The 47,184-nt window shown below is 43.5% G+C and carries 47 protein-coding genes and 1 pseudogene; 19 read left to right on the top strand and 29 right to left on the bottom strand.

What is annotated here, in order from left to right; translation table 11 throughout:
* A partial coding sequence (locus DYP60_RS12615) for a helix-turn-helix domain-containing protein (protein ID WP_133299346.1) occupies positions 1–358 on the bottom strand: 358 nt, incomplete at its 3' end.
* 224 nt (positions 359–582) lie between these two features.
* Here DYP60_RS12615 and DYP60_RS14060 point away from each other — a divergent pair.
* Positions 583–792 (top strand): hypothetical protein, encoded by a 210-nt coding sequence (locus tag DYP60_RS14060; protein ID WP_133299345.1) that lies wholly within the window; start codon positions 583–585, stop codon positions 790–792.
* A gap of 121 nt (positions 793–913) precedes the next feature.
* Complete coding sequence (locus DYP60_RS12610; RefSeq protein ID WP_117331374.1) at positions 914–2,203, top strand: ATP-binding protein; 1,290 nt, start codon at positions 914–916, stop codon at positions 2,201–2,203.
* A gap of 510 nt (positions 2,204–2,713) precedes the next feature.
* On the opposite strand, the gene DYP60_RS12605 is transcribed toward DYP60_RS12610, so the two are convergent.
* The 4 genes from DYP60_RS12605 to DYP60_RS12590 form a co-directional block, all read right to left on the bottom strand.
* Positions 2,714–5,503, bottom strand: coding sequence for a TOTE conflict system archaeo-eukaryotic primase domain-containing protein (locus DYP60_RS12605; protein WP_165849573.1), 2,790 nt, complete (start codon positions 5,501–5,503; stop codon positions 2,714–2,716).
* Between the two features lie 47 nt (positions 5,504–5,550).
* A complete protein-coding gene (locus DYP60_RS12600; protein ID WP_117331372.1) occupies positions 5,551–5,895 on the bottom strand; it encodes a cupin domain-containing protein in 345 nt (114 codons plus the stop codon).
* A gap of 104 nt (positions 5,896–5,999) precedes the next feature.
* On the bottom strand, positions 6,000–7,349 hold the full coding sequence (locus DYP60_RS12595) for an RNA-binding domain-containing protein (protein WP_117331371.1): 1,350 nt from the start codon (positions 7,347–7,349) through the stop codon (positions 6,000–6,002).
* Positions 7,350–7,457: 108 nt separating this feature from the next.
* Entirely contained in the window at positions 7,458–9,893 is a 2,436-nt protein-coding gene (locus DYP60_RS12590; RefSeq protein ID WP_117331370.1) for a LuxR C-terminal-related transcriptional regulator, read from the bottom strand.
* 144 nt (positions 9,894–10,037) lie between these two features.
* Here DYP60_RS12590 and DYP60_RS12585 point away from each other — a divergent pair, with 144 nt between their 5' ends.
* The 3 genes from DYP60_RS12585 to DYP60_RS12575 all read left to right on the top strand — a co-directional run bounded on the left by DYP60_RS12585 (position 10,038) and on the right by DYP60_RS12575 (position 13,274).
* Positions 10,038–10,355 carry an SPW repeat domain-containing protein gene (locus DYP60_RS12585; RefSeq protein WP_117331369.1) on the top strand — a complete coding sequence of 106 codons (318 nt, stop codon included), beginning with the start codon at positions 10,038–10,040 and terminating at the stop codon, positions 10,353–10,355.
* Between the two features lie 61 nt (positions 10,356–10,416).
* Positions 10,417–11,757 carry a radical SAM/SPASM domain-containing protein gene (locus tag DYP60_RS12580; protein WP_117331368.1) on the top strand — a complete coding sequence of 447 codons (1,341 nt, stop codon included), beginning with the start codon at positions 10,417–10,419 and terminating at the stop codon, positions 11,755–11,757.
* A 212-nt stretch (positions 11,758–11,969) separates the two neighbouring features.
* Entirely contained in the window at positions 11,970–13,274 is a 1,305-nt protein-coding gene (locus tag DYP60_RS12575; protein WP_117331367.1) for an AAA family ATPase, read from the top strand.
* 215 nt (positions 13,275–13,489) lie between these two features.
* Here the strand turns inward: DYP60_RS12575 and DYP60_RS12570 are convergent, their stop codons facing one another.
* On the bottom strand, positions 13,490–13,723 hold the full coding sequence (locus DYP60_RS12570; RefSeq protein ID WP_117331366.1) for a single-stranded DNA-binding protein: 234 nt from the start codon (positions 13,721–13,723) through the stop codon (positions 13,490–13,492).
* 275 nt (positions 13,724–13,998) lie between these two features.
* Here DYP60_RS12570 and DYP60_RS12565 point away from each other — a divergent pair, with 275 nt between their 5' ends.
* The 3 genes from DYP60_RS12565 to DYP60_RS14650 are packed head-to-tail and all read left to right on the top strand — an operon-like array spanning position 13,999 to position 15,483.
* On the top strand, positions 13,999–14,637 hold the full coding sequence (locus DYP60_RS12565; RefSeq protein ID WP_117331365.1) for a type IV toxin-antitoxin system AbiEi family antitoxin domain-containing protein: 639 nt from the start codon (positions 13,999–14,001) through the stop codon (positions 14,635–14,637).
* A complete protein-coding gene (locus tag DYP60_RS14655) occupies positions 14,634–15,056 on the top strand; it encodes a nucleotidyl transferase AbiEii/AbiGii toxin family protein (protein WP_117331364.1) in 423 nt (140 codons plus the stop codon). Before DYP60_RS12565 ends, DYP60_RS14655 begins: the two co-directional genes overlap by 4 nt.
* Positions 15,037–15,483 (top strand): nucleotidyl transferase AbiEii/AbiGii toxin family protein, encoded by a 447-nt coding sequence (locus DYP60_RS14650; RefSeq protein WP_165849572.1) that lies wholly within the window; start codon positions 15,037–15,039, stop codon positions 15,481–15,483. Before DYP60_RS14655 ends, DYP60_RS14650 begins: the two co-directional genes overlap by 20 nt.
* A gap of 49 nt (positions 15,484–15,532) precedes the next feature.
* On the opposite strand, the gene DYP60_RS12550 is transcribed toward DYP60_RS14650, so the two are convergent.
* The 7 genes from DYP60_RS12550 to DYP60_RS12520 form a co-directional block, all read right to left on the bottom strand.
* Positions 15,533–16,045 carry a hypothetical protein gene (locus DYP60_RS12550; protein WP_117331362.1) on the bottom strand — a complete coding sequence of 171 codons (513 nt, stop codon included), beginning with the start codon at positions 16,043–16,045 and terminating at the stop codon, positions 15,533–15,535.
* Positions 16,046–16,063: 18 nt separating this feature from the next.
* Entirely contained in the window at positions 16,064–16,318 is a 255-nt protein-coding gene (locus tag DYP60_RS12545) for a hypothetical protein (RefSeq protein ID WP_117331361.1), read from the bottom strand.
* Between the two features lie 51 nt (positions 16,319–16,369).
* Positions 16,370–17,464, bottom strand: coding sequence for an ImmA/IrrE family metallo-endopeptidase (locus DYP60_RS12540; protein WP_117331360.1), 1,095 nt, complete (start codon positions 17,462–17,464; stop codon positions 16,370–16,372).
* Entirely contained in the window at positions 17,464–17,736 is a 273-nt protein-coding gene (locus tag DYP60_RS12535) for a hypothetical protein (protein WP_206363142.1), read from the bottom strand. Before DYP60_RS12535 ends, DYP60_RS12540 begins: the two co-directional genes overlap by 1 nt.
* A 401-nt stretch (positions 17,737–18,137) precedes the next feature.
* Positions 18,138–18,776, bottom strand: a complete 639-nt coding sequence (locus DYP60_RS12530) for a LysE/ArgO family amino acid transporter (protein ID WP_117331376.1) — start codon at positions 18,774–18,776, stop codon at positions 18,138–18,140.
* Between the two features lie 169 nt (positions 18,777–18,945).
* Positions 18,946–19,275, bottom strand: a complete 330-nt coding sequence (locus DYP60_RS12525) for a hypothetical protein (protein ID WP_117331358.1) — start codon at positions 19,273–19,275, stop codon at positions 18,946–18,948.
* A gap of 141 nt (positions 19,276–19,416) precedes the next feature.
* Positions 19,417–20,589, bottom strand: a complete 1,173-nt coding sequence (locus tag DYP60_RS12520; protein WP_117331357.1) for an ATP-binding protein — start codon at positions 20,587–20,589, stop codon at positions 19,417–19,419.
* Between the two features lie 889 nt (positions 20,590–21,478).
* On the opposite strand from DYP60_RS12520, the gene DYP60_RS12510 reads away from it, so the two are divergent.
* Complete coding sequence (locus DYP60_RS12510) at positions 21,479–22,750, top strand: ATP-binding protein (protein ID WP_117331355.1); 1,272 nt, start codon at positions 21,479–21,481, stop codon at positions 22,748–22,750.
* 67 nt (positions 22,751–22,817) lie between these two features.
* On the opposite strand, the gene DYP60_RS12505 is transcribed toward DYP60_RS12510, so the two are convergent.
* The 5 genes from DYP60_RS12505 to DYP60_RS12485 form a co-directional block, all read right to left on the bottom strand.
* Positions 22,818–24,266 carry an RNA-binding domain-containing protein gene (locus DYP60_RS12505; protein WP_117331354.1) on the bottom strand — a complete coding sequence of 483 codons (1,449 nt, stop codon included), beginning with the start codon at positions 24,264–24,266 and terminating at the stop codon, positions 22,818–22,820.
* 30 nt (positions 24,267–24,296) lie between these two features.
* Complete coding sequence (locus DYP60_RS12500) at positions 24,297–24,524, bottom strand: helix-turn-helix domain-containing protein (RefSeq protein ID WP_117331353.1); 228 nt, start codon at positions 24,522–24,524, stop codon at positions 24,297–24,299.
* Between the two features lie 226 nt (positions 24,525–24,750).
* Positions 24,751–25,878 carry a hypothetical protein gene (locus tag DYP60_RS12495; RefSeq protein WP_117331352.1) on the bottom strand — a complete coding sequence of 376 codons (1,128 nt, stop codon included), beginning with the start codon at positions 25,876–25,878 and terminating at the stop codon, positions 24,751–24,753.
* 426 nt (positions 25,879–26,304) lie between these two features.
* On the bottom strand, positions 26,305–26,601 hold the full coding sequence (locus DYP60_RS12490; RefSeq protein WP_117331351.1) for a hypothetical protein: 297 nt from the start codon (positions 26,599–26,601) through the stop codon (positions 26,305–26,307).
* 171 nt (positions 26,602–26,772) lie between these two features.
* Positions 26,773–27,006, bottom strand: a complete 234-nt coding sequence (locus DYP60_RS12485) for a hypothetical protein (RefSeq protein ID WP_117331350.1) — start codon at positions 27,004–27,006, stop codon at positions 26,773–26,775.
* Positions 27,007–27,403: 397 nt separating this feature from the next.
* Between DYP60_RS12485 and DYP60_RS12480 the strand changes: the two genes are divergently transcribed.
* The 7 genes from DYP60_RS12480 to DYP60_RS12450 all read left to right on the top strand — a co-directional run bounded on the left by DYP60_RS12480 (position 27,404) and on the right by DYP60_RS12450 (position 35,324).
* Complete coding sequence (locus tag DYP60_RS12480) at positions 27,404–27,655, top strand: TM1266 family iron-only hydrogenase system putative regulator (protein ID WP_117331349.1); 252 nt, start codon at positions 27,404–27,406, stop codon at positions 27,653–27,655.
* 12 nt (positions 27,656–27,667) lie between these two features.
* A complete protein-coding gene (hydG, locus tag DYP60_RS12475) occupies positions 27,668–29,179 on the top strand; it encodes a [FeFe] hydrogenase H-cluster radical SAM maturase HydG (RefSeq protein WP_117331348.1) in 1,512 nt (503 codons plus the stop codon).
* A gap of 11 nt (positions 29,180–29,190) precedes the next feature.
* Positions 29,191–30,438: a [FeFe] hydrogenase H-cluster maturation GTPase HydF gene (hydF, locus tag DYP60_RS12470; RefSeq protein WP_117331347.1), complete on the top strand. Its 1,248-nt coding sequence runs from the start codon at positions 29,191–29,193 to the stop codon at positions 30,436–30,438.
* Positions 30,435–31,475 carry a [FeFe] hydrogenase H-cluster radical SAM maturase HydE gene (hydE, locus tag DYP60_RS12465; protein ID WP_117331346.1) on the top strand — a complete coding sequence of 347 codons (1,041 nt, stop codon included), beginning with the start codon at positions 30,435–30,437 and terminating at the stop codon, positions 31,473–31,475. The genes hydF and hydE overlap by 4 nt, the downstream gene beginning before the upstream one ends.
* Positions 31,466–31,759 carry a GNAT family protein gene (locus DYP60_RS12460; protein ID WP_117331345.1) on the top strand — a complete coding sequence of 98 codons (294 nt, stop codon included), beginning with the start codon at positions 31,466–31,468 and terminating at the stop codon, positions 31,757–31,759. Before hydE ends, DYP60_RS12460 begins: the two co-directional genes overlap by 10 nt.
* A gap of 227 nt (positions 31,760–31,986) precedes the next feature.
* Positions 31,987–33,030 carry an ATP-binding protein gene (locus DYP60_RS12455; RefSeq protein ID WP_117331344.1) on the top strand — a complete coding sequence of 348 codons (1,044 nt, stop codon included), beginning with the start codon at positions 31,987–31,989 and terminating at the stop codon, positions 33,028–33,030.
* Positions 33,027–35,324 (top strand): S8 family peptidase, encoded by a 2,298-nt coding sequence (locus tag DYP60_RS12450; protein ID WP_117331343.1) that lies wholly within the window; start codon positions 33,027–33,029, stop codon positions 35,322–35,324. Before DYP60_RS12455 ends, DYP60_RS12450 begins: the two co-directional genes overlap by 4 nt.
* Positions 35,325–36,080: 756 nt before the next feature.
* On the opposite strand, the gene DYP60_RS12440 is transcribed toward DYP60_RS12450, so the two are convergent.
* Positions 36,081–37,325 carry an ATP-binding protein gene (locus tag DYP60_RS12440; protein ID WP_117331341.1) on the bottom strand — a complete coding sequence of 415 codons (1,245 nt, stop codon included), beginning with the start codon at positions 37,323–37,325 and terminating at the stop codon, positions 36,081–36,083.
* A gap of 428 nt (positions 37,326–37,753) precedes the next feature.
* Complete coding sequence (locus DYP60_RS12435) at positions 37,754–38,152, bottom strand: recombinase zinc beta ribbon domain-containing protein (protein WP_117331340.1); 399 nt, start codon at positions 38,150–38,152, stop codon at positions 37,754–37,756.
* Between the two features lie 57 nt (positions 38,153–38,209).
* Between DYP60_RS12435 and DYP60_RS14585 the strand changes: the two genes are divergently transcribed.
* A complete protein-coding gene (locus tag DYP60_RS14585) occupies positions 38,210–38,374 on the top strand; it encodes a hypothetical protein (protein ID WP_240622883.1) in 165 nt (54 codons plus the stop codon).
* Positions 38,375–38,440: 66 nt separating this feature from the next.
* Here the strand turns inward: DYP60_RS14585 and DYP60_RS14775 are convergent.
* The 4 genes and pseudogenes from DYP60_RS14775 to DYP60_RS12415 all read right to left on the bottom strand — a co-directional run.
* Positions 38,441–38,773: pseudogene (locus DYP60_RS14775) on the bottom strand (putative toxin-antitoxin system toxin component, PIN family); the annotation flags it as partial.
* Positions 38,770–39,039, bottom strand: a complete 270-nt coding sequence (locus DYP60_RS12425; RefSeq protein WP_206363141.1) for an AbrB/MazE/SpoVT family DNA-binding domain-containing protein — start codon at positions 39,037–39,039, stop codon at positions 38,770–38,772. The gene DYP60_RS12425 and the pseudogene DYP60_RS14775, both read right to left, overlap by 4 nt.
* A 119-nt stretch (positions 39,040–39,158) precedes the next feature.
* Positions 39,159–39,566 carry a Na+/H+ antiporter NhaC family protein gene (locus DYP60_RS12420; RefSeq protein WP_165849571.1) on the bottom strand — a complete coding sequence of 136 codons (408 nt, stop codon included), beginning with the start codon at positions 39,564–39,566 and terminating at the stop codon, positions 39,159–39,161.
* Entirely contained in the window at positions 39,550–39,867 is a 318-nt protein-coding gene (locus DYP60_RS12415) for a recombinase family protein (RefSeq protein ID WP_117331337.1), read from the bottom strand. The genes DYP60_RS12420 and DYP60_RS12415 overlap by 17 nt, the downstream gene beginning before the upstream one ends.
* A gap of 375 nt (positions 39,868–40,242) precedes the next feature.
* On the opposite strand from DYP60_RS12415, the gene DYP60_RS12410 reads away from it, so the two are divergent.
* Complete coding sequence (locus tag DYP60_RS12410; RefSeq protein ID WP_117331336.1) at positions 40,243–41,142, top strand: Fic family protein; 900 nt, start codon at positions 40,243–40,245, stop codon at positions 41,140–41,142.
* Here DYP60_RS12410 and DYP60_RS12405 read toward each other — a convergent pair.
* The 4 genes from DYP60_RS12405 to DYP60_RS12385 form a co-directional block, all read right to left on the bottom strand.
* Positions 41,124–41,426, bottom strand: coding sequence for a hypothetical protein (locus DYP60_RS12405; RefSeq protein ID WP_117331335.1), 303 nt, complete (start codon positions 41,424–41,426; stop codon positions 41,124–41,126). The genes DYP60_RS12410 and DYP60_RS12405 overlap by 19 nt on opposite strands.
* A gap of 280 nt (positions 41,427–41,706) precedes the next feature.
* Positions 41,707–42,072, bottom strand: coding sequence for a DUF2089 family protein (locus DYP60_RS12395; RefSeq protein ID WP_117331333.1), 366 nt, complete (start codon positions 42,070–42,072; stop codon positions 41,707–41,709).
* A gap of 69 nt (positions 42,073–42,141) precedes the next feature.
* The gene (locus tag DYP60_RS12390) at positions 42,142–42,711 is read right to left on the bottom strand and encodes a protein-L-isoaspartate(D-aspartate) O-methyltransferase (protein WP_117331332.1); all 570 of its coding nucleotides are present in this window, start codon (positions 42,709–42,711) and stop codon (positions 42,142–42,144) included.
* Between the two features lie 48 nt (positions 42,712–42,759).
* Positions 42,760–43,872: a Fic family protein gene (locus tag DYP60_RS12385; protein WP_165849570.1), complete on the bottom strand. Its 1,113-nt coding sequence runs from the start codon at positions 43,870–43,872 to the stop codon at positions 42,760–42,762.
* A gap of 428 nt (positions 43,873–44,300) precedes the next feature.
* On the opposite strand from DYP60_RS12385, the gene DYP60_RS12380 reads away from it, so the two are divergent.
* Entirely contained in the window at positions 44,301–45,524 is a 1,224-nt protein-coding gene (locus DYP60_RS12380; RefSeq protein ID WP_117331330.1) for an ATP-binding protein, read from the top strand.
* Between the two features lie 298 nt (positions 45,525–45,822).
* On the opposite strand, the gene DYP60_RS12375 is transcribed toward DYP60_RS12380, so the two are convergent.
* A complete protein-coding gene (locus tag DYP60_RS12375; protein ID WP_165849569.1) occupies positions 45,823–47,103 on the bottom strand; it encodes a ferric reductase-like transmembrane domain-containing protein in 1,281 nt (426 codons plus the stop codon).
* Positions 47,104–47,184: the final 81 nt, after the last annotated feature.

Raw genomic sequence — 47,184 nt, 5'->3', positions numbered from 1 at the left:
GGAGTTTCTTTATCTGCTTGTTTGCGCCAGCGATGGAATCAGTCTGCTCCAGTGAAAAACTGGAGAATTCGTTAGAATGACTCTTTGGAACAGGAACCGCCGAAGAGGTCACACCTAGGGGCTTTGCTTTCACACCATGGAAAAGATACTCCTTGGTGGTATTGAACTTCTCAGCGATCAGATCGCAGAGAGCAGCGGATATGATTGCACCTTTCTCCACCCTGGAGAGATGCCCCTGAGACATATTCAGCCTATGGGCGAAATCTTTCTGACTGAGGTCATGCGAGACCCTCAATTCCTTGATCCTTTTACCTACTTCTTCATAGTTGGGAACTTGAGCATTACCAGTTTCCTGCATAGACGATTCTCCTTATAGAGTGATTTCAGCAATCTATAAGATTATTAACGCATATATAAAATTCAATGTCAAGTATATAAATAATATTCTTTAGTAATATTTTATTGAAATACCTACCATCTTTCCCAGCGATCTCTTTTGTTTCACTTTGTACTTCCATGCTCTATACAATGCTGTTTATTAGCATACATGTACAAAGTTTTCAGTAGGTCACATCTTCGTCAATGAAAGGTATCAATACCTCAAGGCAAGAGCTGAATTCAGGAGGCGTTGCCTCCTTTTCCGCCCCAAGGGACGGGGTATCTCACCTTGCTTTCCCTGCACTCGCTCGGCAGAGGAACCCTTATACTGATTCCTTTCCTCTCGCTCCGTTGGGGAATCAATATTTTATATCTGTGTACAATCGTCCATCGAATTTATTTTACGTTTCATAAATACGGCAATAGTGCCACTTTTTTGTAATATAAAATTTTTCATATTGTATTTAATACAATTTAATGCTAGTATTATGTAATAAATATGGCAATATTGCCACTTATATTAAATGGAGAATATATGGAAATCCAGAGGTCCAAATATCTTTCAGCCCTCATAGCAAGGAGGCACAACGGATTTGTAAAGGTCATTACAGGAATCAGAAGAGCAGGGAAATCCTATCTCATGAATACCCTCTTCTACCGATATCTGATATCAGATGGTATAGACTCAAAACACATAATACGCTTCGCTTTCGATTCTGCAGACGACCTGGCATCCATAGGAGAAAATATTGAGGCCTTTTCCATCAGGAAAGTCAATCCTATGAAATTCATGGATCACATAAAAAAAACCATGACGGACGATGGAATGTATTATCTTCTGCTTGACGAAGTACAGCGACTGGAGAGCTTTGAAGCAGTGCTTAATGGATATCTGAGAAAATCTAATATAGACATCTACGTTACTGGAAGCAATTCCAAGTTCCTTTCATCAGATATATTGACTGAGTTTGAAGGGCGGGGAGATGAGATCCACGTGTTTCCCCTTGTATTCTCTGAATTCTTTAGCGCAGGAGATTCCTCCCCTGAAGAGGCCTTTGATGACTACATGACATATGGGGGTCTTCCGGCTATCGTTTTAATGAAAACAGAAGAGCAGAAAGCTTCTTATCTGGAAGCCCAGATGAAACGAGTATATTTGAAGGATATAATTGCGCGATACAACCTTGATCCTGATTCTGAAATCAGTGAGTTGGTGGAGGTCCTTGCTTCAGGTATTTCTTGTCTCACAAATCCAACAAAACTATCCAACACGTTCAAGTCAGCAAGAAAATCTTCATTGAGTGTTGCAACCATAGCAAAGTATATTTCCTATCTTCAGGATGCTTTCATCATCAACAAAGCCCAGCAATATGACATCAAAGGTAAGAGATACATAGCCACTCCATTCAAGATCTACTTTGAGGATGTCGGGCTGAGAAATGCGCTTCTTAATTTTAGACAGGTTGAACCAACTCATCTGATGGAAAACATCATATTCAACGAGTTACGATATCGTGGATATCGTGTCGATGTTGGAGTGGTAGAATACCGTGAAAAGGATAACGAAGGTAAGGACAGAAGAAAGCGACTCGAAATTGACTTCGTTGCTAATCAAGGAAGTAAACGATACTACATTCAGTCTGCCTATGCCATACCTGATGAAACCAAATGGAGACAGGAAACCAACTCATTCGACAAGACACACGATTCATTTAAAAAGCTTGTAATTGTGGATCGATATCAAAAACCCAAGCGGACTGAAAAGGGATATGTGACGATGGGATTGACAGAATTCCTTTTGGATCCCAACAGCTTGGAAGCATAACAGCAATCTCGAATAAAAGGTATTGGAAACGGTAAGGTGTTTTTACCTTCCCACGGTAAGGACTTTACCATATTTTCGGTAAGCAGTTTTTAGGCTCTTGTGGTATGATATGCACCCATAGAAGGTGACACTTTCAAGACCAAGCGCACCAGGTCGTGGTGACACTAGAATTGTCCTCTGCTCCCTTTCCGGGTAACAGTCTTGTCTCGTCAGCACCTGCTGACATTCTAGCACCTTTCTCCAATCTGTCAATCACCGATGAACACGGGACTGAGAGGAATCAGGGCAACAACTTCGTGACAATCGAAAGGCTAAAGCACGAAAAGCTGTTCAACCCGCCAGAACTGAGATGGGGAGAGGGGGTAACAGCTTGAAGTCACTATTTCTTAAATACAGCCAAGTCCTTATCCAAAGAAATTCCAAGTAGAAATATTGAGATGTAATCATTTCTCACTTCTGTATATGACACCGCTTCTGTGAGGTATCTTTGATCATCCATGCACACTACCGTTAAAACAACGAGGGATTCTTGGTAGCCTCATCATACACTCTGAAATCGGCTGCATAGGTAGGGTCTTCAAGACGAAGCATTGTATTCCCTTGATAAATCTTGCCAAATAGATGGATGCTTCCATACCAGAGAATACGTTCATCTATCAGCAGGTAATTTACTACTTCCACTTCACTCAGTTGAACAGTGATTCCTATTTGCTTAAGGCGATGAATAGTTTTTTCATTACTCGATTTCATGATTCTCATACAAATTCTGATTCTTTGAGCTACTCTTATCAGAAGTGGAATCATCGCCTGCAACTTCTCATCTGATAGGAAAGGGATAGAGAAAAATATCTCTCCATTTGCAGTCTCTATATCCTTTAGCAGCATCTCCCAATACGTGTCCACGGTATATATCAATTGAGTCTTAGGTTTCTGTCCGCATTGTGTAATTGAGAATCCCAACTGTTTATAAGCATTCACTCGCTTGTTAAACATTCTGGCAAGAACAGGAATTCTAAAATCAATATAATCAAGGACAACAACTTCTACTTTCCCTTCATAAAAACGACACAACCTACCTACATATTGGATTACATTTCCCTTCCATGCGATGGGCGAGGCAAGTACGAGTGTATCAAGTTGAGGAAGATCAAAACCTTCCCCGATGTATTTTCCCGTTGAAAGAATCAAAGCTTGCTTCTTCTTTCTTGTCATTAATTCTAAATACGACTGTACTTGCTTCTTGGTTTTTGCTGATTGACTACCCGTCATCACCAATACTGAATTCCCTTGGTTTTCAAGCAAAGATCCTAATAGCTTGAGCTGTTCCAAACGGTTGGACAGAACAAGAATGGACCGTCCTTGACCCAATTGAGTTAATATATCTGAGGCAATAAGCCTGTTACGATCTTTATCCTGTGCAAGACGCTCATATAATTCCTGGATTTCCAGATGCTGGAAATCACACCTAAATGGAGAGAATCGCGCACTAATAATACCAGATAGCTTATTCTGCTTAGCCCAACTCGCTTGGTCTACTTGATAAAGAATTGGACCACATTGCATGAAAATAATATCGTGATGGCCATCATTTCTAATTGGTGTTGCAGTTAACCCGTAAACATAGGTAGCTCTGACAGACTTGAGCACTTTTTCATATGTAACTGCCGCTACATGATGACACTCATCAACAATAACCATCCCGTATGAATTTAATATCTTCATATTCTGTTCTTGGGAGAGGGAATTAACGAGTGCAATATCAACTACCCCAGTCAAGGTATTCTTGCCTCCTCCTAACAAGCCGGGCCTAACCGAGAGAAACTGTGAAAGACGATCCTTCCACTGATTGAGTAATGGTTTTGTATGCACGATAACTAACACATTACACCCGTGTTTTGCAATAAGATTAGAAGCAACCACAGTTTTACCAAAGCCTGGAGGAGCAGAAAGTATACCCCTCTCTTCCCTAAGCATTGCTTGCAATGCCTCTCGTTGAGGATTTTGCAGTGTAGCAGAAAAATTGAATAAAATCGGGGTCCCGTGTTCTCTTCTATCTTCAATTTCTATTCGTAACCCTGCTTGCAGGAGAGCCTGCTGTACAGCATCCAAACATCCTCGTGGGAGATTTATGTATCGGTTCTCTATCAGTTCAGCACAACAGATAATACGAGGCTTATCCCACGTGCTAAGACGCATCCGCTCTGCTTTATAAAACTCAGGATTATGGAAGGACGCAATCCGCTTCAAAGTATTCACAAGTGGTGAAGGTAATCCAAATGTATCGATTTTTATGCCACTCTCCAATAAAAGGGTTACCGTTCCAGATAATGCATTTTCTTGTAATCGAGGAAGGGATTCTAGACTCGGCAGTTCTCCTGGACCATTGAAACCTACCTGCCCAGTGTTGAAAGCTGGACCAATGTTATTCAAGAAGGAAGTAATCTGTTCTTCATCAATTTTTCGGGTCTTCTGTATGGCGATCCATGGATTTAGAATTGGATTCAAGTCCTTATCAAGAAAAATAGTATTACCTTGCTTGCGTGATTCCCCTTCAAGAGGTAGTGCAATCAAGCTACCAAGACCATTCTTGGTAATACAATCTTGGGAAGGGAAAATACGATCATATGTTCGCATAGGGAGGAAAGCTTGCTTTTCCATGGAAAGCGTAATCAAGCTGCTACAGAATTGTCTGGCCTTCTTTGCTTTAATAGCATTGCAAAAGAAAAACCAGATATGAGCACCCTTTCCAGATTGTGAACGCTCAATCAGATACGGAAAACCATATAAGTCAATAACCTGAATAGATTGCATCACATCCTTCTGCCAAGAATCACCATCAAAATCAATCACAGCAAAATAACATTCATCATCGTTTACAATGATATACAGACCAAAAGAATTATCTTCTCCATTGTTATCTTCTTTTGTGAATAAGTGACGCACAAGCACCTCATCAGTAAGGGGCTCATAGGGAGAAATCCCTGTAGGAGCTGATACAATATATCGATGCTTAGCATCATTCCACTTCATATACCTACGTTGGCTTACTGGACTATATTGTTTCTTTCCCTGTTTATTGAACCATCGTTGTGCATATACATCAGTACGCCCTCGGAAGTAAGCACGATAAAGTTCAAGCCTTTTTAACTGTCTTTCTTTTACTGTACTTTCAACAACCTCGGTGTCATAGATAGCCTGCGATGCTTGCAACAGAGATCGTAATCGTTCATTTTCTGAGCGTAACGATTTATTCTCCAGTTGGAGTTTTCTAATCATCTGGTCTTTTACGTCACGCTCCATCATGACTCCTACTTGAGTTTAACAACCCTATAAGCAATAGATTAATGCTATATTTCAAAATTTGTATGGTATCTCACCCCTACAAAATCTTCCCTGTATGGAGTGAATACATCCAGGACCACTCCCTTCTCCAGGCAGATGGTCCCGTGCTTTACTTCTGGTTCAAAAACTAGGGTATCTCCCTTAGAAACCTCTACAGGCTTCCCATCGATGGTAAAAGTAAAAGATCCCTCAAGAACATAGGTCAACTGGGTATGGGGATGCGAGTGAACGGAACCAACTCCACCTGTCTCGAAGTGGACTTCCACTGCCATGATTGTTTCATTGTAGGAGAGAATCTTCCGCTTCACACCCTCAGCCACTACCTCATACCCTGCTTGTGTTGAACTCATAAGTAACTCCTTCCCTCCTGCTAGTATGCCGGAGCAATACAGTGAATGCAACTACGATTAGGTCATCTTATTACGAGGGAATGCTTGAAGAATAATGTTGATCCTTACCCCCCAAGGGGAATATATCGAGTAAATTTCCCACAAGTCTGTTGCGTGAGTTGTCCTTCAGCACATAGCTCCTTGAGCAGCCTAAATGCTTTTGTTGTCTTCAGCCCGACAAGGTCTTCCACTTCTTTCCTGGAAATGGAACCTCTTGCTTTAGCATGGTATAGAATGGATGCCTTCTCCGTATTCAGAGACTCCCCAACGCTATCCTCACGATGATCATGTTTCTGGGTATACGTGCCTTCTTCATTGCTATTTGGGAGGACACAGGAGAATGCACCTTCCGCAGCTTTAAATTCGGGTTTTCTTAGATATTTCTTATAGAGATGCATAATCTTTCGAATCCCAGTCCCATAACTTTCCACTAGCTGTAGACGATAAAACACTGAAGCCAAATTTGGATTTCTCGACTGAGAAACTCCCATTGTTATTGCCTCCATGGAAAGGCCTCTCACCAAACCTCCAAGAGAGATAAATTCGATACGATCATCAAATACGTTTATAATCGTACTTCCTGAAAAAAGATAGTCACGGTGAATAATGCTATTCAATAGTGCTTCACGGATAGCTTCTTGTGGATAATCTAAAGTATCTTCTCGCAACAGCCCGTTGAATCGTGCTCTTGTTTTATTGTAAGTTGCAAGAAATCTATACACATCTGAAAGCTGTTTCAGTACAGATCCAGAAAATTCTTTCCTATCACGAAAGACTGCAGTATCCCGACCCTGAAATACAGCCACCTTACAGGTATACGAACATTGGTCGGAAAGCAACATGGCAAGATTGGTAAAAAGTTTATCCGAGCCTATCATTTTCAGGGTTTCCATCTGGACTGGACCAAAGGTAATTTGTCGCTTATCCATTTCATCTTTCAGGGTCATGAACGTTAGTTCTTGTTCCAGACTTCTGCATGCTTCAAACGAAGTTCCTGATGTCTCCAGAAGTAAGCTACGAATACCACTTTCATTCATAGGAACACATGCAGTACCGACTCTAGTGTAGACACCACCTGGCTTGAGTCCAATTCTAGCAAGATAGTAAGGGCGTTCAGTTCCTACCATTACGGACACCCTGACAACCCTTCTCTCTTCCAACGTGACTATCCTGAGGGATATAAATGGGGATGCATCGGGAAGAATAGCATCATGAATCAAGCTGGATAGCCGATTGGACGTGTCATCCGCATCATGAACACCGCAGACATTTCCATTGTCTTGTATCCCAATAAAGAGATCACCGCCCTCAGTATTAAGAAAGGCAACCAATGTTTTAACAACTGAGGGAGGGATTCTCTGGGGTCCCCTATCAAGTTCTTTGAATTCAATATCTATATTTTCAATGGTAGTCATGCTTGCACTTCCTTTCTTTCTTTCTTACTTTCCATTATAAACAGAAAGAAAAGAAAGTCAAAGAGATTCCACCTCATAAGACATTTGCTACCTTAACAATCACAGCTACTATAAAATACCTAGATTTTGGGCCTCGGCAACAGCCTCTGTTCGAGTACTTACCTGCAACTTTTCATAGACCCTGGACGCATGCCACTTCACTGTTCGTTCGGTGATATGCATCATATTTGCAATCTCCTTGTTCGTATATCCCTTTCCAACCAAATGCAGGACCTCTTGCTCACGATCAGTCAGGAGATGTACCTCTGTTTCTTGTTGAACTCCGTACAATTCCTGCAAGACAGAGATATGCTTCTTGCTGATCTGACTCCTTGAGAAATCTATTTGTTCAGGTTCATAGACACCATACTCCAAGGAAAGGATAATCGAAAGCAACAACCGATGTTTCAGCTTGAGCTCTGCCTGCAAAGAATCATAGAGAGACACAGCTTTCTCATGTTGTCCAGTCATCTGGTAGTATCCAAGGACTTGTCGTTCTTCCAGCACAAAGAGGTCAAAAAGGGTGTACTGTTGTGCTTCCTTCTCGTGGTGTTTATGCACCCACACCTCCAATGCGGGAATATCCCCAACGCGTCTGTATGCCATGGCATACATCGCCTCAATGAAGCGGTCATCTATGGAAGTGACATCATACTCATAGGCTTGCTTGCCTGCATCGCGAAGCAACTGTACTGCTTCCTCATGACGATTGGTCACAATATAGAACTCAATAAGTGCCAATTGTGCATGAAGAGAGAGATAGAACGAGTATCCCTTAGCAGAGGCAAGCCCCTGCAACAAATACCTCTCTGCATCATCTCTCTTCCCTGAATAGAGACAGAGCAAGCCCTTGCCTATCCAGGCTATGCTACAAGTAGTGGTATACCCAGTCTTCTCATTATCATATCCCAATCTCAGAGCCTCATCAAAGGATTGCCCTGCTTGTTCAAACAACAAGAGATCAAGTTGGATGGAACCTATCTGCCCAAGCAGCACAAGGGAAAGTGCATCGTGTTGCTTGATCCCAATGGTTCGTATTGACTCCTGCAGATGGCCATAGACCTGTTCAAGATCTTCCTCCGTTCCAAGAGGCAAGGAAGCGATGAATATGCTGATAAGTGGACGCAGGTAAGTCAGCTCATCAAGAAGCTTGCTCAATAGTTTCTCTGCATGATAGAAATCCCGTTGGAACAAGAGATCAATCCCATCAAGGATGGATAAAAGGTCAACATCCTGCATTTTCTTCCTCAGTCTGGACGACTGTATCCGTGCAATCCTGTCCAGCACATGCTTTGCAGTCCATCCCTTGCGGATTCCGCTGAGAATCTCCAGTAACAACAAGGATGCATACCGCTCTATTGATGTTTGGGGTAGTTGCTCGATCACACCGGTGATGAAATCCAGATATCCATCTGACAACAATGTTTCACAGTGATCATCGAGAAGGCTGGCAACCAAATCATAGTCTTCAATTCCAAAGGCCATCAAAATCGCTTCCCGATATAAGGTTGCTGCAAGGAGATCTGCAACTGCCTGTTCCACTGCATGCGCTGTTCTTCTATTCTTTCCTGTTTTTAAACGATTGAGCACAAAGGAGCGAAAAAGCGGGTGAATGAGAACTAAACCATCACCAGACATTTCAACAAACAGAGATTTCTCCACCAGGAGCATTATCCCTTCCTTGAGCTTCGTTTGCTCCTTCTCGAGGGAAACCGTTCCAAGCAGTGCAATATACGCAAGTGCTGTTTCCGCTTTCTTGGGAACCTCATCCCATATGGGTAGGAAATACGAATCAAGCCCCCGAATTCTCCCTCCCACCTGTTCACGGTGCTGAATCGCCCCTTTGGCAAAACAGGCATTGAGTAACAACGGGGAGCCCCACGTGTTTTCAAGCATGAGCGCCAATACATCGTCATCGATATCATCGGCAAAATATGCAGCTAAACGTCTTACTTCCTCCTGTGTGAATGCAAGATCATCTCGGGTGATTTGCAACACTACACTAAAATGCATGGAAGCTTTTGGGAAGACGCTGACATCTGTTCCGATAAGTAGGAGATGAACCGTTTCGGGCAGATATGCAGTGAGAAAGGAAAACCAGAAAGCGATGTGTCTATGGTTCAAAAACTCAACATCATCAAATACAAGAAGCCGTGGAGCACTGCTTTTTCCCAAAAGCTCAACCATTCGGCTAATCTGAATATCAGCTGGTTCATCAGTCTCTGCTACATGTGGAAGCAGGGAGGTGAGCATTTGGCTCAGGCGGGAGGCAAATGCTTTAGGATGATTATCATCAGGAGTGCATTGCATGAATGCATACCTATACTTTTGAGAAGCAAGGAACTGAGCAACTGCTGTTGTTTTTCCATAACCATGGGGCGCATGAACCAGAGTAGTCTGGTAATGCAGAGAGAGTGCAAGCTTCTCATCCATCCGAGGTCTTTTTACCAAAGCACTTCGTGAGACAGAAGACAGTGTTGCTTTTCCCGCTTCATACCCGTTCATATTGCCTGTAAGTATAGTTTAAAACCTATAGCATAGCAACAATCAGTTACTGTACCACGACTGTACCTTCGTACAGTACCTCTCAAGGATACCCAATGATACGTTTCAAGTACAAAGAAAGACCAAACGTACTGGGAGGTACACATGGAAAAATTCAAACGAGTCCAAGATTGGGTAATTGCAGTTCTGGGATTGTATGCAGCACTTTCACCGCTCTTCTATGCCTATTCAGGAGGCTCTGGTTTCAGTGTCGTGGTTGCAATTGTAATTATTGTATGTGCTATAATTGCGCTCTCAATGCCTGAGTCAAAGCCAGTGCAATGGATTCTCATTGTGGCGAGCGTACTGTTGTTCATCGTCCCTTGGATTTCTGCCATTGCAGGATGGGCAGCTTGGAACCTTCGTATTGTGTCTATCGTCATGATTATCCTTGCTGCAACTTCCTTGAAAGCTATCGAATAGCCTCGTTATAAAATTGGGGGAAAGCCGACCAGCTCGGCTTTTTCCCATCTGAGGATATACCATGAAATCAATTCCCGAAAATGTACTAAGAACAAGTTTGCGGCTTGTGTATGCAGACCCAGAGAAAAATTTCCCCAAACTGCTCAATTGGGCGCATCCCATTGCAACAGCAACAGGGAGATTACAAGAAAACCAATGGAATATGATCAAAAGCGTCACACAAGACCATTCCTCAGGGGGATACGGCCTTATTATGAGGATCTTCCACCAGACAGACCGTGATGTGCTTGAGAAAATATTCATGAACCTTGTATTCAATGCTGCTTGGTTTGGAGCTGAAAAGTTGGGAAAAAACCGCTCTGAGATGGATATGAATATCCCTTGGGCAATCCTAATGGATCCGACTTCTGCCTGCAACCTCTCTTGTACAGGATGCTGGGCCGCCGAGTACAAGAAGACAGAGACTCTCTCCTTCCAAACATTGGATCGCATTATTACTGAAGGAAAGGAACTGGGCACCTATGCATATCTTTTCTCTGGTGGTGAGCCGTTGATTCGTAAACATGACCTATTAAAGCTTGCCCACAAGCACAACGATGCCATCTTTGCTGCGTTTACCAATGCAACATTGATCGATGCTGAATTTGTGGAAGAGCTGTTGAAGGTGAAAAACTTCATCCCCCTCATCAGTATCGAGGGAACACAAGAGATGACCGATGCCAGAAGGGGAAGCGGAGTATGGGAGAAGTGTATCCAGGCAATGGACCTCTTACGTGAACGGGGCTTGCCCTTTGGATTTTCTACCTGCTACCATGCACACAATACAGAGTATGTGGGGTCTGATGAGTTCATTGAATTCATGGAAGAAAAAGGAGCGCTCTTTGGTTGGTACTTTACCTATATCCCAGTAGGACAAGGAGCATCTCTTGACTTGGTTGCATCCCCCTCCCAACGAGCCTATATGCACAAGCGCGTAAGGGAAATACGTGCCCATAATCCACTCTTCGTCCTGGACTTCTGGAATGACGGCAACTACGTAAATGGATGCATCGCAGGCGGAAGACGATACCTACACATCAATGCCCATGGTGACATGGAGCCGTGTGCGTTCATCCACTATGCCTGTGAAACCATTCATGACAAACCCCTTTTGGAAGCCCTTAAGAATCCATTATTCAAGGCATATCAGGATCATCAGCCGTGCAATGCAAACATGTTCCGCCCGTGCCCTATGTTTGACAATCCTGAAATGCTGGTGGAGATGGTAAACCAATCGGGTGCACAAAGCACCCAACCGATCGACTCAGAATCAGTAGAACAGCTCTATGCAAAGTGTAAGCCGATCGCTGACAAGTGGAAACCAGTTGCTGATGAGCTCTGGAAGGAATACCAAAAGCAATAACCCTAACAACTTTCTCTTCTTTATGGCAGGTACGTTCCACGCGCGTACCTGCTTTTTTCATCAAGAAGGAATACTGTTCAGGAAGATGGAAAGCATCAGCTGTTTTACCTCACTTCAAACATAATACACATAAATTTGAGATATTTTCTCATTTTTATATTACTTTATGAATAAAACAGGTTCATAGTACACATACAAGAGGAGCTACCACAATGTTATTACAATTCAATTTCTCTAATTATAAATCTTTCCATGAACAAGCCTCCCTCGACCTTTCAGCTACAGGAATTTCTGAACTCTCGCACCATGTGGTACAACTAGCAAATGAAAAAGTACTGCCTGTCAGCGCCATCTTTGGTGCAAATGCAAGTGGAAAGTCCAATGTCTACAAAGCCTTTTCCTATATGAGGCATCTAGTGGTTCGCTCCTTTCAGTATGGAGGATCCTCTGATACAGCGAAAGCATCTGATGAGTCCTCTATTTTCCCACGGCCTCCTCGATTTGCCTGGACTAAAACAAATACGGAACCTGTATCTTTTGAAGTGTATTGCATCAATCCTAGTACCTGTAGAACTTTCAACTATGGCTTTTCAGTTGATGAAAAAGGGGTTGTTGAAGAGTGGCTGAATGAGAAGGCAAAGACGGCAAGAAAAAGCAAGATTGTCTTCTACAGAAGCCGTAATGAGAAAGAAAATGATTTCTCCGGACTTACCAAGACAGACTCAAATAATATCATAACCGCATTGGAACCAGAGGTGTTGGTAATCTCCTTGGGTAATAAACTAAAGGTGAAGAAATGCCAGGCAATCGCACAATGGTTTTACCAATGCGAAACCACTGACTATGGAGACCTTGGTGAAAACTTCTTCCTCTGCCACAGACTTCCTATCAACTTCAGGGAGAAAGAAATCCAGGATAAAGTACTGCAATTCTTTGCTTCATTTGATGAGTCAATTAAAGGGTTTAACATTGAAGAACTCCCCTCGGAGGAAGAAGACACACCCAAGCAGATCCATATTGAATCATTGCACAAAGCAGTTGATAGTGATGATTTAATCGGAATCGGGCTACAACAGGAGAGCGCGGGTACCATTAAAATGTTTTCTCTCTACCCTGTTCTCATGAATGTTTTGGAACATGGGACGGTTCTATTTGTCGATGAATTAAATTCCAGATTACATCCATTGCTTGTCCGTAATCTCATCAGATTATTTTCAGATCAAGGCACCAATCCAAATCATGCTCAGTTAATCTTCACAACACATGATACGTGGCATCTTTCAAACAAGAGCCTGCGTCGCGATGAGATCTGGTTTACTGCAAAAAGCACAGTGGGAGAAAGCACCCTCTACTCTCTCGCGGACTTCAAACCAGAAGCGGGTACCAAGATTCGTAAAGATGAGCATTATGAAAAGAATTATCTCCTCGGGAAATATGGTGCCATTCCTTCGTTGAATACCATCCAGATAATCTTTCCGGATTTCGCTGCTGCTGAGGGGAATCAGCCCTATGAGTAAGAAACAGCATGACGGCAAGAGGATTCCAAGAAGCAAACGGGCGTTCAGGATACCTGATTTGGGATTAGGTAACTGTTCTACATATTCTCTGGTAACTTGTTCCTTTATCTCTTTCTCTTGTGCTGGATCAACAAGAGCCATGCAGCACCCTTTGAAGTCTGCAACCATAGATAACAGGTACATACTCTGAGATTTCAGAGAGGAATACTTCGTATTTAATCCTTCTGATACCGCTGCTGTCCTGATGCACCTTTATTGCTGACAGTGATCTGGCAGTCATGCATACTGACGTGGCTTAAGAACAGGGAACCGAGCAGGAGACGGTCACCCCGGGGAATTCTGTTCCAGAGGTACCCCTTGAACAGATCCTTCACCAGGAAGCTCTCCCCTGGCTTCAGGTTCTTTGCTTCTTTGAGGGCTGTTTCCAATAAGGCATTTATATCTTGCATACACGCTTTCCTTCAAACATTGATATTGTTCTCAATATCAAGTATTGAGGGTTCAAGGGAGAAGGTCAAGAGAGGTGGGATAATCAAATCTCTAGGTGTAAAATTGGATTGTGACAACACAATTCTATGGACCGATTATCCTAATTCCTTAATTAATATATGCTTAACAGAGTTGTACAACATCAACATCTTGTAATCTTGTAAGTGATATTTTATAGTAAAGCTGTCACAATATGACAGTTTCTATCAAAAATTCAATCGATGGAGTTCTATGAATGAACAGGCTGGTGAAAGCAATCCTTGAGAATATTCAGACACCCGTATTTACCACATTAGAAATTTCTTCATTAACCTCAGAATCTCCAGAGGCACGATATGCATTGGTAAAGCGTGCAATTGCTGATGGCGATCTTATTAGAATCAAACGGGGACTGTATACGCTGTCTCCATTATATAGAAAAACTAATGTTAATCCATTTACTGTGTCCCAAATGATTATTACCCAATCCTATGTGAGTCTTGAAACGGTACTCAGCAACTATGGATGGATTCCGGAAGCTGTCAGATCTATTACCGCTGTTACATCTCGTTCTACCACTGAATTTTTAACCCCTGTCGGACATTTTACCTACGAAAGGGTTCCCCAAAGAACACTATTTGCTGGTGTTGAAAGACTCCAGGATGAACAGGGAAACGTATGGTTTCAAGCAACTCCATTGAAAGCACTTGCCGATTATGTTTATCTCCACAAAGTAGACTGGAGCTCAACGCTTCCACTCACTGAATCCTTACGTGTTGATGAAGACAGCTTGCATGGAATATCGGTGGAAGATTTTCAAGAATTGGAAGGAAATTATTCCAGTCGCAAGGTCAATAGATTTCTAGATGGACTAAAAAAGGAACTGTATTCATGAGCATTCGAATGATTGAACAGAGAATGGCTACCTATTCAATCTCTTCGGAGATTGAAGAAATGCAAGCTTTGAGAGAGATCACCCAGGAAGTAGTTCTTGCTTCATTGGGAAGAGCTGGCTTTTTTCAAGAAGCATTATTTCAAGGAGGCACCTGTCTTCGTATCTTTCATGGGCTCAATAGGTTTAGTGAGGATATGGATTTTTCTCTCATGGAGCCAAACCCTAATTTTGCATGGCAATCATATCTCAAAAAAGTAATTGCAGATGTGGCTTCTTTTTGCTATGACATGAAAGTAACCGACAAGTACAGCACTGATAGTAATGTAAGACTTGCTTTTCTCAAAGATGATGCAAGTAGGCAAAGTCCTCCAACTGAACTATGTCGGGAAGACCTCCATAGTGAAGAAGATTCGTATTAAACTAGAGATTGATATCAATCCACCCCCGGGAAGTAGGCATGAAATCACCTATATAGGATTCCCCTATCTTTCTCCGATTGCTATACAAGATCCCTCATCCCACTTTGCCGGTAAAATCCATGCTTTACTCTGCAGAAATTATATAAAAGGAAGAGATTGGTATGATTTTCTTTGGTACACGGCACGCAAAACTCCGGTCAATTATAATTATTTAGGACGGGCATTGCACCAATCTGGGCCATGGAAAGGGATGGATATCCATATTGATCAGGACTGGCTGAGAGATTCCCTCTCTCAGAAGATCAATCAGGTCGATTGGCAGGAAGCAGCAAACGATGTGAGACGATTCGTTCCTTTCTTAGAACAACCCTCTCTTGATTATTGGAATGAAAAGGTTTTCCTTCAGCAAGTGGATAGGTTATATTAAGATAAAAACACCACAGAACATCAAATCTCTATACTAATCTTGCCTAGACCTAGGAAACTACCTCACTCAGATTCTCTCGCATACCATAGTCATCAGAAGCAAGAAGACGATTCACCACCTGCTGTACAAGAATCGGATCATCACAGCGTTCAGCGAACTCTGTAAACTTGGAGTATCCGTCATCCGTATAGAGAAGCTCAAACTCAAAATCGAGTTCATTTGTGGAGTTCAGAGCCCACTCGTCTGTGCTGTAGAACAACTCCATAAGCTCCAGTCCTAGAGCCGGATCTATCTGGTCTGGGTCCAAGAGCTCCAGGGAGCGTGTAAGTATATCTAGAATCTGTTCGCCAGATAGTGTACTCCTGTGACCCTGGTGGGTTATCCTATGGATATTTTCTCGAAAGAGAGCGATGCGCTCATCAAGAGAAGATATTAATCCCTCTACCATCATTGATGCAGAAGAAGACTCAATAGCCAACTTCAGCAATGCATCTACCAAGATGCTTCGATCCAGCTTCATCAGTGCATCCCTTGCACGATCGAAATCAGCTATTGTTTCCATGCTCTCTCACCTTCTTTGTTATTTCCTTGAATCATCTTCTGTATCTGCAGCAGCCTGTTTCTTTGCTTGCTTTTTCCTGGCTTTCTCTTGTCTCTCTTCCCACATTTCCCAAAGCCAGTCCTTTACCGGTAGTTTCCATTGTTGGTCTTTGGACGGGATATTCTTGACCAGGCTCTTGGGATTAAGCCCCATCTGCTTTGCAATGCGGATATCTTCCTCATTCAGCCTGCACAGTTTCTTTGCTTTCTTCCACTCTTGTTCTGGAAATGCCATAGTAAAACTCCTAAATGCAATGTGTAATTGATACCATGCGAGACAAGGATACTACATGATGGTATCCCAGTCAAAGGACCTTGTCAGGTCCTTGAAATATGACCAATTCCCTGTGAGATGATGATAGCGCCCTGCCACGATCCCGGGACTGACCCCCAGTTGCTTTGCCATGGCAAGCACCTCTTCCCTTGAGACAATTTGGCTGATGGTTTTATTGTAGACTTCAGGGATCAAGATATTCGCTGCGAACCTGTCTGCTTCCTGTTCTTGCCGATCAGTACTTCTCTCCTCAGCAATATACAGTCGTTTCTTCTCGCCATGCAGTATGTGGTAGGCTTCATGAAAGAAGGAGAACCAAAAAAGATCTTCTGCTTTTCCTCGAAGGCTAACCAATATCATCGCTTTGGAAGGAGACAACCACTTTGATGCTCCATTCCAAGGGACCTTTTTCATCTCTTTAACCAGGACAAGAGCAACACCACAAGAAGCACATAACTCTTTCATCTTAGGCAAAAACTGTACAGGTTCACTGGTAGTGAGCTCCCGTATCTCTTTCAATACTGCTTTAAAACTATCCGTATTATAGGGGGCACATACAATATCCTGTGCCTGTAGCTCTCCTATCCTAATCCAAGCAGAAGCTGCTCCTATGTTTGTCTCAAAACAATCAGAACGCCTGGCAGCAACTTTTGGATCCATCCAGACATCCTTCCATGCATCAACACTGGCTACCCCATAGAATCGTAACGACTCCCCTACCATATCTGCCTTTGAGGCAGATGCGTCTATCATACCTCGGACAATCAATTCCTTCGTAGGAATACCATGCAACCAATCTATGCTTTGCTCATAACTTTTCTTCTGCTTGATCTTCCTTCGTTGCTCCTGGTATTGAAGTTCCAAAGTATTCCACATCCGGGCGGGAACACCGGTGACCATTTCCAACCTATCTGCTGTTTCATAGGTGATGGGTTGTAGTCCTTTGATGATTCGAATCATGGACTGCTCTGTCAGACCACACCGTGTTGCACACTCCTTCAGTGTCATTGAAAGGGTTTCAAGAACTTCAGCCAAGGTTTCTCCAGGAGCAACTGCATAGTCTGGGGTAAACTGATATGTATGCTTTACTTTTTTCTCATTGTTCATTACATGCTCCTTCTTTGGTTTTTCTTATCATGGGTATCAAGAATAGCTCGAATTTCTATCTCAGTTACCAATTCCTGATCTATGCTCCCATCAGGCTTTATTGGAAGCGGATCTTGTGTAGGAACAAATAGCAGACGGAATGGATAAACAAGATCGACTGAAAATACTCCGCCTTGATTGACGAGCTCATGACATCTAGGAGGAGGGAGATGGGAAATATCCTTGAGTGTGTCAGCTGCTTGCAATTCCATAAGACGTTGCTTCAGTTTCATGCATAACTCTTTCCCAAATGTTTTTTTCATCATTTTTTCTTCAGAACATTGTCTCTGCAACTTCTTCGTCTTGAAATATAGAGTCATTCACCTCACCAAGTCAATAGTATAGTTAACATGATATGTTAATCATAATACCACGGACGAAAGAAAGATGCAAACTATATGTACCAAGGTAATCGAATACAGGTCCTTGAATAAAAGTTTTTACCATAAGATTTTCAAGAAAAATCATGTAATTATTTTATTATGCATATGTAACTGGATGATAGACTTCCCAACCCATAGATTCTCTTTAGGAAATCTTTGAAGAATGTCCTTGACTTCGCTATCCAACAACAACTTGTTGTAAAGTATCAATCACGTGTCTTTGTGATGTGAAGAATCAACCTACATTTATCTTAGAAAAGGCTCTTCATTGCATCCAGAATTCCTGCAAACTCCAACAAGGAATAGGCAATACGCCACATGATGAGGAAGATCAGACTGTAGAGAATTCTCCAAGTAATTGTCCGATTGAAAAGAGGAGCAAGAACTGCAGCCCCATAGGACAAGAGGAAGAACCAGAGAAAAGACGCCGAAACAGCTCCCCCTGCAAAAAGATACCTACTCTGCCCAACATAGGTACTGCTGATACTTCCCAGGAGCACCACCGTATCAAGATAGACATGGGGGTTCAAGAGGGTAATTGCCAAGGTAGTGAGCACTATCTGGGCTCTACTTGTTTCACTATGTTCAGTCTCCGCTAAACCCTCAACAGGTTTGAGTGCGGTCAACAAGTTTTTCAGGCCATACACAAAAAGAAAGAGAGCGCCCCCGCCGGCAGCAACGGAAAGCAGATGGGGTGATTGGCTGATAAGACTCCCCACCCCTGCAACTCCCAAGGTAATAAGCACTGCATCCATGAGAGAACAGATAAGTGCAACAAGAAAACGATGTTGCTTCTTGATACCTTGGGTAAGAACGAACGCATTTTGCGCACCAATTGCGATAATGAGGCTGGCTCCAGTTGCCATACCAGTGAAGTAAGGGAGTTCCATGGCATACAGCGTATACAGAAGTGGCATGGTATGCAAAGCAGGAAAGCTCTATTAAAAGAGAAAAGACGTAGAATTAGGATACCTCATCATTTCTGAATGGGTAGAGGTGATGTGCAATGGTAGTATATGCTAAAACTTCCTAAATACAGACGGTTGCTTCCGGTTCTGCTCATAACTCCTTCCATGTGCGAACAAGAGCTCGCATTTCCATGATAGATTGATTGAGCATTTCACCAGCCCGGCTCATCGATATAATCTCCCTCTCATAAGCCTCTCGCAAAAAGCGAGCGAAACGCTCCTCCATAAGGTCGCTGAAATCAAGCCCATGAGGGTCCTCTTCTGCAACCGAATCTGGAAATTCTGCTCTCAAGGAATTTGGTTCGAAATATCTTTTTAAATCATGTCCATAGCTGTCGAAATAGTCCTGTCGAAACCTGATAATGAGATCAGAATAGGAAGAAGCTTCTTCAATCTGGAACAGTCTATAGAGGATTGTCATATAGATTACTTTAAAGATTCTCTTTACTTTCAGCACTCTATCAACATAAGCAAGGCCCCTAAAATGATCTGTTGCTCAGAAACAATACGAAACGGGATAAACCTTCCTCTTTCCCATACTCCAGACTTTTTCGTGAATTGGCTACACGATCTTCCCATCCCAAAGAAGCTGTAGGAAATATTTCCAAGGCATGACTTCAATACCATTTTCCAACTTCCTTGGCCGCTCTTCGCAGCATACCAGAATGTATCGATCGCATATCCCTTCCTCCATGAAAGCCTTCAGTCCTCGGTAATCCTTGGAATCTGCCTTTTTGGTGGTTTTGGTCTCAATTGCTACATTCTCTCCTAGCACAAAGTCAACCTCAAAGTTGCTTGTGGTCCTCCAATAGCTAAGGACTTCTTTGCTCTGGATGTAATCGAGGTAGGAACGTAGCTCCATGAACACATAATGCTCGAAAAATGCACCATATTCTGTCTGGATTGAGGTGGGGACAGGAACATTCTGCAGCGCTCTGGCTACTCCAAGGTCAAAGAAATAGAACTTAGGCATCCCATAGGTCTTTCTTTTCTTTCCATTGGTGAAGGAAGGGAGTTCATACCCGATCAGGGTGTCAACAAGGACCTGATACCAACCGGTAACAGCTTGTCTGGAGACACCAACATCGCTGGCAATATTGGTAAAGTTGAGCATCTGTGTGTTTGATAGGGCGGCTACCTCTAGGAATCGTGAGAATTGGGGAAGTTTCCTTGTTACTCCCTCTGCCTGTATCTCCTCGTTGAGGTACAAAGCAACATAGTCGTTAAGTTCCTCATCAGGATGTTCAGAGCAGAAGGCTGAGGGCAATAAGCCTGACTGGAAAATCCTTTCCAAAGTATAGTTGGTGTCTTGTATCTCTGGGAATACCAAAGGATGCATGGTGATATGACCGGCTCTTCCTCCCAAGAGATTGACCCCGCCTGAACGAAGTTTCCTTGCGCTTGAACCGATGAGCAGGAACCGGATATTCCTCTCTTCAATGAGAAATTGCACTTCCTCCAGCAGCAGTGGCGCTTTCTGGATCTCATCGATCACCACGAGGCAATCATGCAAGTCGCGAGCTTCAATTTCTTCCTTGAGTATGCCTGGATCGGAGAGTACTCTCATCCGAAGCCTACCGTCAAGCAAGTTCCAGCTAAGGCTCACCCTGTCTTGCAATTCATTGCGAATGTAGGTGGTCTTTCCTGTCATACGAGGGCCTAAAAGGAATTGCGACTTGGTAGCGAGTCTTTCATTCAACCTCAGGGTACGTTTGATATATGCATCTCTTTTCATTGAAATTGCCACTCCTAATTAACATATATCATGATATACGCTATTAGTGTTTGCGTCAAATAGAAACTTTCCGTATCCATATCGGAGAGTAGAGGGTTGGTATCACAAGAGATTTCGAAGTATGGCGTCAACCATTCTTTGGGTACATCCATATATGGTAGACAAGGATTGCTGAGACGGGGGTATGGGGTTACCTAACGACCTTGTCGGGAAAAATGGGAGTATCCTACAGAGCGACAACGCAAGATCCGAATGGTGGATTTATCAATTCTCTTACATGGATGGAAATACTACAGATACCCTCCTGTTCACCAGATCCTAATGCCATGTGGGCAGGACAGCTGATGTTTGCAGTTTGCTTACCGCCCAAGACAAATAAACCTCCCTAAGGAGGCAATATATATAGAAGACTTCCAAGAAAGTCGGCCTTGAATGAAATCGGGCAAGTGCCCTCATTCCCAGGTATGTGTTCTGGATGGAAGCCCTATACCCAAAGATGAGGGAGAAACGACAAAGTCTGTTCCTGTTTCCCAGATCCGGTACAAAGATCCTGTCTTTCAGAACCATTCCCAAACAAACACTTGGAAGGAAGAGGCCTCTCAGAGGAAGCGTTCCATCCGCTCTATGGTCTGTTGCTTTGATTAAACTCCGAAGACATGAAGAAAGTATGAAAGAGGTATGAAACAAGCATGAATTGTTGCTGATTATAGAATGAAGATACTAATCCTCCCAATTTTTTTCTACTTTTTGGGTCAGTTTATATTTACTAATCCTCCCAATTTTTTTCTACTTTTTGGGTCAGTTTATATTTACTAATCCTCCCAATTTTTTTCTACTTTTTGGGTCAGTTTTAGTTGTTTGATACGATTTAATGGTTTAGAATACCTATATGATAATAGCCAATAAAGAGTACTTGCCTAGGTTGATTGACCTGTATATGCACGATGTTCTTCACATGAGAGGGGCCGTTCTCATTGAAGGTATCAAGTGGTCTGGGAAGACAACATCCGCTAAAAGGCATGCCAAAAGCCTGATTGATTTGTCAGTTAATTCTGAGAAAGAAAGGGCGGAGTTTTTGGTACGAGAGAATCCTGACCGACTCTTTTCTGAAGACACCCCAATTCTTATAGATGAATGGCAAAAGGTTCCTTTGCTTTGGGACACGATAAGAAATCAAGTAGATAAGCGTACTGGCTTTGGACAATTTATTCTTACAGGTTCAACATCACAGACAAAGGCTGCAGAAACGCTTCGTGCACACTCCGGGACTGGTCGAATTGGAAGGATCCATATGCATACGATGAGTTTATGGGAGTCTGGAGATTCAACCGGGGAAGTGTCGATTGACACTTTATGGAAGGGAGTGAAAAAAGTGTATGGAGAAAGTAAGCATACTGTAGCTGACATCGCTTTTCTTTGCTCTCGGGGAGGTTGGCCGGAAGCATTGAGAATGCGCAAGGATTTATCCTTGAAGCAGGCATACCTGTATATTGATGAAATATGTGAAAGTGACATTAGAAATGTTGATGGACATAGGAGATCTGCACAGAAGATGAGAAAGGTCTTGCAGTCATATTCAAGATTTTCCACCTCAGATGCCCCAAATACAGCAATAGAAAATGATGTATTTGATATTTCAAAAAACACCCTTGCTGACTATCTTAAAGTTCTTGAGGATCTTTTCATTACCAATGAAACAGAGGCTTGGAATCCAAATTTCAGATCCGCTACAGCAATTAGACAGTCGAATACCAGATATTTGGCAGATCCTTCAATTACAACGGCTGCCCTGAAGATGGGACCGGAAGATTTATTGAACGACTTACAGACTTTTGGTTTGATTTTTGAGACCCTTTGTGTAAGAGACCTCAAAGTGTATGCACAGGTACTTGATGCGGATGTTCTCCATTATCGCGATGCGGCGGGCCTTGAATGTGATGCAGTATTCCATGGCAGAAACGGAAAATATGGATTGATTGAAATCAAACTTGGGCAGAATCGTGTTGAAGAAGGGGCTACAAATATTCTAAGGCTGGCAAAGAAAATAGCAGCTTCAAATCAGAAGATTCCAGATTTTCTCATGGTTCTGACAGGAACAGGATTTGCTCACCGTAGAGAAGATGGCGTGTATGTTGTACCGATTGGATGTTTGAAGCCTTGATACTGAAGTCGCTTCCAGCAGAAGAGTAGCTTCCTGAAAGCACATACTTACGTGCTTATACCACCCTCTATTCTTTTGCTTCTATTTCCCAGTAGCCATAGCGCTTACCGCCTTTACGTGTAAGCACATTGGCCTGTATCATGCCGGTCATAACGCGCTTAATTGTAGACAGAGAGGTTGCAAGCTGATCAGAAAGCTCACGTTGATTGATTCGGGGGTTCTTTTGTATCAGCGAAAGTATTTTTAGCTCCAAAGTGTCATCCAAAGTGTCATCCAAAGTGTCATCCAAAGTGTCATCATGAGACTTTGGAACTTTAGTAGGACCAACCACAACGGTAGCGGCCTCATGTAAAGGCACGATAATCCTGAACACATCTCCTTCAGTAAAAATCGGTTCTGCTCCACTATATAACTTTGTATACTTATATGTATTTCGCATCCCAGAACCCAACTCATCAGCTAAACCAACTTCGCGAAATACTTTTGAAATTGGAGGATTCTTAGGGAAAGGTTCGAATGATGAAGGATCCAAATTCCCGAATCCATGTGAACGATTGCTGTTTTCGGTATAAATACGGTCTTTCTCAATCACCAACTTTGCCACATAGGCATTAGCATAATTCCTATGAGCTAAAGAGTTGGAAACAATCTCTCGAAGTATCTTATCTCTTGCACTAATGCTTTGCATACCTTCGGTAACAAATAGATCATTTAAATGCTTTTGCCCAAAGGCAATCAATCGATCATAACTTTCAAATAGGTTTGTGATTATTACATCTCTATCATCATAGCGATCTGTGTTGAAAACTCGAAATATGGCATCAGTCTTATGATGGGCTAGAGCTGACACGATCAAGGCATCTGGTCCAAATAAGAGGATTGCAGCAAGGGTGATCCCTTCGTTCCCTGTTGAGGTATCCGTAAGAATAAGTCCAGCACTCCGAAGCATTTCCAGATCAGTCATATATTGCCAAGGATGCTTTGGCGTACGCATACCGGACATATTGCGTGCTCGGTCTATCAAGTCATGACGTAGATCTGTGACAGAGAATATTGGAAACACCTTATTTACATAATATGTATCTTGTTTCCTTGCATATAACTGATAAACAAGACCTTCATTATCAGTGATATCTAGGTCGGAATCATAATTCCTATCAAAGATTCTTCCACGACAACGACAAACACTTTGTGAACGAGGCACTTGTATATATATAACTGTCTTCCCTTTAAATTCATAATCTATTGGATTGATATAGAGAGGAGGGTTTAACTTGTTCCTGTTGTTGATTACAGTCACAAAATTCTTTTTCATCTGATCAACACAGTCTTTATTTACGCCAATAATATCACCGCTGTCCTTTACACCCAGAAAGATATGACCTCCCTCTCTGTTTGAAAAAGAACAGACAGTCTCATAGACATCTGAAGTTATTTCTGTTGTGGATTTTTTGAACTCCACAGTAAGACTTTCACCCTGTTTAATCAAAGAAAGTAAGGTATCTGGTAAAACCATAATCATATCCTTTGCCAGTGTCGAATACACCTATTGCGCATTGGTTTCCGGCTTATAGTCAAATTCCAAATGGTGACGGGTACAATAATTTTTGATAACACTTAGTGTCATCTTGTTGGGCATTGTTCTTCCATTCTCCCACCGGTTCACTGTTGCATAGCTGACATCTAGTTCTGCCGCAAGATCTTGTTGAGAAATTCGTAAAGCCGTTCGAATATTCAGGATTGCTTTTGCAAAATCCATAACATTTCTACTCATATTGCATATTATAGCATATGTTATGTACAAAACAAACTGTCAACAGTGATTATTCCATCAGTTATAGGACATGATTACAAGACTTTTGATGGTAATCCGAGGCAATCTAGTTTTGGGATCTGCACCAGAAAGCACTTGGGTTATCCAGACCCAACATGGACTTCACCTGCCTAGCTCTTGCCTGACAAAACAGCCTAATGCTCTTAGTTGAGACCTGCAAAAACCCTCAACCACCAATCGGACGTAGCACAGGAATCGGCTGCCAAGTGATAAAGGGAGTGACCCTTCGCTTGTACCGGCCAAGTTCCTTGTAATGCATTACCTCAAATACATCCTCATCCTTCCTGAATCGTTGGTTTGCACGATGGAACCAAACATATTCAGGTATGATTCCAATATTATCCTGGGCAAGGAGTCTTTTTCTGACAGCCTCAGGATTTGTAATCGTAATAGGAAGACCTGCCTCATGGATAGCAAGCAACATACGCAACGTCTCTTCCATTCTCCCCAGCGATTCTCCACTCAATTGGATGACATACCCCTCTTCCCTGTACATTGGGCGGTACACAGCGAGAGAAATGTGTGTGGTATTTCCTCCTCGTTTAATCTCCCATGGGTGTCCTCCCATGGACCGCAAGGGGTGTTTATTGTCAATCCAATCGGCAAATTCCTCCGGTGAGTCTCCATCAATCTTGAGCAGGCCCTCGTCACGGCCATCAGCAAATTGACGATATAGTTCCCTACCTGATAGGGAGGCATCTATTACTTCATCGTCCCCCTTGGCTGCAAGATATGCAATTTTGCAGTAAGCAAAGTACTCGTTGGCGGTGAATGTTTTCACTTCTGCATCTGCCTGCTTATGGAAATAGAGAGATTCAACAAGGTCCACTATTTTCTTCGCCTTGTCCAAACCAATTGCTTCATCTAGACGATAAGCATCAGGAAAGGCCGATCGAATGACCGCATGAGGAGCAATCCCCTGCCGTAATTCCAGAGGATACTCTCTCTGAATACGCTTATTGGCTGCAACCCAATCCTTTTTGACCAGCTTCAACCAAGCACAGGCAGCCTTCAGATAGGTGATCCAAACTTTGGTATCCGGATACTCACGCAGTATCTCCAGAGGCTTGATATCATCACAGGCTTCGAACTCGTAGCCACCCTGCTTGCCACTCATATCAAAGAGAGCAATGTGCTTACGATAGGAAACAACTCTGATCAGATGCCAAGAACCATTCTGGTCAGGAAACGGTATCTCCCAGATGTGATCAAGAGCACTTATCGAGTAATGAAATGACTGAATTTCATCAACAAGACAGAGAATCATATAGTCAAGCGTAGCCTTTTCGTCCATGGGTAATTACTCCTTTACGTAGAATGTTCATTGTAGGAATGATTTTAGCTTCTTGCATGTATGGTAATCTGTCAACCTTATTTCTTGATGAGAATAAAGATTAAAAACTTACATACAGTTCTATAGTACCATACTCATACAGCACTACTTTCGTAGAGTGAATCTTCTTAGTCTCATGTTGGGATAGAAACTAATTTCCAATTATTCATCATAGCAAGCATACAGGCTTACCCTGCTGAGGATATGAACAATCAGATCATGCTAATCCCGTATGCACCAAGTCTGCAGCCATCCTTGCGGTCATGATGCAGGTAGGAAGGCCAGCCGGGCTGACCGTCCACTGCCCTGCACGATAGACATCAGGAATGGGGGGTAAGTACAGCCTTCTTCATATTGAGCATCCCAGCATCTATGGGAATATCCTGTTCAAATGACCAAGCCGACAATGGCGCCTTCACTGCTGTGGATATTCCGCTCAATACCCAGGGGGCTCGCTGTGAACGAGAATAGGATGTGTTCTTTCAGCTCTGGATAGACCGACTCAGAAAGCGAGGCAATCATCATCTCCTTGATATGGCTCTCGAACTCCTCATACCACCGGCCTTCTTCAATCCTTCGTGTGAGTTCATAGTCAAAGAGGAAACTGACAATGAGTCCACTCTTTCCCTCTGGTGCTGTACTACGGTCATTGAGCACAGGAACGGAAATCTCATAGGTATTCAAGCGACAGAATGCAGAAAGCCAGGTATAGAAGGCTTCCCTGTCCAGATTCTCTCATCCTTCCAGGATGGCAGCAAGCTCGGAGCGGCGAAGCTCCCCAAGCCTTTGTTTGGAGGGAGTATAAAAAAACTCTATTTGACAATTCATGTTGAAATTGCATCTCTTGGCTTTGTATTAGGCACCTACCTCGACAAATGGGAGATAGCCTTTCGGGGTCTTCCCATACCTGCTCACATGGGAACTCCCACAATGTGGGCAACATGGCTTCTCCTTTTGGGATTTCTTATCAGGCTCTGGTGTTACAGACTGGGAAACCTCGCGAAAAACGAGCTTTTGCTCTTCTTCTGGAAGGTTCATCAACGCATTGTAGGCTTCAAGGGCTTCTTTGCTGAATTGTTGCTTCTTCATGCTCCAATTATATGACACGTAACAAGTGAATAGTGGCTTTTCAATACAAATTGTCGAACATAGCCTTTAATTATGACCACTGTAATGCCGAATCCACGATTTTGCAAATTCCAGGGGTCACATCATAATAAGGGACAGGGAACTATAGATAAATACTTATTGAATTAATGTAAAAGAAGTGATACGCTTCGCCTGTATGGGAGAAGATGAAGCTTCATCACTCCCTATTGCCTGCGGTCAGGTTCACTTGGGTGTTCTGAAGCCAAGGTCAAAAAGACAACACCATGTACGCGATACCTGTCCCTTTTGGCAGGTGTTAGTATTGTGTGTGCGACCTTTCTGCAGGTTTATTGATGCTCGCTGAGCATCGCTACACATGTTGCAAGGAAGGTAAACCATGGAAAGTCGATCAGTTGGTGTTATTGCGATCATCGTAAAAGAACGCAACACAGCCGCCCAAGAAGTCAATGAAGTACTCAGCCAGTATGGATCCATCATACTGGGGAGATTGGGCCTCCCCTACCGAGAAAGAAATCTCAACATCATCACCCTCATCGTTGATGCTTCCACCGATCAAATCGGGGCACTCACCGGAAAGCTTGGCCGTATCGAGAATGTTACGGTGAAATCGACTCTTGCAAAACTCTAAAAGGAAATACCTATGTCTGCACATACCCCCCAAAGCATTCGAGCATGGAAAGAACAGCTCATACACCAGGATGAGATCGACCGATACCTCGTGGATGGAAAAGACTTCATTGATGAAGAGCAAATCAATGCAGCACTTGAGAAGAATAGGCACAGCGACCCTTCCCGTATCAGGGAGATTATTGCCAAGGCATTCTCCATTGAGCTTATGTCCAGTGAGGATGTAGCTGCACTGCTCCAGGTAACAGACCCCGACTTGAGAAACGAAATAGCAGAAGCTGCAAAGGAAATCAAGAAACAGGTATACGACAATCGGGTAGTTACCTTCGCTCCCCTCTATTGTGGCAGCAAATGCGTCAATCGCTGTGCCTATTGCGGATTCAGAAGTGACAACAAATCAGTGATCAGGAAAGTCCTGACGATGGATGAGATACGGGAAGAGACCCGCGTCCTGGCCGGGACCATTGGGCATAAGCGGCTCATTATTGTCTTTGGGGAGCATCCTGAGACCGACGCAGACTACATTGCCGAGACAATGAATACAATCTATGAGGTGAAGGTCCCGGTGAGAAACGGAATGGGAGAGATCAGGAGGGTGAATGTCAATGCTGCACCACTACCCATTCAAGACTTGAAAAAGCTCCAGAAAGCTGGTATCGGCACCTTCCAGGTGTTCCAGGAGACCTATCACCATGAAACCTACAGCAAGGTACACCCTTCCGATACCTTGAAAGGAAACTATCGTTGGAGACTCTATGCATTGCACCGGGCGATGGACGCAGGCATTGACGATGTTGCAATCGGGGCACTCTTTGGACTCTATGACTGGAAATTCGAGGTCATGGGCATGGTAGCCCATGCAAGGGACCTGGAGCGTCTGTACAATATCGGGCCTCATACCATCTCCTTTCCACGCTTGACCCCTGCGGTGGGCACCAATTTTGACCATAGCAAACACCAAGTCAGTGATGAAGATTTTACCCATCTCATCGCAGTACTCCGTCTTGCCATCCCTTATGCAGGTATGATCATCACCAATCGGGAGACGCCCCAGATCATGGAGTCTGTCATTGACATGTGCACCCAGCGTGATGCAGAGAGCAAAATTGGTATTGGCGATTACGCCGACACCTACCGAAAGGAACAGATAGCTGAACGGGAGCAGTTTATGCTCAATGATACCAGCAGCCTGGACCAAGTAATCCAAAAGCTGGCCAAGAGCGGGCATATCACCAGCTTCTGTACTGCCGGATACCGCTGTGGCCGTACCGGGGACAAGATCATGGGACTGCTTAAAAGTGGCAAAGAAGGATGTTTCTGTAAGTTGAATGCTGTACTGACGTTCCAAGAGTGGCTTGAGGACTTTGCCTCAGAAGAGACAAAGGAGATTGGAGAGAAGCTCATCCAGCAAGAGATTGCTGAAATCCGTGAGAGGGTACCAAAGGATTTCTCCCAGGCATCCTTTACCAAGTTCCTAGCTGACTACAAGAAGATACAGCACGGGGAACGAGACCTCTACTTTTAAAGGGAACAGCAATGCAACATACACCTTCCTCTCTCCTGTTGCGTATTGGTATTTGTGGGAGAACCAATACCGGCAAGTCCAGTTTACTGAACATGATTACAGGGCAGAATACCGCCATCACCTCTGCAATACCGGGGACAACCACCGATGTTGTTGCCAAGAGGATGGAACTTTCCCCCCTCGGACCTGTGGTTTTTCTTGATACTGCCGGTATTGATGATCTATCCCAGCTGGGAAAGGAGCGGGTAAAGCGGACTATGAAGAGGCTTGGATCCATCGATATCGCCCTAATCGTACTCGAGGGTGATGTGTGGACTGAATTTGAGGATGCACTGGTTGCCCACTGCAAGCGGTATGAAATACCCATGCTTTTGGTGGTCAACAAGTGCGACCTATCAAGCCCCTCCTCCTCATTCCTTGCACAATGCAAGGAGGTTTCCCCTCACCTTCTCTGTTGTTCTACAGAGGAAGGAGATCGTGAAGGGTTTATGAGTGGGTTCAAGCGCATACTCATTGCGCTCTGCCCTGATGAATTCCTTCACAGTCCGCCACTTTTGGGTGATCTGCTCCCCTCTGACAAAGAACACCCACTGATTGTCTGTCTCGTACCCATCGATCTGGGCGCTCCAAAAGGTCGCTTGATACTCCCCCAGGTGCAAGCAATCCGTGATGGGCTGGACAACAATGCCTCACTCATAGTGCTAAAGGAGGACAACTATGTGCATATGCTTTCAAATCTCAAATGTCCACCCGATTTGGTGATCTGTGACTCCCAAATTGTCGCTTTCATGGTTCAGAATACCCCGCCAGAGGTTCCATGTACTACGTTCTCCATCCTCTTCTCCCGCTTCAAGGGAGACATTGTGCAGCTTGCAAAGGGTGCAGGCATCCTGGCCTCTCTCAAGGCCAAGGATGCAGTCTTGATTGCGGAGGCATGCTCACACCATCCCTCCGTCGATGATATCGGCAGGGTAAAAATCCCCCGATGGATCGCAACCTACTGTGATCCTGCCATTGAGATAATCCACTGTGCGGGAAGTGACTACCCTGAAGCATTGTCCCTCTACCGGCTCATCATCCACTGTGGAGGATGTACCCTGAACCGACGTGAGATGTTATGGAGGATGGAACAAGCGAGACAGGTAAACGTACCCATCACCAACTACGGGATGGCTATCTCCGTTTTGCATGGGGTGGCTGAGCGTACACTCTCACCGTTCCCACAAGCATTAGATGCCTATAGGCAGGCAATTTCATGATACGAGCAGGTATTCGTGATGCACTAGATCGCATTCGAGAGGATTTCCCTGCGAGAGAGGACCTGAAAATCCTCCTCTCTCTTTGTGATCCCGATGAAATGGGCTACCTGCATGCAACAGCATGTATAGTGAGAAACACCTATTGCCAGGAACGCATTGCCTTACGGGCACTTGTTGAGATCTCCAGTGTCTGCAAGAACTCATGTCGCTATTGCGGTCTCAACCGATACAACAGAGAAGCTTCCCGCTATACCATGCGTGATGATGAAGTGATGCAAAGCGTACGATTGGCCGCCAAACAAGGGTTCAGGACGGTAGTATTGCAGTCGGGAGAGAATGGATGTTCTTCCCAGGCAATTGCTCAGTTGATCAGCCAGATAAAGCAGGAGTTCCCTGTTGCCGTAACGCTCTCGCTTGGAGAGCGCCCCTGGGAGGACTACCTAGCATGGAAACAAGCCGGTGCCGACCGATACCTGCTCCGTATTGAAAGCACCGATGATGAACTCTATCGTTCCCTCCATACAGATCGTGCCCTCTCATCGAGAATGGAGTGTCTTGAGCAGCTCGAAACGTTGGGTTATCAGGTAGGCAGTGGCATAATGGTAGGATTGCCAGGACAGTCGATCTCCACAATCGCCCGCGATATCCAGTTCTTCGCTGAAAAACAGTTTGCCATGATTGGGATCGGTCCGTTCATTCCCCACCCGCAAACACCGTTGGCAAAAGCAAAGAGAGGGGATTTGAACCTTACCCTCAATACCATTGCCTTGACCCGTATAGTTACCAAGTATCCATGGATGCCGGCAACAACGGCCCTTGGAAGCTTACAGCGAGATTACCGTAAGGAGGGCCTTCAGGCTGGTGCAAATGTGATCATGCCCAATTTCACCCCTCAATGCTACAAGAACCAGTATGTCATTTATCCCAATAAACAGTCCAAAACAGAGAATAAGAAGAGCTTGGAACAGCTGGCAAGGCGTGTAGGTCTCTCCATTGATTATGGAAGATGTGACTCTCTGCTCCCTGGATGGGCGTAGCACCTTGGGTTACCATGGTCCTGAATCCAGCCTATAAGAAATTCATGAAGTACTTCTCAACAGAACGATTGTATCTGAAAACCGTTGCCATCTCTGAATTGAAAGGACTCCAAGCATTCCTCCTGAAGAATAGAACGTTTCTTTCTCCGTGGGAGCCGCTACGTGATGACGCATACTACAGCGAAGAAGCAATCCTCCAGAGAATCGAGCAGGAGATTCTCCTCGACTCCCAAGAGAAACAACTAAGTCTCCATCTCACACGAACTCTTGCCCTGAGGTATTGATACCTTCCATTACGACGTGAAAAAGGCTTCCTTTACCGCGTAGCAACATGTGAAGCTTCTTGAATTTCTCTACAATACATGTTAGAGGCTTCTTCCGTTGCTCCAAGTTTCAACTTGCACGAACATATAATTATGTGTATAGTAGTAGTTGTTGTTTTATATATGTGTCCCAAAAACATGTGCATCTGTCCATAGATAAAGAGTTCATATAAGCAGGAATAGATACAATGAAAAAGAAAAATGTAATAAACCTAATAAAGTATTATATCGAAAGAAATGACGGAGCTTTCCGTGATGAAGCATATGCGATAGCAGTTGATTTCAATAGGAACAACGATAGTGAACTTGGTGACTATATCATGGCATTATTATCTGACAAGAATACATTTGTACCACAAGTACTGAATGGGAAATTGGACTATCTTAGAAAAATCGAATGTCCACCTACTACGCTACCACTCCCAGAATGCATAAAGGATGAACTGATGGGCATTGTCAATGCTGTCAGCTATGGCGCAGGGGTTAATAAGTTTTTATTTCAAGGGGCTCCCGGCACCGGGAAAACTGAAAGTGCAAAGCAGCTTGCCCGAATTCTAAACCGACAACTCTTTGTAGTAGATTTTGATTTGCTTGTAGACAGCAAGATGGGACAAACTTCGAAAAATATTGCAGAGCTGTTTGCTGAAATAAATAATGTTCCCTATCCGGAACAAATCATTATCCTCTTCGATGAACTGGATTCAATTGCTCTTGATAGAACGAGTGTACGTGATTTGCGAGAGATGGGCAGGGCTACATCCGCTGTGTTGAAAGGACTTGATAATCTTAGCAGTCGAATCGTATTACTAGCAACGACAAATTTGTATGAATCATTTGACAAGGCTCTCATCCGTCGATTTGACAAAGTAATTGATTTTGCTCGTTACACAGATAAGGACCTGAGGGAAATCGCAGAAACTATTCTTGAGGATCTCTTACAGCAATTCAGGTTTAAAGGAAGAAATGTTCGGCTGTTCAGGAAAATCATTGCACTGATGGACCCTCTTCCCTATCCCGGTGAATTGAAGAATCTCATTAAAACTGCCATAGCATTTAGCAACCCCCATGAGGATTTCGACTATCTTGCACGATTATTTAAACAGGTAAAACCAGGATTTGCAGGAGATTATAAAGAGCTCAAAATGATGGGATTTTCTGTACGTGATATCGAAATCCTTACAAAAGTTTCGAAGAGCCAAGTATCACGAGAACTGCTGGGAGTTACACAATGAACAAAATCCTGGAACTAAAAGGAACATTCAATCACGCTCCCAACCCGAGCCGTCCAGGACCTGCTACGCTCCCTGCAAGAAGTAGCGTCACCGTCTCAGATATTAGGAGACTGACTCAGTCTCTTGAAGCGGTGCACCGCTATTGGAGAGAAAGCCACAGTCCATTCAAACCGCTCGTCTCTATCTATTACAAAGATATCGTAGCAAAAAGCAATAGGATGGGCAAAATTCTTTCCAATGGGTCGGAATCACCCATTAGGACTATTGTAGGTGCTAAATTTACCGACACCACTCCCCCCAAACACATCATTACACATTGTGTGAATATTCACGCCATCGAGCAAGGTTTGGAAAAACTTCTGGAAGTTTCCCAATTACTAGCAGAGGAATTCAACAACACAATCACTGCTGAAGAGATGGATATCCTGAACAATAACAAACAAAAGCTCAAGAGAAAACTTTCAAGGGAAGAGATTTCCTGGAAAACCCAGAAAGAACGTGCAATAACTGCACATGGATTGAGTAAGTCTGCATTTTGTCAGATTATGAAAGATGCTTGGTACATTGATTTCTTTAACGTTGAAGAACGAAATATTCCCATTTCAGGGAGTCAGATCATTACGCTTTACGATACCGGTTTAAAGCGAGAAGAAATCCTTAAGAATCTCGGATTACAACAAGAAACCATCAGAATCCTGGATGATCTTACCTGGATGGTAACTCCCGAACAGTATCATAAGATTATTGGCAAAGCCCCGTACCTTGTTGCCATGACAGTCTCTGATTTTGGAAGAATTGATGCACGTTCTCTTGATGGGACAAGACCTCTTTCATCAGAATTTTCTATCCCTGAACCTACAAATGAACCAGTAATTGGCGTCATCGACACGCTCTTCGACCAATCCTCATATTTCTCTTCATGGGTGGAGTATCACTGCATGATATCCCCTGACCTTATTGAAGACGAGGATTACGCGCACGGAACTGCTGTCTCATCCATTCTTGTCGATGGACCTACTCTCAATGAGCATCTTGATGATGGATGTGGACGTTTTCGTGTCCGTCATTTTGGCGTTGCCAAGCATGCACGAAACAGTTCTGCATATCTGATGAATGCAATACGTTCTATCGTAGAAACGAACAGAGATATTAAGGTGTGGAACATATCCCTCGGATCACCTTTGGAAACCGACCAGAATTTCATCTCTCCTGAAGCAGCACTCCTTGATGAGCTCCAATTCTTGTATGACATCATTTTCGTAGTAGCCGGCACAAATAATAGAAATCGTCATATAGATCGTCCAAGAATCGGTTCTCCTGCCGATTCCGTCAACTCTGTCGTTGTTAATGCAGTAACCCTGGCAGGGGATCCTGTGGAATATGCACGCAAGGGACCTGCATTACATTTTTTCAACAAACCAGATGTCGCCGTATTTGGTGGAGACAACCAAGATGGCATGATCGTATACTCCAACCGAGGAAGGGTAAAGGAATTGGGTACTTCGTTTGCAGCTCCTTGGATCACCCGAAAACTGGCATATCTTATATATGTAATGGGATTTCCTAGAGAGATTGCCAAAGCATTACTACTTGATTCTGCCGCAGGCTGGAAGGTCGATTCCAACAAAAGGAATCTGATAGGTTTCGGAGTTGTCCCAACCAAGATACAGGATATTTTGACATCTCCAAATGAAGAAATACGCTTTGTAGTACACGGGGTGGTGGAAGCATATGATACCTATGCATATACCATTCCAGTTCCCCTTTGCAAAGGCCAGTTTCCCTATATTGCGAAAGCCACTCTCTGTTATTTCCCAAAATGTTCTCGTTCTCAGGGAGTTGACTATACCGATACCGAAATGGACATTCATCTGGGAAGAATGAACAAAAAGGGTAAGATCAAGGCAATTAACGATAATGCTCAGGGAGACGACGAAGCCCATAGATTATTTGAAAAGGAGGTACGGCGCGATTACCGGAAATGGGATACTGTGAAACATATTTACGAAGAGAAAAAGACCCGAAACCGTCCCAGAATACGGCTTAGTGAATCGTCACCCAATTGGGGTATCAACATCAAGACCAAGGAACGTTTGGAAACCAAGTCAGGTAAAGGATTACATTTTGGTGTTGTGATTACGCTACATGAAATCACGGGAGTGAACCGAATTGCTGAATTCATGCAGCTTTGTCGTGCAAACAACTGGTTTGTCAATGAAGTTGACATCCATGCCAGGATTGAAATTCATGAGAAAGCTGAAGCAGAAGTGGAATTTGATGAGGATGGAATGTAAGAAGATGATTTTTTCCTTCAGAACATATTCCAGATTCTCTCATTACAGAATAGGCTATAACCCAACTTCCTCTCTCCTACCTATAAAAAAGATAAAATTTGAGCATCAATGGAACGCGGGAAGACCATACACACTATGTATTGCTGAATGAGGGGTTCCTCCTTTTACGACGGTAAAATTAGGAGACATGTCTATTCTTAATAAATCCTTGACGCTCATATGTTATTCGAAGACTATTTCTGCAGAAAATTTTAGCGTGATCCGGTAATCACTCCGGAATTTTTGTATGTCACTTGTATACGCCCTGTTTGCATGTGGATGCCTCCTGTTCGCAACATATGCAAGACGCTTCTTATAGGAAACCAGTTGGTGGTACTCTAAAAAAAATTCTATCGTTTCTTTTAATTGGTCGATTGCATGTCTCCTTGCCGCTTCCCAAGCCGACTGTTTAACATCTTTCAATTCGATGAATACGATTGTTTCCCTAGTATGTACTGGATATGTCAAAAGCATCGCGTCGCACCGCTTTGAATCTGTTCTTCCATCTTGACGTTTCAAAGGAATGTGTTTATCGACAGGCAAGAATTGTATCCGCTTCCGCCCAGGGTTTGATACCGTAGCGACCCAAGTATGGTTGTCTCTATTATGCGAAATGAAAGCAGGGAGTTCACCGGGGTCATCACATATGCCAAAAGAAGAAATCCCTTCTACAATATCCTCATCTCGAGCGTATTCAAAAAAATTAATCCCTGGCATCTATTCGTCACCCATTTCCAGGATACGTCCGAAATCATCGTTGAAATTCCCAAGGATATCATTTAGATAGTTCTCATCCGATGGAATCCCATCAATATTCTCCAATAACGAGATTTTGCCCTTATCGTCAGTTTTATATATACGCAATTGTTCAGAGGCTATAGCAGCTTCTTTAGGAACAATGCTCTCTAATTCTCTTCGTGAATTCAAGGATAGGTTCTGCTTGCCATACACATTTTTCGAAGCAACTGCGAGGGAAACTGCATTCAGCAGATACGGGCTATGCGTTGTGACGATAAGCTTATTCTTCTCATTGAGATTCCTATAGGACAGCAAAGAGAACAACATCCTGATCTGCGTGTCAGGAAAGAGATTTTGCTCCGGCTCTTCCACGATGTTGATGAAATACGAAGGGATCCGTGAAGCTAAGAGACTATTGACCATATTAATCAGTCTGGTGTCATTTGGCTTTTTCGCAAGAAGTTCCTGTATCTCATTACGGATTCTCGTCAGATCCTCATTCGACAAGCCTCCGTTAGCTACTATACTAGCTGTAATATCCTTTTCTAAAGATTCCTTCTTTGATGTAAACTGTTTTGCCAGATTAGTGCTTACTAGGAATAATGGGATCAGTGACTGAAATCCGCTGGCGGCTTGGGAAAGTCTTGTTCTATTATTGTGCCTCTTCACCCACGATATATCATTCAGTCTATCATAAGAGAAAAATACGTCGTCGATGGGCAATTCAAGATCTCCCTTCAAATCCTTTCTTGCTTGATCATATTCATCTAAAAACGATGCAAATGACTCTGGGAGCTCACTTATCAGACTCGGTTTAGGAAGCACGCTGATAAAATTCCGCTCTGAAGGGACATACATTATTTTTGGGATGGAAGTACGTTCAGAGCTTGTCACTCTCTCTACATGAAGCTTTGATTCCCCGCCATATGTGATGTGATACATGGAACCGATATATTCCATCGTAGAGTCATCAGAAAAATAGGATTTGATATTATGATAGTCGAAGCGAGCCCTAAAGCGACCGGGAAGTTTTAATTCTTTTTCTGTAAAATCATCCCTTACGAGAGCCTTCTCAATCCACATCATTGTTGATAATACTTTTGCTATTGTGCTTTTACCCGAACCTTGCGGACCAATTATCATTGTGAAATCCGCTATTTCCATGAATTCTTCTTCAACGAACCCGCTAGTTATCGGTCCGAAGTTCTTTATACTCAGTTTCATATGTTTCTCCCTCACTTGAGAGCAATAATTCCATTATTCATCTAGTACAACAGACAATAAATTACTATCAAAATATCTTAGATCTGTTCAACAACCAGCCGTATTGAAGCAATCATCGCGTTTTACCGTGAATCTACTGTGATGGACATTGACATCGGGGTCCATTACATAAGAACATACCGCATTATACACGAAAAGCGATTGGTTCAACAGTGTCAAAACCTTCCCCTCAAAGTGAATTCTGTGCATAATATTCTTGATTACAACCATAACGGTCAACTATTCGCCGCCTGGCGATGCTTCATCACCACATCAATGCCATCCGGCTTGATGACAACCCTTTCGACCGCGTTTACCAAGGAATCGGAATCAAATTCCTCAACAGAGTACCATAGCAATCCGAGAGTATCCAAGAGGGTCTTCAGAAGCTAATCGACCCTGATCGAACGATTGGTGCAGCTGCGCTGTTTCCTATCCCTGCGCTTTCTGCAGATGCACACCAGATAATCATACTCGGTACCCTTGTACTCGGGGCCATCACCTTTCTTGAACGGTAGACCACACTCGCTGCAGTATACCAATCCATACAAGTAATGCGGTTGCGAGTTCCGGTAGATGCCGGCCTTGCGCTCTTGATCAACCCATGCAAGCCGTGCCTTCACTTGCTCGAACAACCGCCGGTCCACGATCGTCTCATGGTCGTCGGTGAGATAGCAGCTGGTATAGGGCTTGGCATAATCAGGCTGCTTGGTGATCAGCTCCCTGTCCGGTCCATTCTGGATTATCCGGTCCCCCATATACACCTTGTTGTCCAGGACCTTCCTCATGTTCCCTGCTCCAGTAATCCGCTTGGTTGAGGAATTTGCAACTCCGAGGTCCCTTAAATGAAAGGTATCAATACCTCAGGGCAAGCCCTGAACTCAGGAGGCGTTGCCTCCTTTTCCGCCCCAAGGGGCGGGGTATCTCATCTTGCTTTCCCTGCACTCGCTCCCGAGAGGAACCATCATGATGATTCCTTTCCTCTCGCTCCGTTGGGGAATGACGAATGAACATAGGATAAAATCCGATGGAGTCATCATCCGAGGATGATCGATCCCAGACTCAAGGAAGTCTTTATCTCCTGTCAAAATGATATCCACGTCAGAGACTACCGCACTACGCAATATAGGTCTGTCCATCATATCGCGCATCAACTTTTCCTCTTTTACAGGTCTTTCGGGGGTATCAACTATTTCAATTGAAAGTAGAGAGTTATAGATGAATGACTCTAGGGCTGGAAGCTTATCAGGAAATTTCCTCGTGAAAATACGCTTCATCTCGTCAAGGTTTTGCTCGCAGATAACAGCTTTGAATGGATACGTATTGGCTTTCCAGAAAGCCTGTGCTGGCGTGCTGTGGGGAAATAGTGCTGCTGAAATCAAAACGTTCGTGTCAATAAGAACTTTCATTCAATATTCTCAGAGCGGAGGCTTCTCACAAGAGCCATCACATCCTCATCATCTTCTAAACCTGCCTTTTGTGCTTCACCTGCCATCTTATTTTGTAGAATCTCCATGGCATAGAGGGCTGAGTTAATAATCCTCACATTGCCTCCATCCACTAAAAAAGTCACACGGTCCCCGGCTCCGATGCCCAAAGCTGTCCTAACGTCCTTGGGGATGGTCACCTGACCTTTGGCCATCACTTTTGCATTGTCAATAAATTGTTGTGCCATTTTATCCTCCAAAGTAGGGAATTCCCTACTTTCAATGTACCATGGGCGTCCCATATTGACAAGTCCTCTTGTCAGAAGCATGTGGCATATGAAGACCAAGGAATCTTCAATCTTGCTGACTATTGCTGATCCTTTGGCTCTGTCTCTCTTGGGGCTACACGTTCCATAGATAGATTTGCATAGGCGAATATTGCTACCACAATGGGAGTCAACCAGCAGAATATTGCATAGGGAGCATAGGCTCCCGCTGATACACCCAGAGCTGAATATACAAAGACAGCACTGCTGTTCCATGGGATCAAGGGAGATGTGAGGGTACCTCCGGCTTCCAAGGTGCAGGTGAGGTTTTTCAGTTTGAGTTTCTGATCACAATAGTTTTCCTCATACATTTGGCCTGGAAGTATGACCTCAAGGTATTGGTTTGCACTGAATATAGTTATTAAGATTGAGGTAAAGAGGACGGTCACTGTCAGATTACCAATTGTGCCAACAAACCGAGAAAGTTTCAGGTCAATGCTGTGTAGCATCCCTGTCCGGTCCATTCTGGATTATCCGGTCCCCCATATACACCTCGTTGTCCAGGACCTTCCTCATGTTCCCTGCTCCAGTAATCCGCTTGGTTGAGGAATTTGCAACTCCGAGGTCCCGTAAATGACGATGGATCTCTATGGGGTATAAACCCGCTGCATAGTCCTCGAAGATTACCCTGACAATCCAGGAGTCCTGGTTCGGCACGAGCACACCGCCTACCTCATTGTATCCGAGAATGCGGCTGCTTCCCAGGTGCCTGATGCCCTGCTCGGCATGCTTGCGAAGGGACCACTTCATATTCTCCGATATCGAGCGGGACTCCTCTTGGGCTACAACCGACAACACATGTAGTTGATCTTGGGAAGATCGTTCCACTTTATTTGGCTGTGCAATAAGAACAGAACCTTTACCTTCGACTAAAATCCTCTAATGAGAGATATCGCAAGTACCCATACTCGTATTCATACACCCACAAACATCATCATCTTTCCTCTCCTTCCACATAGAGTCTTGCTTCCAATGCATGTTTCTTATCTTTGACTGAGAAACGCTTTCCTTGCATGTTACCCTCATAAAGGAGTACATGGTATATTCCGGCAAATAACTATAATTTTTCTAAATTTTTCAATTTTCATGCCGATACCATGCTATACTATTACAAGGGAGGATCTTATGCGGTATTACTCAGTCACAGAAATTGCCCATAAATGGTCCATGAGCGAACGAGGGGTGAGGAATTATTGCGCTCAAGGTAAAATTGAGGGAGCATTCCTGGAAGGGAAAACCTGGAAGATTCCTGAAGGAGCTAGTAAGCCTGTGAGGATGACATCGCAAAGAACTGCCTCCTCTCTGTTGGCTCGCCTGAAGGAAGAGAAACACTCCAGGAGGAAGGGAGGTATCTACCAGAAACTCCAGATAGACATGACCTTCAACTCAAACCACATGGAAGGAAGCCAGCTCACCCATGAACAAACTCGGTATATCTATGAAACCAATACCATCAGTCTTGAGAATACTATCTTGCAAGTTGACGACATTGTGGAGACAGTGAATCATTTTCGTTGCATTGACCTGATGATTGATCGAGCAACATTCACGCTTAGTGAGGCGTTTATCAAACAACTGCATGCCACCTTGAAGACAGGTACCAGTGATAGCCGAAAGGATTGGTTTGGCATGGGAAACTACAAAAAACTCCCCAATGAGGTTGGAGGTCTTGAAACAGTGCCTCCTGAGCAGGTTGCAGAACAGATGCAAGCGTTGCTTGCCTCCTATCACTCAATAGAGGAGAAGACACTTGAAGATATCCTTGACTTCCATGTTCACTTCGAGCTTATCCATCCATTCCAAGATGGTAATGGGCGGGGCGGAAGATTGATTATGTTCAAGGAGTGCCTCCGTTCAAACATCACTCCCTTTATCATACCCGATGATATGAAGATCTATTATTACAGGGGGCTCAGTGAATGGAAGAGAGAAAGAGGATTCCTTCGTGATACATGCCTCGCTGCGCAGGATACGTTCAGGCACTACTTGGAGTACTTCAGGATTCCCTATGATAGGAAATCCTGATGAATAGAAGGTTGGGTGCCCAGAGAAAGGCACCCTATTTCCCTCTTGTTATCGGCAAAACACCTATACAGTTGACTCATCAGTTCAAGGGCTTCCATGATCTCCTGCATGTTCTGTGCGTCAATTGACCCGAAGTCAAAAGGAATACCGCTTTCATGCATGGATTCCTGGATCTTGTCCTGAGCAAGAGGAACCTTGACCGAAACCCGCTCTGAGGGTTTCCCTGATGCTTTCCAGCTGTCCAGATTCCTTCTCCATCGCCTGTAAGAGTTTCTCTGCTTCATCGGGAGTAAGCTTTCCCTCGCTAAGCAGGTGCAATATTCTTAGTCTTTCGATCGAAATACAAGTTCCGTTCCAATTGTGGCACTCAGCAGTGATGGAAGCGCCTTGATAAAAGGAAGGTAAGACCAAGTTTGCCTGGAGGTATTATAAGTAGTACCAAGAAGGCAACCGCACCAAGCAGAAGAAATGGGACAAACAGTAAGTATATTAGTCCCAAGGAAAACCAGAACCGATGGGGCTTTGTCTCCCCTTGCACCCTGAAATGTAGAAGCATTGGTAGCATTATTCCATCTCCTTCAGTGCGTCGCTGGCGCTAATCTCCCCTCGCTCAATCCGGTCCAGGATGCTCGAAACCGGGTTGGAAACCTTCACAGTGACATCTACGATGTCAAGTTGGTTAGCAATGCGATTCAAGCGGTTCTTAACCGTTGGGTAGCTGATGTTGAAGATTGACTCCATCTGCTTGATCAATCCATTGGTCTTGATAAACGCTGCAATGAAAATCTGGTCTTCCATACTGAGCTCTGTAAAGAGATGCAGCTGGAAATCACCTTCTATGGTCACGTTGTCCTCAGGTATCCGTACCTGGGTGATTACGAACTTCTTTCCCCCGGTCATCGAGAGCAGTTTCTGCCAATTGTGTTCCATAAGGACTTCTCTTATGCATTCAATCAAGGGGGGGGGTAGTATCGATTTTAATGTGTATATGTTGGAATACTATTTATCCACTAATGTAACGAAGGTGACATCCAGAAGTTTTCTCTCAGATACACTGCCATGCCTATCCTTGATTACCTTGAGCAGTTCCTGCCACCCCTCGGGGCCTACCGGAATGATCATGATGCCCTCAGGAGCTAGTTGATCAAGCAGAGCCTCTGGTATTTTGCTGGGTGCAGCGGTTACCATGATCCGGTCAAAAGGGGCATGCTCAGGCCAGCCGAGGGTGCCATCCCCCACTCGATAGTGGATGTTCTTATACCCCAAGGAGTCCAGTCGCTTCTTTGCCTTCTTGCTCAGTTCATTGATTCGTTCAACGGTATACACCTCTCCAGAGAACTCAGCAAGGAAGGCACTCTGGTAGCCACTTCCCGTTCCAATCTCCAGTACTGTATGCTTTTTATTGAGTTCAAGCTGTTCAGTCATATAGGCAACCAAGCTTGGTTGGCTGATGGTCTGTCCATAGCCAATGGGAAGTGGATGGTCAAGGGAAGAGAGGGCTTTGTAGGGTTCGTCCACAAAGCGGGAGCGGTCCAGAGAGGAAAAGAACTGTTGTAGCTTCTCATCCATATATACAAGCATACCACCGGAGTGTGGTAATGATAAGAGACGAAAGAGCTAAAGGTTATCCAAAAGGTTTGGATTGAGGAAGTATCCTGTTTTCGGGCCGGTCTCTCCAGAGGGTACCAACAATCTTTCAATGAGAAGTTGCTGAATATCTCTTGAGGCTGCAGCTGGAGAACATTTGTTCATTTTTGCCCATTTATCGGTTGAAAGCTTACCCTCAAACGATCCATCGGCAAGCTTGAACAACATCGACAACTGTCGTGAGTTATAGATGGATGGGTCCAGGTTTTTCATAAACCGTGTAAGCTTTACACTCCTCTCATAGGTATTCAGTGCTTCCAGTTTTGCCTTGATTGCAATTTCGATATTCCAGAGGAGCCACTTGGTACAATCCAGCGATTCTGCCTGTGAGCTGAACTCCCGCAAGAGGCGGTAATAGTCATCTCGATTCTTCAGGATTAAGGATGACATACTGTATACCCTGTGGGTCTCATGAAAACCTTTTGAGAGTACATACTCTGCAATCGCCCTGGAGATTCTTCCATTTCCATCCTCAAAGGGGTGAATACAAAGAAACCACAAGGATGCAATGGCACTTTTTATGAGTGGCTTTTTCTCATTCTCCTCATTAATGAATGCAATGAGCTGTTCCATCTCTCTTGGAATCTTCTCAAAGGGAAGTCCCTCGTACACAAGTTCTTCCTTCCTCCCATTTCCTTTGCTGATGTATACGGGACCGCTTCGGTATTCACCAATATGCCTTGGCTTGATCCCAGCCATCTGGGAGAAGAGAAGGGAGTGCCACTTGTGTATTCTATCAGTAGAGAGCAAATCCAGATTGCCTGTTGCATCCAGGACAAGCATTGAGATACTTTCAGCGTATCGGTCACTTTTCGCCTTTTTCTCAAGATAAATATCAAGATGCTTGCATATTGAAGAATATACGGAATCGTAGGAGATGGATTCTCCTTCAATTTCCAGGCTGGCTCGTATCTCATCGGTAAGGGATTGCGCATGCATCCTGTCTCTCATATCTGGATCGATCATTGCAAACACAATATCAGTTGCTTTTTTCTGCAACATATACGCTTCGTATTGCCGTGTAACCTGTTCTTCATCATAGGTAAATGACGGCCAATCAAGATTTTTCCAGATATATGCCATTGTTCTACTCCTACTCAATGTTCGCACATGAACCATAAATAGTCCATCATTTTTGATGGGGTAAACGGATTTTCCTGCTATTCTTTTCACTTTTGAGGGAGTAGATCGTTACTTCCTCATTTCTGATAGAGTATTTCCAAGTATACGAAAGGTTCCCATGTCCCGAAAAGCAGAAGAACTATATATACCCATTGAACGGCTTCTTGTGTTCAATCAGAACCATGTGGAGTATTGGGTATATCAGATAGAAAAGTTTCTTATATATGAGAAATATTTGCAAATATTGGTATATTATTCTCACATAAGAGAAACTAATGAGAAGGAAGAGTTTTTTCTCTGTAGAGAAATAACTTTACATTTTATAATACTTTTTTCTCATTTCAGAAATAATTATTGTTATATTATTTGCTATGTAGTATACTGAATTCATGAAAATCCAAGAAAGAATATTAATACCAAGAAAGAGATACTTACAGGAGTTGATCTCATGGCGCAACAAGCAATTGATCAAGGTCATTACCGGGGTGAGGCGCTGTGGGAAGTCAACGCTTTTTGAGTTATATATCAACTATCTTAAACAAGAGGGTATAACAAATAACCAAATCATATCAATCAACCTTGAGGATATAGAGCACGAACAACTTCTTGAGTATCATGCATTATACAACTATATCAAGGATTTGTTGCAAAATGACATGTTTACGTATGTGTTCATTGATGAAATTCAACAATGTCCAGGTTTTGAGAAAGTCGTGGACAGCCTATACATCAGAAAGAACATCGACCTGTATATCACAGGATCCAATGCTAATCTTCTATCTGGGGAATTGGCGACACTGCTTTCCGGTAGATATATTGAAATACAAATGCTTCCTTTATCCTTCAGTGAATATCTTGATTCCCCCTCTGCAGAAGAAGAAACGCGTATGACAGCCTTCTCCCATTATATGAAATATGGGTCTTTTCCCTACATCCCAATGCTGGAGAGAAACAATACAGTTGTCAGGACGTATATTCAGGGAATCTACAACACAATACTTGTAAAAGATGTGGCAAAGCGAAAAGACATTACCGATATTTCACTTCTGGAACAAATCATCAAGGTATTAGGAAGTTGCATAGGTAGTCCTATTTCCACAAAAAAAATCTGTGATACCATTCAGTCCAATGGAAGGAAAATATCTGTCAATACTGTAGATATCTATCTTCAAGCATTAACAGAAAGCTACATCTTCTATAAGGCTGATCGCTACGACATCAGAGGGAGAAGTTTTCTCAAGACCTTGGGTAAATATTATATTGTTGACCTAGGATTGCGAAACAATCTCCTAGCTAATGGAGAATCAGATATTGGACACCAACTAGAAAACATAGTATATCTTGAGCTTATCAGGCGTGGTTACAAGGTTTCCATCGGTAAGTTAGCTGAGAAAGAGGTTGACTTTGTGGCAACAACAGACAAAGGAATTATGTACTACCAAGTATCGGCAACAGTTCTTGATGAAAATACTTTGAAAAGAGAACTAGCACCACTGCAAGCAATACACGATAACTACCCAAAGATTCTCCTCTCAATGGATGAAATCGGATCAGGGAGAAGCCATGAAGGAATTCAGCAGCAATATCTCCTGCAATGGCTTACCTCTGAATGAATACCACCTTTTGCATGCTTCAAACTATTCCAAGAGGCAAGAATCTTGCTTTCAGCCGTCTAACATTGCATTTTTATAGAAGGCGTGATATTCGTTCCGGTTCCTTTCCAGATGTATAGAAGCATATCTACGTTGGTACCATGAATAGGGAAGTCATATCTTTTCATGTCTGATGCCATCGTAAAAGTAGTTGATATGATTCCCTTACAAGGATTTCAGAATACAGTTCTTGGATGTACTCTCTCCTGATGGTTCCAAGAAGGAAATCCAAATAACTACCTGACAAACACCTTTCGGATCAGTAAGAAAATGCCTCAAAGTGAAAATGGTGATGAGGAACACCAAGCTCATTCAATGCATTCAGCACAATTGCCCTCACTGGCATGGAGGAACACAAATAATAGGTATAGTCCTTTGGAGAAACGATGGCTTCCTTGAAGAAATCTGTGGAATAGAGAATTCCATCCTCTTGATATACAAGAGTCCGTATATTCAGATTTGGTGTCATCGCGACAATCTTCTCTATTTCATCTCCAATGAGCAAATCTTCCCTGGTATTCACTGCCAGGAAACATTGTACACTATTCTCTGGTTGGTGGGTTTTCATATCCCTCAACAAACTGAGAATTGGAACAATACCAATCCCAGAACCAATGAGACAAATCTTTCCTTTAGAGTAATCTGGGATGAAATTCCCAAACCCGCCATTTATCTGTGCTATGCTTCCTACCTGCACGTTTGCTGTAGTCTCGGTAAAGTCGCCCAACACCTTGATCCCCAAGGAAATTTCAGGGTCACTGGGACACGAAAGAAATGAGAAAGGATGTTCCTCAGAAGGTAATCCCGGGGTTTTCCATCTGATATAGCCGAATTGTCCTGCCCTATACGTAATACGTTTAGCTCCCTTTGGAACAAATGTCAGAATACTGACATCATGAATCCGCTGGTTATTCTGCAACTCCAAACGAGGAAGCCAAATTTTTCTCAATCGGGAGTACAAAACCAAAAAGCCAACCAGCAAAAGATGAATCAGAGGATATATGGATGCAAATGCATAGCTACTATCTGTCAGCCCGGCATCACGTATGTGTAGGTATCCCAGGAAACCAAGGAGCAGGAATGCATACCCGTGAACTGACTTCAACTGATCATACCGAGCAAGAGAGTCTCGTCCTATCCACTTCAAGATCCTCCGGCGAACATGCCTGACGCCTGGAGCATCTATCCATAGAATGGCAGAAAGGTACAACAATGTGAACAATACAAATATCAACCAAGAAAGAAATACTATCTCTTTCCCAATGATCAGCTTATAGAACGCATGCCAATATATGCTTATGATGATGAGGGTACCACTCACTGCATGGAACTTGACCATGCGATCATAGGGAAAGTGTCTCTGTAAAAACGGTAGCTTGATGGTGATGAGAATATGATTGAGGATAAAGTAATAACTGAAAATCGATAAGAAATAATTCACAGAATCCATGACTCCAAAGAAAGGGAGATCTACCATGAAAAGTGTGAACTGAATTCCAGGGATTATTCCATATAGGAAGATAAGCAATAAAATCATCATAACTCGAGGGTGTAACATAGTTTGTGTAAATGGAAATCTGCTATGCTAAAAGAAGGAGCAGCAAATGACCAAGAAAAACAA

It is taken from the genome of Sphaerochaeta halotolerans, from assembly GCF_003429665.1.
Classification (GTDB): domain Bacteria; phylum Spirochaetota; class Spirochaetia; order Sphaerochaetales; family Sphaerochaetaceae; genus Sphaerochaeta; species Sphaerochaeta halotolerans.
The sequence above is the reverse complement of the archived record's forward strand: the minus strand, read 5'-3'. Positions and strand labels throughout refer to the sequence as shown.

What these genes read in the sequence shown, in the direction of transcription:
- DYP60_RS12375 (WP_165849569.1), bottom strand. Translation starts at nt 47,103, where the DNA reads ATGATGATTTTATTGCTTATCTTCCTATATGGAATAATCCCTGGAATT.
- DYP60_RS12610 (WP_117331374.1), top strand. Translation starts at nt 914, where the DNA reads ATGGAAATCCAGAGGTCCAAATATCTTTCAGCCCTCATAGCAAGGAGG.
- DYP60_RS12605 (WP_165849573.1), bottom strand. Translation starts at nt 5,503, where the DNA reads ATGGAGCGTGACGTAAAAGACCAGATGATTAGAAAACTCCAACTGGAG.
- DYP60_RS12450 (WP_117331343.1), top strand. Translation starts at nt 33,027, where the DNA reads ATGAACAAAATCCTGGAACTAAAAGGAACATTCAATCACGCTCCCAAC.
- DYP60_RS12480 (WP_117331349.1), top strand. Translation starts at nt 27,404, where the DNA reads ATGGAAAGTCGATCAGTTGGTGTTATTGCGATCATCGTAAAAGAACGC.
- DYP60_RS12540 (WP_117331360.1), bottom strand. Translation starts at nt 17,464, where the DNA reads ATGAACAATGAGAAAAAAGTAAAGCATACATATCAGTTTACCCCAGAC.
- DYP60_RS12420 (WP_165849571.1), bottom strand. Translation starts at nt 39,566, where the DNA reads ATGCTACACAGCATTGACCTGAAACTTTCTCGGTTTGTTGGCACAATT.
- DYP60_RS12525 (WP_117331358.1), bottom strand. Translation starts at nt 19,275, where the DNA reads ATGACAATCCTCTATAGACTGTTCCAGATTGAAGAAGCTTCTTCCTAT.
- DYP60_RS12395 (WP_117331333.1), bottom strand. Translation starts at nt 42,072, where the DNA reads ATGGAACACAATTGGCAGAAACTGCTCTCGATGACCGGGGGAAAGAAG.
- hydG (WP_117331348.1), top strand. Translation starts at nt 27,668, where the DNA reads ATGTCTGCACATACCCCCCAAAGCATTCGAGCATGGAAAGAACAGCTC.
- DYP60_RS12385 (WP_165849570.1), bottom strand. Translation starts at nt 43,872, where the DNA reads ATGGCATATATCTGGAAAAATCTTGATTGGCCGTCATTTACCTATGAT.
- DYP60_RS12435 (WP_117331340.1), bottom strand. Translation starts at nt 38,152, where the DNA reads ATGAGGAAGGTCCTGGACAACAAGGTGTATATGGGGGACCGGATAATC.
- DYP60_RS12580 (WP_117331368.1), top strand. Translation starts at nt 10,417, where the DNA reads ATGAAATCAATTCCCGAAAATGTACTAAGAACAAGTTTGCGGCTTGTG.
- DYP60_RS12600 (WP_117331372.1), bottom strand. Translation starts at nt 5,895, where the DNA reads ATGAGTTCAACACAAGCAGGGTATGAGGTAGTGGCTGAGGGTGTGAAG.
- DYP60_RS12565 (WP_117331365.1), top strand. Translation starts at nt 13,999, where the DNA reads ATGAACAGGCTGGTGAAAGCAATCCTTGAGAATATTCAGACACCCGTA.
- DYP60_RS12390 (WP_117331332.1), bottom strand. Translation starts at nt 42,711, where the DNA reads ATGGATGAGAAGCTACAACAGTTCTTTTCCTCTCTGGACCGCTCCCGC.
- DYP60_RS12495 (WP_117331352.1), bottom strand. Translation starts at nt 25,878, where the DNA reads ATGGACGAAAAGGCTACGCTTGACTATATGATTCTCTGTCTTGTTGAT.
- DYP60_RS12550 (WP_117331362.1), bottom strand. Translation starts at nt 16,045, where the DNA reads ATGGAAACAATAGCTGATTTCGATCGTGCAAGGGATGCACTGATGAAG.
- hydF (WP_117331347.1), top strand. Translation starts at nt 29,191, where the DNA reads ATGCAACATACACCTTCCTCTCTCCTGTTGCGTATTGGTATTTGTGGG.
- DYP60_RS12440 (WP_117331341.1), bottom strand. Translation starts at nt 37,325, where the DNA reads ATGAAACTGAGTATAAAGAACTTCGGACCGATAACTAGCGGGTTCGTT.
- hydE (WP_117331346.1), top strand. Translation starts at nt 30,435, where the DNA reads ATGATACGAGCAGGTATTCGTGATGCACTAGATCGCATTCGAGAGGAT.
- DYP60_RS12530 (WP_117331376.1), bottom strand. Translation starts at nt 18,776, where the DNA reads ATGGAACTCCCTTACTTCACTGGTATGGCAACTGGAGCCAGCCTCATT.
- DYP60_RS12455 (WP_117331344.1), top strand. Translation starts at nt 31,987, where the DNA reads ATGAAAAAGAAAAATGTAATAAACCTAATAAAGTATTATATCGAAAGA.
- DYP60_RS12510 (WP_117331355.1), top strand. Translation starts at nt 21,479, where the DNA reads ATGATAATAGCCAATAAAGAGTACTTGCCTAGGTTGATTGACCTGTAT.
- DYP60_RS12590 (WP_117331370.1), bottom strand. Translation starts at nt 9,893, where the DNA reads ATGAACGGGTATGAAGCGGGAAAAGCAACACTGTCTTCTGTCTCACGA.
- DYP60_RS12575 (WP_117331367.1), top strand. Translation starts at nt 11,970, where the DNA reads ATGTTATTACAATTCAATTTCTCTAATTATAAATCTTTCCATGAACAA.
- DYP60_RS12505 (WP_117331354.1), bottom strand. Translation starts at nt 24,266, where the DNA reads ATGGTTTTACCAGATACCTTACTTTCTTTGATTAAACAGGGTGAAAGT.
- DYP60_RS12415 (WP_117331337.1), bottom strand. Translation starts at nt 39,867, where the DNA reads ATGAAGTGGTCCCTTCGCAAGCATGCCGAGCAGGGCATCAGGCACCTG.
- DYP60_RS12585 (WP_117331369.1), top strand. Translation starts at nt 10,038, where the DNA reads ATGGAAAAATTCAAACGAGTCCAAGATTGGGTAATTGCAGTTCTGGGA.
- DYP60_RS12460 (WP_117331345.1), top strand. Translation starts at nt 31,466, where the DNA reads ATGGGCGTAGCACCTTGGGTTACCATGGTCCTGAATCCAGCCTATAAG.
- DYP60_RS12570 (WP_117331366.1), bottom strand. Translation starts at nt 13,723, where the DNA reads ATGCAAGATATAAATGCCTTATTGGAAACAGCCCTCAAAGAAGCAAAG.
- DYP60_RS12535 (WP_206363142.1), bottom strand. Translation starts at nt 17,736, where the DNA reads ATGAAACTGAAGCAACGTCTTATGGAATTGCAAGCAGCTGACACACTC.
- DYP60_RS12520 (WP_117331357.1), bottom strand. Translation starts at nt 20,589, where the DNA reads ATGAAAAGAGATGCATATATCAAACGTACCCTGAGGTTGAATGAAAGA.
- DYP60_RS12380 (WP_117331330.1), top strand. Translation starts at nt 44,301, where the DNA reads ATGAAAATCCAAGAAAGAATATTAATACCAAGAAAGAGATACTTACAG.
- DYP60_RS12410 (WP_117331336.1), top strand. Translation starts at nt 40,243, where the DNA reads ATGCGGTATTACTCAGTCACAGAAATTGCCCATAAATGGTCCATGAGC.
- DYP60_RS12485 (WP_117331350.1), bottom strand. Translation starts at nt 27,006, where the DNA reads ATGAAGAAGCAACAATTCAGCAAAGAAGCCCTTGAAGCCTACAATGCG.
- DYP60_RS12545 (WP_117331361.1), bottom strand. Translation starts at nt 16,318, where the DNA reads ATGGCATTTCCAGAACAAGAGTGGAAGAAAGCAAAGAAACTGTGCAGG.
- DYP60_RS12425 (WP_206363141.1), bottom strand. Translation starts at nt 39,039, where the DNA reads ATGGCACAACAATTTATTGACAATGCAAAAGTGATGGCCAAAGGTCAG.
- DYP60_RS14655 (WP_117331364.1), top strand. Translation starts at nt 14,634, where the DNA reads ATGAGCATTCGAATGATTGAACAGAGAATGGCTACCTATTCAATCTCT.
- DYP60_RS12595 (WP_117331371.1), bottom strand. Translation starts at nt 7,349, where the DNA reads ATGACTACCATTGAAAATATAGATATTGAATTCAAAGAACTTGATAGG.
- DYP60_RS14060 (WP_133299345.1), top strand. Translation starts at nt 583, where the DNA reads ATGAAAGGTATCAATACCTCAAGGCAAGAGCTGAATTCAGGAGGCGTT.
- DYP60_RS14585 (WP_240622883.1), top strand. Translation starts at nt 38,210, where the DNA reads ATGAAAGGTATCAATACCTCAGGGCAAGCCCTGAACTCAGGAGGCGTT.
- DYP60_RS12500 (WP_117331353.1), bottom strand. Translation starts at nt 24,524, where the DNA reads ATGAGTAGAAATGTTATGGATTTTGCAAAAGCAATCCTGAATATTCGA.
- DYP60_RS12405 (WP_117331335.1), bottom strand. Translation starts at nt 41,426, where the DNA reads ATGAAGCAGAGAAACTCTTACAGGCGATGGAGAAGGAATCTGGACAGC.